This is a genomic window from Pedobacter nototheniae (assembly GCF_032678625.1).
GTDB classification, from domain to species: Bacteria; Bacteroidota; Bacteroidia; order Sphingobacteriales; family Sphingobacteriaceae; genus Pedobacter; species Pedobacter nototheniae_A.
Map to the genome: position 1 here is coordinate 403700 of NZ_JAVTSO010000004.1, position 57671 is coordinate 461370.

The 57671-nt window shown below is 36.0% G+C and carries 56 protein-coding genes and 1 tRNA gene (2 of these 57 running past the window's edge); 8 read left to right on the forward strand and 49 right to left on the reverse strand.

Going from position 1 to position 57671, the window contains the following annotated elements:
* The 4 genes from R2Q77_RS14415 to R2Q77_RS14430 all read right to left on the reverse strand — a co-directional run.
* Positions 1-648: the beginning of a hypothetical protein gene (locus R2Q77_RS14415; protein ID WP_316804429.1), read on the reverse strand. The gene continues 1092 nt to the left of window position 1, outside the view; the window shows 648 of its 1740 coding nt (coding positions 1-648); its start codon is at positions 646-648; its stop codon lies beyond the left edge, outside the window.
* On the reverse strand, positions 648-1607 hold the full coding sequence (locus R2Q77_RS14420) for a FecR family protein (RefSeq protein ID WP_316804430.1): 960 nt from the start codon (positions 1605-1607) through the stop codon (positions 648-650). Before R2Q77_RS14420 ends, R2Q77_RS14415 begins: the two co-directional genes overlap by 1 nt.
* Positions 1608-1613: 6 nt before the next feature.
* Positions 1614-2216 (reverse strand): RNA polymerase sigma-70 factor, encoded by a 603-nt coding sequence (locus R2Q77_RS14425; RefSeq protein WP_316804431.1) that lies wholly within the window; start codon positions 2214-2216, stop codon positions 1614-1616.
* A 105-nt stretch (positions 2217-2321) separates the two neighbouring features.
* Complete coding sequence (locus tag R2Q77_RS14430) at positions 2322-3410, reverse strand: hypothetical protein (protein WP_316804432.1); 1089 nt, start codon at positions 3408-3410, stop codon at positions 2322-2324.
* 213 nt (positions 3411-3623) lie between these two features.
* Between R2Q77_RS14430 and R2Q77_RS14435 the strand changes: the two genes are divergently transcribed.
* On the forward strand, positions 3624-4475 hold the full coding sequence (locus tag R2Q77_RS14435; protein WP_316804433.1) for a dienelactone hydrolase family protein: 852 nt from the start codon (positions 3624-3626) through the stop codon (positions 4473-4475).
* On the opposite strand, the gene R2Q77_RS14440 is transcribed toward R2Q77_RS14435, so the two are convergent.
* The 7 genes from R2Q77_RS14440 to R2Q77_RS14470 form a co-directional block, all read right to left on the reverse strand.
* Positions 4472-5494, reverse strand: a complete 1023-nt coding sequence (locus R2Q77_RS14440) for an oxidoreductase (RefSeq protein ID WP_316804434.1) — start codon at positions 5492-5494, stop codon at positions 4472-4474. The two genes, R2Q77_RS14435 and R2Q77_RS14440, sit on opposite strands and share 4 nt — an antisense overlap.
* 10 nt (positions 5495-5504) lie before the next feature.
* Positions 5505-5936 (reverse strand): DUF2147 domain-containing protein, encoded by a 432-nt coding sequence (locus R2Q77_RS14445; protein ID WP_316804435.1) that lies wholly within the window; start codon positions 5934-5936, stop codon positions 5505-5507.
* 107 nt (positions 5937-6043) lie between these two features.
* Positions 6044-7369: an alpha-L-fucosidase gene (locus R2Q77_RS14450; protein WP_316804436.1), complete on the reverse strand. Its 1326-nt coding sequence runs from the start codon at positions 7367-7369 to the stop codon at positions 6044-6046.
* Between the two features lie 221 nt (positions 7370-7590).
* Positions 7591-7977, reverse strand: a complete 387-nt coding sequence (locus R2Q77_RS14455) for a DoxX family protein (RefSeq protein ID WP_316804437.1) — start codon at positions 7975-7977, stop codon at positions 7591-7593.
* A 76-nt stretch (positions 7978-8053) separates the two neighbouring features.
* Positions 8054-8479, reverse strand: a complete 426-nt coding sequence (locus R2Q77_RS14460; RefSeq protein ID WP_316804438.1) for a VOC family protein — start codon at positions 8477-8479, stop codon at positions 8054-8056.
* Between the two features lie 51 nt (positions 8480-8530).
* Positions 8531-9052 carry a DinB family protein gene (locus tag R2Q77_RS14465; RefSeq protein WP_316804439.1) on the reverse strand — a complete coding sequence of 174 codons (522 nt, stop codon included), beginning with the start codon at positions 9050-9052 and terminating at the stop codon, positions 8531-8533.
* 13 nt (positions 9053-9065) lie between these two features.
* Complete coding sequence (locus R2Q77_RS14470; RefSeq protein ID WP_316804440.1) at positions 9066-9560, reverse strand: DinB family protein; 495 nt, start codon at positions 9558-9560, stop codon at positions 9066-9068.
* Positions 9561-9690: 130 nt separating this feature from the next.
* Here R2Q77_RS14470 and R2Q77_RS14475 point away from each other — a divergent pair, with 130 nt between their 5' ends.
* Positions 9691-10650, forward strand: a complete 960-nt coding sequence (locus tag R2Q77_RS14475; RefSeq protein WP_316804441.1) for a GlxA family transcriptional regulator — start codon at positions 9691-9693, stop codon at positions 10648-10650.
* 659 nt (positions 10651-11309) lie between these two features.
* On the opposite strand, the gene R2Q77_RS14480 is transcribed toward R2Q77_RS14475, so the two are convergent.
* Positions 11310-11397, reverse strand: a tRNA-Ser gene (locus tag R2Q77_RS14480).
* Positions 11398-11712: 315 nt separating this feature from the next.
* On the opposite strand from R2Q77_RS14480, the gene R2Q77_RS14485 reads away from it, so the two are divergent.
* Entirely contained in the window at positions 11713-11958 is a 246-nt protein-coding gene (locus R2Q77_RS14485; RefSeq protein ID WP_316804442.1) for a redox-active disulfide protein 2, read from the forward strand.
* Positions 11959-11965: 7 nt separating this feature from the next.
* On the opposite strand, the gene R2Q77_RS14490 is transcribed toward R2Q77_RS14485, so the two are convergent.
* Positions 11966-12832 carry a LysR family transcriptional regulator gene (locus tag R2Q77_RS14490; protein WP_316804443.1) on the reverse strand — a complete coding sequence of 289 codons (867 nt, stop codon included), beginning with the start codon at positions 12830-12832 and terminating at the stop codon, positions 11966-11968.
* Between the two features lie 72 nt (positions 12833-12904).
* Between R2Q77_RS14490 and R2Q77_RS14495 the strand changes: the two genes are divergently transcribed.
* From R2Q77_RS14495 to R2Q77_RS14505, 3 genes are all read left to right on the forward strand, one after another.
* Positions 12905-13450 carry a GNAT family N-acetyltransferase gene (locus tag R2Q77_RS14495; protein ID WP_316804444.1) on the forward strand — a complete coding sequence of 182 codons (546 nt, stop codon included), beginning with the start codon at positions 12905-12907 and terminating at the stop codon, positions 13448-13450.
* A complete protein-coding gene (locus R2Q77_RS14500; RefSeq protein WP_316804445.1) occupies positions 13450-14352 on the forward strand; it encodes a DMT family transporter in 903 nt (300 codons plus the stop codon). The genes R2Q77_RS14495 and R2Q77_RS14500 overlap by 1 nt, the downstream gene beginning before the upstream one ends.
* Positions 14353-14469: 117 nt before the next feature.
* Positions 14470-14970: a GNAT family N-acetyltransferase gene (locus R2Q77_RS14505; RefSeq protein ID WP_316804446.1), complete on the forward strand. Its 501-nt coding sequence runs from the start codon at positions 14470-14472 to the stop codon at positions 14968-14970.
* 216 nt (positions 14971-15186) lie between these two features.
* Here the strand turns inward: R2Q77_RS14505 and R2Q77_RS14510 are convergent, their stop codons facing one another.
* The 10 genes from R2Q77_RS14510 to R2Q77_RS14555 form a co-directional block, all read right to left on the reverse strand.
* On the reverse strand, positions 15187-17544 hold the full coding sequence (locus R2Q77_RS14510) for a right-handed parallel beta-helix repeat-containing protein (protein ID WP_316804447.1): 2358 nt from the start codon (positions 17542-17544) through the stop codon (positions 15187-15189).
* 468 nt (positions 17545-18012) lie between these two features.
* The gene (locus R2Q77_RS14515) at positions 18013-19464 is read right to left on the reverse strand and encodes a RagB/SusD family nutrient uptake outer membrane protein (RefSeq protein ID WP_316804448.1); all 1452 of its coding nucleotides are present in this window, start codon (positions 19462-19464) and stop codon (positions 18013-18015) included.
* A 19-nt stretch (positions 19465-19483) separates the two neighbouring features.
* A complete protein-coding gene (locus R2Q77_RS14520; protein WP_316804449.1) occupies positions 19484-22762 on the reverse strand; it encodes a TonB-dependent receptor in 3279 nt (1092 codons plus the stop codon).
* A gap of 286 nt (positions 22763-23048) precedes the next feature.
* Positions 23049-24191, reverse strand: a complete 1143-nt coding sequence (locus R2Q77_RS14525) for a FecR family protein (RefSeq protein WP_316804450.1) — start codon at positions 24189-24191, stop codon at positions 23049-23051.
* A gap of 471 nt (positions 24192-24662) precedes the next feature.
* Positions 24663-25235 carry an RNA polymerase sigma-70 factor gene (locus R2Q77_RS14530; RefSeq protein WP_316804451.1) on the reverse strand — a complete coding sequence of 191 codons (573 nt, stop codon included), beginning with the start codon at positions 25233-25235 and terminating at the stop codon, positions 24663-24665.
* Positions 25236-25591: 356 nt separating this feature from the next.
* On the reverse strand, positions 25592-26347 hold the full coding sequence (locus tag R2Q77_RS14535; RefSeq protein ID WP_316804452.1) for an SDR family oxidoreductase: 756 nt from the start codon (positions 26345-26347) through the stop codon (positions 25592-25594).
* A 94-nt stretch (positions 26348-26441) separates the two neighbouring features.
* A complete protein-coding gene (locus R2Q77_RS14540; RefSeq protein WP_316804453.1) occupies positions 26442-26798 on the reverse strand; it encodes an AraC family transcriptional regulator in 357 nt (118 codons plus the stop codon).
* 281 nt (positions 26799-27079) lie between these two features.
* Entirely contained in the window at positions 27080-27541 is a 462-nt protein-coding gene (locus tag R2Q77_RS14545; RefSeq protein ID WP_316804454.1) for a MarR family winged helix-turn-helix transcriptional regulator, read from the reverse strand.
* Complete coding sequence (locus R2Q77_RS14550; protein ID WP_316804455.1) at positions 27534-27974, reverse strand: EVE domain-containing protein; 441 nt, start codon at positions 27972-27974, stop codon at positions 27534-27536. Before R2Q77_RS14550 ends, R2Q77_RS14545 begins: the two co-directional genes overlap by 8 nt.
* Positions 27975-27980: 6 nt before the next feature.
* A complete protein-coding gene (locus R2Q77_RS14555; protein WP_316804456.1) occupies positions 27981-28343 on the reverse strand; it encodes a VOC family protein in 363 nt (120 codons plus the stop codon).
* A gap of 97 nt (positions 28344-28440) precedes the next feature.
* On the opposite strand from R2Q77_RS14555, the gene R2Q77_RS14560 reads away from it, so the two are divergent.
* Positions 28441-28776, forward strand: a complete 336-nt coding sequence (locus R2Q77_RS14560; protein WP_316804457.1) for a DUF5700 domain-containing putative Zn-dependent protease — start codon at positions 28441-28443, stop codon at positions 28774-28776.
* Positions 28777-29243: 467 nt separating this feature from the next.
* Here R2Q77_RS14560 and R2Q77_RS14565 read toward each other — a convergent pair whose 3' ends face one another.
* The 26 genes from R2Q77_RS14565 to R2Q77_RS14690 all read right to left on the reverse strand — a co-directional run bounded on the left by R2Q77_RS14565 (position 29244) and on the right by R2Q77_RS14690 (position 55989).
* Positions 29244-29807, reverse strand: coding sequence for a WG repeat-containing protein (locus tag R2Q77_RS14565; RefSeq protein WP_316804458.1), 564 nt, complete (start codon positions 29805-29807; stop codon positions 29244-29246).
* A gap of 109 nt (positions 29808-29916) precedes the next feature.
* Entirely contained in the window at positions 29917-30687 is a 771-nt protein-coding gene (locus R2Q77_RS14570; protein ID WP_316804459.1) for a hypothetical protein, read from the reverse strand.
* A 7-nt stretch (positions 30688-30694) separates the two neighbouring features.
* The gene (locus R2Q77_RS14575) at positions 30695-31192 is read right to left on the reverse strand and encodes a hypothetical protein (protein ID WP_316804460.1); all 498 of its coding nucleotides are present in this window, start codon (positions 31190-31192) and stop codon (positions 30695-30697) included.
* Positions 31193-31312: 120 nt separating this feature from the next.
* Positions 31313-32188 (reverse strand): hypothetical protein, encoded by an 876-nt coding sequence (locus tag R2Q77_RS14580; RefSeq protein WP_316804461.1) that lies wholly within the window; start codon positions 32186-32188, stop codon positions 31313-31315.
* A 77-nt stretch (positions 32189-32265) separates the two neighbouring features.
* On the reverse strand, positions 32266-32976 hold the full coding sequence (locus R2Q77_RS14585) for a hypothetical protein (protein WP_316804462.1): 711 nt from the start codon (positions 32974-32976) through the stop codon (positions 32266-32268).
* Positions 32977-32995: 19 nt separating this feature from the next.
* Positions 32996-33430: a hypothetical protein gene (locus tag R2Q77_RS14590; RefSeq protein WP_316804463.1), complete on the reverse strand. Its 435-nt coding sequence runs from the start codon at positions 33428-33430 to the stop codon at positions 32996-32998.
* Between the two features lie 11 nt (positions 33431-33441).
* A complete protein-coding gene (locus R2Q77_RS14595) occupies positions 33442-34002 on the reverse strand; it encodes a hypothetical protein (protein ID WP_316804464.1) in 561 nt (186 codons plus the stop codon).
* A 90-nt stretch (positions 34003-34092) separates the two neighbouring features.
* Complete coding sequence (locus tag R2Q77_RS14600; protein ID WP_316804465.1) at positions 34093-34620, reverse strand: hypothetical protein; 528 nt, start codon at positions 34618-34620, stop codon at positions 34093-34095.
* Between the two features lie 28 nt (positions 34621-34648).
* A complete protein-coding gene (locus R2Q77_RS14605) occupies positions 34649-35416 on the reverse strand; it encodes a hypothetical protein (protein ID WP_316804466.1) in 768 nt (255 codons plus the stop codon).
* 151 nt (positions 35417-35567) lie between these two features.
* A complete protein-coding gene (locus tag R2Q77_RS14610) occupies positions 35568-38162 on the reverse strand; it encodes an SEL1-like repeat protein (RefSeq protein ID WP_316804467.1) in 2595 nt (864 codons plus the stop codon).
* Between the two features lie 36 nt (positions 38163-38198).
* Entirely contained in the window at positions 38199-38891 is a 693-nt protein-coding gene (locus R2Q77_RS14615; protein WP_316804468.1) for a hypothetical protein, read from the reverse strand.
* A 10-nt stretch (positions 38892-38901) separates the two neighbouring features.
* Positions 38902-40434, reverse strand: a complete 1533-nt coding sequence (locus R2Q77_RS14620; protein WP_316804469.1) for a WG repeat-containing protein — start codon at positions 40432-40434, stop codon at positions 38902-38904.
* Between the two features lie 16 nt (positions 40435-40450).
* The gene (locus R2Q77_RS14625) at positions 40451-40951 is read right to left on the reverse strand and encodes a copper resistance protein NlpE N-terminal domain-containing protein (RefSeq protein WP_316804470.1); all 501 of its coding nucleotides are present in this window, start codon (positions 40949-40951) and stop codon (positions 40451-40453) included.
* A 346-nt stretch (positions 40952-41297) separates the two neighbouring features.
* Positions 41298-42113 (reverse strand): hypothetical protein, encoded by an 816-nt coding sequence (locus tag R2Q77_RS14630; RefSeq protein WP_316804471.1) that lies wholly within the window; start codon positions 42111-42113, stop codon positions 41298-41300.
* Positions 42114-42727: 614 nt separating this feature from the next.
* Complete coding sequence (locus R2Q77_RS14635; protein ID WP_316804472.1) at positions 42728-43714, reverse strand: helix-turn-helix domain-containing protein; 987 nt, start codon at positions 43712-43714, stop codon at positions 42728-42730.
* Between the two features lie 205 nt (positions 43715-43919).
* The gene (locus R2Q77_RS14640; RefSeq protein ID WP_316804473.1) at positions 43920-44927 is read right to left on the reverse strand and encodes a helix-turn-helix domain-containing protein; all 1008 of its coding nucleotides are present in this window, start codon (positions 44925-44927) and stop codon (positions 43920-43922) included.
* 901 nt (positions 44928-45828) lie between these two features.
* Positions 45829-46467, reverse strand: coding sequence for a hypothetical protein (locus R2Q77_RS14645; protein WP_316804474.1), 639 nt, complete (start codon positions 46465-46467; stop codon positions 45829-45831).
* A 176-nt stretch (positions 46468-46643) separates the two neighbouring features.
* On the reverse strand, positions 46644-47516 hold the full coding sequence (locus R2Q77_RS14650) for a tetratricopeptide repeat protein (protein WP_316804475.1): 873 nt from the start codon (positions 47514-47516) through the stop codon (positions 46644-46646).
* 441 nt (positions 47517-47957) lie between these two features.
* Positions 47958-48209: an FAD-dependent oxidoreductase gene (locus R2Q77_RS14655; RefSeq protein WP_316804476.1), complete on the reverse strand. Its 252-nt coding sequence runs from the start codon at positions 48207-48209 to the stop codon at positions 47958-47960.
* A 69-nt stretch (positions 48210-48278) separates the two neighbouring features.
* Positions 48279-49448 (reverse strand): ABC transporter permease, encoded by a 1170-nt coding sequence (locus R2Q77_RS14660; RefSeq protein WP_316804477.1) that lies wholly within the window; start codon positions 49446-49448, stop codon positions 48279-48281.
* Between the two features lie 9 nt (positions 49449-49457).
* Positions 49458-50441 (reverse strand): HlyD family secretion protein, encoded by a 984-nt coding sequence (locus R2Q77_RS14665; RefSeq protein WP_316804478.1) that lies wholly within the window; start codon positions 50439-50441, stop codon positions 49458-49460.
* A 2-nt stretch (positions 50442-50443) separates the two neighbouring features.
* The gene (locus tag R2Q77_RS14670) at positions 50444-51832 is read right to left on the reverse strand and encodes a TolC family protein (RefSeq protein ID WP_316804479.1); all 1389 of its coding nucleotides are present in this window, start codon (positions 51830-51832) and stop codon (positions 50444-50446) included.
* 226 nt (positions 51833-52058) lie between these two features.
* A complete protein-coding gene (locus tag R2Q77_RS14675; RefSeq protein ID WP_316804480.1) occupies positions 52059-52955 on the reverse strand; it encodes a 3-hydroxyacyl-CoA dehydrogenase in 897 nt (298 codons plus the stop codon).
* 11 nt (positions 52956-52966) lie between these two features.
* The gene (locus R2Q77_RS14680; RefSeq protein WP_316804481.1) at positions 52967-54328 is read right to left on the reverse strand and encodes a Dyp-type peroxidase; all 1362 of its coding nucleotides are present in this window, start codon (positions 54326-54328) and stop codon (positions 52967-52969) included.
* A gap of 63 nt (positions 54329-54391) precedes the next feature.
* Complete coding sequence (locus R2Q77_RS14685; protein ID WP_316804482.1) at positions 54392-54952, reverse strand: hypothetical protein; 561 nt, start codon at positions 54950-54952, stop codon at positions 54392-54394.
* Between the two features lie 71 nt (positions 54953-55023).
* Complete coding sequence (locus R2Q77_RS14690; RefSeq protein ID WP_316804483.1) at positions 55024-55989, reverse strand: catalase; 966 nt, start codon at positions 55987-55989, stop codon at positions 55024-55026.
* An 802-nt stretch (positions 55990-56791) separates the two neighbouring features.
* Between R2Q77_RS14690 and R2Q77_RS14695 the strand changes: the two genes are divergently transcribed.
* Positions 56792-57671, forward strand: the 5' end (the start) of a protein-coding gene (locus R2Q77_RS14695) for a two-component regulator propeller domain-containing protein (protein ID WP_316804484.1). 3170 nt of this gene lie beyond the right edge of the window; only the first 880 of its 4050 coding nucleotides appear in the window; the start codon lies at positions 56792-56794; its stop codon lies beyond the right edge, outside the window.

Sequence of the window (57671 nt, forward strand, 5' to 3'; positions counted from 1 at the left end):
GCCCCGTCCGCCAAAAGTATTCGAAAAAAATGCGCCTCTTTCTTTATCCGGATCGTCGTATGTTCCGGGCTTAATATTTACATCAGCTAAAAAAATCAATGCAGTATCCCGGTAGGTTTCTTTACTGGCTGTTAAAATTACGCTGCTATGCAATCCTCTAAACCTCAATGAGAAATGGCCGTCGTTATCGGTTAACGCCGACTGCAATAATCTTTTTTCGTAAACACTGGCTTGTTTAACCCTGTTTCCGGTTTTGGTATCTACCACATAACCGCTTATGGCATACTGGCTATCGTTACTGGATATATTATCGGCTTCAATCGTTAAGTGGTTTACGGCATAACGGAGTATGATGTATTCGTCGCTTTCTTTATAATCTATTTTCCCATCAAAAATTTTATCCAGCACCTCTCGTACCGGGGTGTTTTTCACGCTAATATTAACCAGACTATCTTGATGAAATAATGTCCCGTTATAGGAGAAATAAAATCCACCGGCCTTACTTAACATTTGCAAAATATTACTTACACGTTCCTGTTTTACTGTAACAGACACCAGCTTTGATAAATTTTGACGGTAAACCACAGGATTCTGTGCTGCACAAAAACCACAAATCAAAAACAATAAAAAAAATACTTTAAACCTCATTACTCTTTATAAGACAGCAAAATATCATTGCCCTGGTGCGATTTCTTTAAGTTTAAAGTTTGGCAAATAACGTTAAGTATATGATCTAACGATTCCATTTTAAAAACAGTGGTAATGCTCAAATCCTTTGCTTTATCATCCAGAATTATATGAACGCCATAAGCTTCGTTAAGTGTATTAACCAGTTTATATAGCGGCATATTATTGGCTACAAATAAATTAGTGCGATAGTATTTATAGAGTTCGTCGCTGCTTTGCTCCTTAATTAACTTTGACGTTTTGCCATTGATTAAAATCCGTTCGCCTTTGTACAGCTTAATTTCTGCCTGGCCGAAACCAACTTTCACAATTCCGCTTTCAACAATAATTTCAGTTTCATCTTTAAGGTGCTTAATGTTAAATGAAGTACCCACAACCATTACCGAAACCTCTTTAATTGTAATTGTAAAGGGATGGCTTTTATCTTTCGCTACATCAAAAAACACATCACCACTATCCATCATCAAATCGCGGTTGTTTTTAAAGTTACCCGCATAACTTATTTTAGAATGCTTATTTAAAGTAAGTGTTGATCCATCCGGTAGTTTTTCGGTTGCAATTTTATTAGTTGTACTAAGCATCGTGTAATAACCAGGACCAAATAAATTATAAATAGTCCATGCACCGATGGCAATAACCAAAACCGCAGCAATTTTTAACCAGCCAAACTTTGCCTTTAAGGGTTTTACAATGGCTTGTTCAGTGTTTAAAGTTTCTGTTTTAGCTTTAAACTTGGTCCAGGCTAATTCCTCATCAACTTTACTTTCGTTGTGCAACGTTTTACTCAACTGCCAAATGGTTTCCAGCTGGGTAAAATATTTTCTATTCTCATCAGAAGCATTAAGCCATGCCCTGACATCCATATTTTCTTCCTCAGTAGATTCTTTTAGAAGAAATTTCATCAATAAATCATCCATCATATCCTTCTAATTAAAAAAATCTTTATAATACCAAATGCCTAACACCAACAAAACCATGAAATCTGCAAGCTTAAATCTTAAAATTTTCAGGGCTTTACCCATCTGATTTTCAACTGTTTTTATAGATAAACCCAGTTGCTCTGCAATTTCACGATACTTTAACTCTTCAAACCTACTCATCTGAAATATCGTTCTGCATTGTTCAGGCAAATCATTTAAAGCCTGTTTTAACTTTTGTTGCAGTTCCGTTAATTCAACTTTTAATGATGCGGGTTCATGTTCTGTATTCATGGTGTGTATGGTAAATTCCTGATATTTAAATTTGGTTTTTTCCTGCCTGATGTAATTCAGACAATCATTGTACACACACCTGTAGAGGTATGCTTTTACCGACTGAATTTTAAGGCTTTCTCTTTTTTCCCAAAATTTCAAAAACATACCCTGTACAATTTCTTCGGCTATATCTTCATCTTTTAAAATTACCTGCGCATAAACATGCAGGGCCTTATAATGAGTTTTGAAGAGCTGTTCAAATGCTGCATCATCATAATACTGATGTGTAATTCCGGAAGCTGTTGCTGTTAATACCACTGGCTTAATTGAATTCAAATATATGTGTTATTTATTTTGCGATAAATGTGTGTCGTTAAAATTTATTGAAATTATTTTATCCACTGAGCGCTCTAAATGCTCTTGAATATAATTTCATTGGCTTTAAAAACTGATGGCTACACCTCCGGTATAACCCAAAAACAGGGCATTAAGGGTATTGTCTTTTCTATCCCAGCTTTTAAAATAATGTTTCTGCAAGGATTTACCCTCATCTGTATTGGTTGAAACAAAATTGACAGAAGGACCGGCAAATATTTCCAGGTACGGACCAATTCTGTAAGCGGGCATAAGCTGAAATGACGATTTGAAATAGTTTCCACGTTTAAAGTTTTGAAGAGAACTTGCGGTAAGCTCCGCATTAAGCCTGAATTTTTCTGATTGAAAAAAATGTGCCCCTAAACCTGCTTCAAAAGCATAAACTTCATCTTTATTTTTAAAATTGTAACCTGCGCCAATAATCCCGTATAACACTTTACCTCCCGACCTGAAAGTGACCATCGTTGTTAAATTCTGATTGGTACTTACAGCGATGCTTTTTTCACCATTTTTAACAATATTTATAATTCCAATTGGGTAATCGCTGCTATCGGCTATATTAATAAAACCTGCAAGCTGAACACCTTTTACCTTTTTGGCAACGTTAATAAAACCGGCAATTTGAGATCCTTTTACGTTTTCAGCCTTGTTCATAAAACCAGCCAGCTGTAAACCTGAAACATTCTTCGATGTCCAATTCATAAAGCCGGCCACCTGCGGTTCGCTTTCTTTTTTGGAAATATTTGCAAAACCTGCAACAGATAGACCCTTGCCACCTCCGTAGGTATTGATAAAACCTGCCAATTGTGCGCCCTCTGCCCTGCCACCAATGTGGTTAGAAAATCCTGCAAGCCTCAGGCCATTTGCATCTTTTCGGATAACATTAGAAAGGCCTGCCAATGAAAATCCTTTCTCTGCTGCAGATACGCCAACCAATGCATTTATAGATAACATATTGGTATCTTTCGCCGCATGTGTACCATTTGTGCTAACAGGATAGGCCAATCCAATATTTACGCTTCCTTTTTTATTATCCTGGGCAAAGGTATTTAAGCTTGTGCTTAAAATTAAGGCCAGACTTAGTATGGTATGTATGCTGCGAAGGTCGTTTAACTTGGTCAGAACATATTTAATGGGTGTAAAAGTTGTATTCATTTCTATCTTATTTTAAAGTGAGACACGGGAATTAGAATTTACCCCTACGTGAAAAGAAAAATAATTTAGTGGATAATTATTGCATGCTAAGGATGAAGTTGGGTAAAGCTTTAATTAAAAAAATGCTAAGAGATAGATTGTAATTTTTAAGAAACTTTTGTTTACTTATTCTTTTAGTTGGGTATATTGCTTTTAAAAGCTAAACCGGAATTTATGGATCAGAGAATCATCAACCTGTACGATGAGTATACACATGGTAAATCAGACAGAAAAGATTTTATAAAAAAATTATCCATTCTTGCCGGCAGTACAGCTTTGGCACTAACCATTTTACCACTTTTAGAAAACAATTATGCAGCTGCAGCTACTTTTGAAGATGCATCAATTGAAGTTGAAAACATTACTTATAAAGGATTTGATGGTGAAATAAAGGCTGTTTTAGCAAAACCAAAGGGCAAAAAAAACTTGGGTTGTGTTTTGGTTATCCACGAAAACAGAGGTTTAAATCCACATATTATTGAGGTAACTAAACGTGTTGCTGCTCAAGGTTTTATTGCCCTTGGGGTAGATGCACTTTCGCCTTTTGGCGGTACACCTGCTGATGAAGACAAAGGAAGGGAATTGATTGGAAAATTGGATCCGGAGAAAAATCTTCAAAATTATTTAAAGGGACTGGATTATTTGCGCAGCCGGAAAGATGGAAATGGCAAAACCGGTTGTGTAGGTTTTTGCTGGGGCGGTGGCATGGCAAATAAACTCGCTGTTAATGATCCCGAATTAAATGCAGCCGTTGCTTATTATGGCGCACAGGCAAATGCTGCTGATGTTCCAAAAATAAAAGCCAGCATTATGTTGCATTATGGTGGTTTAGATGAGCGGATAAATGCGGGCATACCTGTATATGAGGCAGCCCTTAAAGAAAATAAAATAGATTACCAGTTGTTTATATATGAAGGTGTTAATCATGCGTTTAATAATAACACATCACCTACCAGGTATAATGAAGCAGCAGCTAAGCTTGCCTGGAAAAGAACGATAGATTTATTTAAAGCAAAATTAACTTAGTTTTCTTTTAGTTCCAGCTGATAAACAAATCCTTTATTTCCGGCTAAAATAATGGTATTCCCTTTTTTAGCTTTTTGAACAGAATTAAAGCTGATGTCGGAAATATGCTTCCAATTTTGGCCACCATCTATTGATAAATCCGTTCCTGAAGTTCCGGTTGCCACTAAAGTTTTTGCTGTAATATAAGCCACACCAGAACGGTAGCCCAAAACAGGTGTAAGCGGCTTAACCCAGGTTTTGCCACCATCGGCTGTAAGCACAACATTATTGCTGTTTTCTTTATCTTTAACGTAGTTCCCACCTACTGCAACTCCATTTTTAACATCGTAAAAATCAATAGAAAAAGGACCTGTACTATTTTCACCCTGCCAAATTGGGCATTTAAAAACCTGCCAGTTGTTGCCATAATCACCAGAAAAATAAATATTGGAAACCTTACCACCCGTTGCCACCCAAACCTTACCGCCCGGTAAAGTTTTAATAGTGGTTCCACTTGCAGCAAAGCCAGCTTCGCCGTCAGCCAGTGTAAATTTTAAATTTGCCGATACATCAGTCCAACTTTTACCCGCATCAATGGTTTTAAGCAATTGCATTTTATTTTTAATCGGATCGCCAAAAATTATGGCTTTCTTTTTATCCCAAAAGCCCAATCCATCTAAAAAAATTGCCGTATCTATATTCTTATACGTTTCCATCCAGGTTTTTCCACCATCAATGGTTTTTAAAATATATGCCGGGGCACCGGCATTTACAACAACAGCCTGCAAATCATCAAATGCTTCAATATCCCTGAAATCCAATTGCTCATAGCCTTTTGGTTTTATCCATTCCCAGCTTGCACCACCATTGGTCGTTTTTCCAATGGTTCCATTACTCCCGCTTACCCAGCTAACCTGATCGGAAACTACACTTAACCCCCTGATACTGGTTTTAGTATTCTCCGTTAATGGTTTTAAAGTATAGGTTTGCGCGGCGCAAAAAAAAGGTGCCATAATAAGGCACCATAATATTTTCTTCATCTTAAAGATTTTATTTTACTCTTCTAAATGTTTCCGAACGCCCTAAAAGGGAGATGCCTACATAACCCCTCACATTTAAAACATCAGTACTTTTTAAAGTCATGTTGCAGCTGTATGTTTTTCCACTTTTAGGATCATAAATTGTTCCGTCAGTCCATTTACCATCATCATAAACAAAGTTTTTTAAAATTTCTAAGCCCAATAACGGTCTACTCTGCAAACTTGCTTCCGGATTTTTAGCATCGGCTTTTGGTTTTCCATTTAAATTTGGTTCTTTTAGCCAGGCTAATTTACCGAAGTACTTATCGCCTTTTTTGTAGATTTCTATTTGTCCTTCTCCTGATGGATTTAGCCATTTACCAACAATAGCGTCTTTATTTTGCGCCACTGCATTATAAGCCAAAGCAACAAAAAGAAGCATTAAAAACGGGATTTTTCTCATAACTGAATCTATTTAGTATTTTTAAATATAACGATTAGAACAGTAACGCGAAAAAATAATTAAAGTTTTAGCTTGTCAGCTATATTTTAAAGACCAGGTACATATTATTATTTTGCAATTTCCAGCACCACCACATTGTCTGGTTCACTGGCATTATAATTTGCTGATATTGTAACTGTACCATTTTTTAACTGGGTTTTAACAGCAAGTCCGTCTTTTAATAAATAGGCTTTTGTAATTTTTTTTGACGGAAAGTTTGGCAGTGATATTTCTTTTTCGCCATTAAATACATGAACATATAATTTATTCCCCTTTTTAGTTGTACAGCCCCATGCCTGTGGCTTTAAATATCCAGCTTCGGTTGCATAAATACTTTCTCCATAAGTTTTTAACCAGTTGCCCATATAGGCAAGCCTGTCTTTAAATTCCTGCTGGATATCTCCATTAGGCATCGGGCCAATATTAAGCAGTAAATTGGTTCCTAAACCTGCGGCTTTAGCTAAATAATGCACCAGTTCTGCCGGAGTTTTACAAGTGGTATCACTCAGGTTAAAGCCCCACGATCCATTTATGGTTTCACACGTTTCTACAGGCACCAAATTTGAAGCTTGCTGAAAACTCAGACCTGATTTATTTTCGCCTGGTAAATCTCTTTCAAACATTTGAAAATCTTCGCCTGGTAGCGGACTTAAATGGTGGTTGTTCCCTATAAGGCATTGTGGTTGTAATTTATGAATCAAACCATAAATTTCATCATATTTCCAATCAATACGGGATGAACGATCTGCCTGCCCTTCGGGTGCGGTTTGATCCCAGTGTCCATCAAACCAAATTGCACCTATTTCGCCATAATTTGTTAACAGTTCAGTTAACTGGTTTTTCATAAACTGAAGATAACTGGCATAATCGCCCTTTCCTTTTCTACCGCTAAACTGTCCTGTACGCCCAGTTTCGTGTGGATAATCTTCTCTTCTCCAATCCAATAAAGAATAATATAAATTAAGCTTGATTCCCTGTTTATGGCATTCATCGGCCATCATTTTCACGATGTCTTTTTTATAGGGTGTATTCATAATATTGAAATCAGAATACTTTGTATCCCACATGCTAAAACCATCATGGTGGCGGGTAATCAAAGTGATGTATTTCATTCCTGCATTTTTGGCCATACTTACCCATTTTGCAGCATCAAAATCTATAGGGTTGAAAAAATCCTCAAGCAATGTGTAGTTCTTTACCGTCAGTTTACGATCATTCATCACCCATTCTCCACTACCGGGAATGCTAAATGGGCCCCAGTGAATAAACAGGCCAAAGCGTTCATCGTTAAATGTTTTTCTTGCCTCCAGATTACTTGCAGTTGGTGTATAATTTTGCGCGAGCAATTGAAAGCCGGCTAAAAAGAGTAAAGTGCTTAAGAAAAGTTTTTTCATATAGAATAGGTTGTTGCTTAGGAAAATGTTTAGGTTATTCAATTTTAAAGTTAGCCTAAATTGATCGACATTTTTTTCAACCTGATTGGCAAATCTTTAAGCCTTATTGTTATCATTTGGTATAACTTAAATATTGGCCAGCAAAAAAGGGCAAAGAAATTCCTGCCTGAAACCCGCAAGGAGAACAGGACGAAAAATTTAGATGGAATTTGAACTGTAAATTATTCTATTCTTTTTGCCTGAAACAAACCTGCATAATTTTTACGATAGGCATAGGCCAAAAACAAATGTGCAATCAGAATTATGATCGCCACTGGTGCTTCTTTAGGAGATAAATAAATGTGGTAAAGTAAAATATTAATGCTGATTGGAAACAGAATAACCAATGCCAAAGCCGTATAACGGCCAGCGAGTAGTGATAAGGCACAGATCATTTCTGTAACCTTTATTAATGGCATTAAATAAATGGATACAGTTACGCCCACCATAAAAGTTTTAACATCGCCTGTTAATACAGGTTGAGGCGCTAATTTAAATAGAACGGCAGCAGATGAAAAAAGAAACAAAGCGCCTAATAAAACTCTTACAATAATAACAGCTATTTTCATAGAAAATTTGGTTTTAGTTGTTTAAATTTAATAAAAAAACAGGGTAAAAAACACCCTGTTCAAAAAATTAATTACTCTATTTCCCTTCTTTAAAATCGTAATTTACCATCCACTGAATGCCAAATTTATCTGTAAGCATGCCAAATAGTGCACCCCAAAACATTTTATCTAAAGGCATCGTTGCAGTTCCACCGGCAGATAATCCATTAAATAATGCCTGTGCTTCTTCTTCACTGGCTGCATCTATAGATATAGAAATGCCCGTGCCATAGGTTGCAGCTGGCATAGGTGCAGTTACATCTGTACCCATTAAAACATTGCCGCCAACGGGCAATGCAACATGCATGATTTTATCCTGGTCTCCTGCAGGCATCCCATCACATGCCGGGGTATCCTTATAACGTTGCAAAATAATAAATTCGCCTCCAAATACTGATTTATAAAAATTGAAGGCTTCTTCGGTATTACCGTTAAAATTTAAATAAGTGTTTAATGTTGCCATGTTGTTGTTTTTTATGCCTTTTAGGCGGTTTAATAATTTGGGTTTGTTGTTTTAGTTATCAATAAGTTTACGGTAGATATTAGCCAATTGGCGGTTGTGGCGCCTGGTATGGTAAGCTACAAAGTAAACGGCTTCTAAACGGGTTAAATAGCCATAACCAGGCAATTGCCATTCTGTAATTGTTTTAGTTAAATCTAATTGATCCACTGCGTTGGCAATATCGAGCCTGATTTGGTTTAATTTTTTAATTAAAGCTTCTCTATTATAATCTTTTACCGGCGGAATTACAAAAGACGGGGCTTCCATCCGAATATCGAAATTTTCGAAATCTTCTTTAATTTTTGCCACAGCTAAGTCTACCGGCCGATTTGTTTCTTCCACTGGCCCTTTTAACAGCGCCGTAAAGCCTCCATTTGCCATAATCATGTGCTCAGCCAACTGCCCGGCCGTCCAGCTGCCCTCAAAAGGAACTACATTAACCTGCTGTTGATCGAAATCTGCAAACAAAGTTTGTAATGTGCTTAAAGCATCATCAACTTCTTTATACACTTTTTCCATAAGTACATTTTCCATCTTATAGTTTACCTTACATATAATTCATGCCTTTATAACCTAAAAGCCTGCGCCAAAGTGCAATTTGTCCAATACAATTCGCTTCCCTGTAGGTATTAAAAACAATCATATCAAATAATTTTATTTCCATACCCGGCATTACAAAAGGTTCATCAATTTTTTCGTCTGTTGCTTCAGTTAATGCTTTTTGCAATAAAGGCGATACAGCTGCCCAATCTTTTTTAAAGGCATCGAGTGTTGGATAAATTACTCCGTCCTGTATACCCTGATTTTCAGTAAAAAGAGCGCCCGTTAAGCTGGTTAATTCAATGCCCAATGATTTGGCGAGCTGGAATCTTCCGGCCACTATGCTTCCGGTAATCCACCCAATGTGGTTGGCTTGGGTATCCAGTCTCTGTTTCGCATCCTCATCATTTAATCCATCCAAAGCCTTGATTAAAAAATCTGTATGCATTTCATAAAGTACAATAATGCTATACAAGCGGTTACTAACTGGTTTATTTTCCATGGTTTTTGTTATTGTTTTAGCTTATTTAAAGTTAGAATCTTTAATGCGAAAAGGCAGTTGCATTTGAAGTCAATTTTAAGGGGCATTTAAGACATTTTTTTATATTTTTACTTAAATAAAGTCTAACCTTATGATTCGTACCGGTATTCTATTACCTAAACAATACAGACTGTTGAGCGTTGCCGCCATATTGGATGTTTTTGAAACTGTAAATAAATTTTATTTAAACGATGGCTTAGCAGAACCTTTTGATTTGCTTTTAATCAGCCAGAATGATAAACAGGTAAATTTCAGTACACACCAGTGCAAATCAATACATGCTGTACCAGAACTTGATCTTATACTTATTCCATCGTTTTCGAGCGAAGATGTGAAAGTTGCGGTTGGAGAAAATACAGCCTTCATTCCGTGGTTACATTTACAATATCAGCAAGGCGTAGAAATTGCGACCTTTTGCACAGGCGCATTTCTTTTAGCTGCATCGGGCTTGCTAAATGGTAAGGTGGCAACTACCCATGTTGATGCCTGCCCTGCTTTTTCAATGGCTTTTCCACTGGTTCATTTAAAACCAGATAAAACCGTAACCCAGGATGGCAAATTATACACCAGTGGCGGGGCTACTTCTTCTTTCCACTTATTACTCCATCTGTTGCAAATTCACTGCAATAAGGATATTGCTGTTAAAATGGCTAAAATTTTCGCCATTGATATGGACCGGGTCAATCAATCCTATTTTAGCACTTTTCAGCCTATTCGTCACCATAACGATAATATTGTAGCTTCAGCACAGGAAAAAATCGAAAGCAATTATCAGGATATTGCTACTATTGAAGAAATGATTAAAGATATTCCATCAAGCCGAAGAAATATTGTACGCCGCTTTAAACAGGTTATTGGAATTACTCCAATAGAGTATTTGCAGCAAACCCGAATAGAGGCAGCTAAAAAACTGCTTGAACAAACTGCGCAGCAAATGACTGAAGTGATTTATAATTCAGGTTATAATGATCCTAAAGCTTTTAGAAAAATTTTCAGAAAATCTGTTGGTATGACGCCTTCAGAATATAGAGATAAGTTTCAGGTTAGGTAAAATCCTTTACGGCATTGTTAAAAAGTGCGGCAGGTATCCACCTTACCGCAACTTAATCATTAAACTAATTATCAAACCTTAAGATTGATCGATTAAAGAAAATGTTGCATACCAATAAACGCTGAGCGCTATCAGGGTAGATGTGGATATTAAAACAATGGGAAGATTATGATTTATACTGTTAATTAATACAAAGCATATTAATTAATACTTCAATAAAGGTATTATTTTATACTTTAAAATCAATGTTTTTAATAAAAAATAATTTCATAAACCTATACCTTCAAAAAAACTAATTAAACAAATTAAAGCATCTTCGATTTTAAAATAATTATTATTTAATCAAAATCCGGGTTAGAATCTTTTTCGTAAATAAATCAAAATCTAAATTGATTACCTATGAAATTGATTAAAAGGACGTTGTCTCTGCATGAGTTAGATTCAATAAAATGTGGCGAAAGAATTTTAGATGAAAACGGTAGGTCGGGTATAGTTGAAGAAATTGAAGTACTAAGGTATAAAGGAGAAACTCAGTACTACTACCGATTAAAAAAGAACATAACCATTTTAATCATTGTTTAATAGATAGTTCAAATTCAGCTCATTGCTTACGAATCAATATAAAATAAAAAAGCGTAGAATTTAATAAATTCTACGCTTGGCGGAAAGCGAGGGATTCGAACCCCCGGACCTGTTACAGTCAACAGTTTTCAAGACTGCCGCATTCGACCACTCTGCCAGCTTTCCGCTGCAAAAATACAAACACAGATCACTTCCACAAACTTTATCTGTACTTTCTGCCACTTATATCTGTAAGCACAAGATAACCAGCTACAAATTTTTCATTCAAAAATTTTTTCAAGCCTGAAAAGCGCGCTTTTTGGTCTTTAATTGAAGAGGTTGCTTACCAGCTTGCTTTTGAGCATCCTCAATCTTTTAATAAAATTTTTAAACAGAAAACCTGCTAAATAAATAGTTAAATCAGCTGATTAAAAAAAAATTGGTATTTTAACGGCGAATAACAACTAAAAATCATCCCGCCCTTTAATTTTAAATAGAATAATGATCAACGATAAGATAGCTGAAATCAGTAATGAAGAACTGATTAAAACTGAAAGAAAAATTAAAGGACTTACCTTGGTTTTTACAGGAGTTTTAATTGTTTTGTTTACCGTAAATATATTATTAACTGTAAAAAAGGGCTTCAGTGCTATAATTGTTATACCAATAGCTTTACTGCCTATTTTGGTGATTAATATTAACAGCTGGAGTAAGCTGAAAAAAGAAATAAAACGTAGAAATTTATAACATCTTTCTAATATTCGAGTATAAGATCCAAGATGTTGGAAAGTACGGGATTATGATCATCGGCTCTCCAATTGATAAACAAATCGGTTTTAAGTGGTAAAGGAATAAATCGTATACCGGGACTTTGGTGATGAACATAAGAATCAGGCAAAATGGCTATTCCCAAACCTTTTCTTACGAGTGCAATAATTGTAGATCCAAATTCTGAGTGAAGAAATACATCAGGAACAAAATCATAGTCCTTGAAAAAGGCCTGAATAATATCACTGTAACTACTTCCTCCATCCTTGGTTGGCAGGATAAATTTTTCCTGCTTCAGGCTTTCAGAAGATAGATCAGCAACATCCTTAAAAGCATGTTCTTCCGGAACCACTAAAGCTAAGTTATCAGCATACAGTTTTCTTGCTTTTATCCCGGGCTCACTATTGATATCCCTGGTAATTGCAAGATCGATCTTATAATTCTTTAAAAATTCTGACTGATTTTCATACAAAACCTGCACCAGCTTAATTTGAAGTTGCGGAAATGGCTGGGTAATCTTATCCAGAATATCCGGCATAATTGAAGCTGATATAGAATCAGGATGCGCTATGGTTATTGTTCCACGTTCGCCCAGGTGGATTTGTTTAGCAAACTGATGGATATAATCCAATTCACTCAACTCTACTTCCCACTTCTCTTTTAAAAATTTACCGGCTTGTGTAAGTTTAACATTTCTTTTATTGCGCTCAAAAAGCTGCAAACCCAACTCGTTTTCAAGTGACTGGATTTGACGGGTAAGCGCAGACTGTGTGATATTCACTTTTTCTGCTGTTTTCCAGTAATGAAGTTGTTGAGATAAAGCTAAAAAGTACTTGATTCGCTGAAGATCCATTAATGCAATTTATGCATTAATAAATGAAAAAATAGCATTTTATAACATTTATAGACTTATTACTTTCGCCCTATGGAAACCATTACAATAGAAAGAGCAAGACTTGAGGATATAAGTAAGTTACAGGAAATCGGAAGAACAACATTTAGCGAAACTTTTGCGAATGAAGAAAATGAGGAAAACATGCAAAATTATCTTGAGCAAAGTTTTTCAATAGATAAATTAACAGGTGAGCTTAAGAACAAAGATTCTCAAATTTATTTTGCCAAAATTAGGGCACGGGTAATTGGTTATCTTAAAATAAACATTGGTGAGGCGCAAACTGAAAAGTTGGATGATGGTGCATTTGAAATCGAACGGATTTATGTTCTGAAGGAATTTCAGGGCCAAAAAATTGGTCAGATGTTGTATCAAAAAGCCATTGAACTTGCTAATGATATAAAAGCGTCTTATTTATGGCTTGGCGTATGGGAAGAAAACCACAAAGCCAAAAAGTTTTATGAAAAAAATGGTCTTATTGCATTTGATAAACACGCATTTTGGCTGGGCAACGATGAGCAGACAGACCTGATGATGAAAAAGGTATTGATTAACGATCGTGTTTTAAAAACATCTTAATGGAAAAGAAGAACATTTTTATGGCTCTTTTGATACTCGGTACTGCTTTCTGGGGGATTTCTTTTTCTGTAACCAAACTCGCTATCGGAGAGAATCAATACGCGTTGTTTTTGTTCTATCGTTTTTTACTGGCCACAGTGGTTTTATCAGTTGTTTTTTGGAAACATGTTAAAAAGCTCAATTTAAGCACCATTAAAACAGGCGCCAGTTTGGCCCTCCCACTGTTGCTGGGCATTTATTTACAAACACTGGGCCTTACTTACACTTCTGCATCGCAATGTTCGTTTGTGGCTGGAATTACCGTTGTCATTATTCCGGTTTTAAAGCTAACCCTTTACCGTAAATCTGCTTCTTTAAAAATATGGATTGCCGCCTTTACCGCATTAATCGGTTTGTTTGTAATATCCATTAACAAAAATTTTAGTGTTGGTGTTGGCGACATTTACACCATTACCGGTGCTTTTTGCTTTGCGTTATATTTAATTCAGATTGAGAAAACATCGGCCTCCAGAAATATTATCCCTACAATAGTACCGATGTTTGCAACCTGTGCCCTAATAACTTTTTTGTTAAGCCTTTGCCATGGAAAAACTATATGGATTCCGCAACAAACTACTTTCTGGATTGGCATTGTTTTTTGTGCACTATTTTCAACTGCTTACATGTACACCATTTCCAACATCTCGCAGAAATACATCAGTGCCGAAAGGGTATCCATTATCTATCTTTTTGAGCCGGTTTTTGGAGCAATAGCCGCGCACTTTATTTTAGGAGAGCAAATAACATCCCGGTTGTTGGTTGGCGGTGGATTGATATTTATGGCCACTCTTGTATCAGAGCTTAAATGGCGAATGCCCAACGCCATTTCAATGCTTAGCATTTCTAAAGGAAAAAAGCATTAAACTCCTTCTGCAAAAAGAACGCGCAGAATTGATTTATCACCCATTTATAAGATGGCTTAAAAACTTGTTCTGACATATCTGTGAACGATGTTTTTCGCGATTCCATTATCTTTGGGCATGACAATTAGATTGGCTGTAACAGCAGATATACCGGGTATTATGCAATTAGTAGGCAAAGTTGTGCCTTTAATGCAAGCAGTAGGAAATTTTCAGTGGGGAAACGATTATCCGAGCCCCGCAGTATTCGGAAAAGACATCGCATTAAACCAGTTATGGGTAGCAGAAATAGACCGTAAAATTGGTGGAGTTTCGGCCATTACCACCGATCAGGACCCGGAATACGCCAATGCCGGTTGGGATATTACCGAAATTGCCGTTGTTACCCACCGCTTAGCCGTAGATCCCGATCTTCAGGGCAAAGGAATTGCCAAAGCACTAATGCAACAGGCCGAAGAAGTGGCCAAAACACGCCACATTAACATTTTAAGGGTAGATACCAATAGCGAGAACAAAGCTACACAGGCATTATTTCCCAAGCTGGGTTATCAGTTTAGCGGAGAAATTACATTGGCCAAACGTCCCGGGTTACGTTTTTTTTGTTATCAAAAATTGCTATAAAGCATAAATTATGCATTGTACAGTAATGATATGGAAGAGAGGCTGAGGCTTGAAAGTATTGTGCGACACAACAACCTGCACAGGGTTAAAACCCTGCATCCATTGATGTCATTTATCGATTTACCAAAGGCATAGATTATCCATCAATAAGCTTAACGTATTTTAAAGTCATTTTCTTTGCTATAACAGGGCGCAAAGAAAATGACTTTAACAACTTTACTTTAGCGGAATCTCTATTTTTTTTGTTGCCTGGTTTCTAAATAGTCCTATTGGAGCTTTTGGACTCCATTGTAAACCTGTTTTTATGGTTTTCAGCTCTTTTGTATTGTTAACGGGAATATCGTTTAAACTAAGAATTACATCATTGGCCTGCAATTTCCCGTATAAAATACTTTTTACAGAAACTTCGAGTACCAATACGCCTCTTTCGCTATCCATTCCAGTTGCCGAACGTTCGCCAAGCGTATTTAAATTTTTAACCTTTGCACCCAAAAAGTCATAGCTGCCCTGATCATCTATTTTAACATCGTAAGTAAGTACGGGTAAAGTTACCGGGCGTACCAATGCTTTTAGTGCCGGATCGGTAACGCCAAACTGGTTCATCGGAAAGTTTTTAAAACCAAGTTTTAGCGCTGGCGATCCTATTTTAACCCTGTAATCGCCTATGGCTGGATTTATAAAACCCGCATCGCCATAAGCAGAATTTGCATCTGTACCTGCTTTTTGGGCTTCATTTAATGATCCTTCATCAGGAAAAAGATTGTAGTTTACTTCTTTACCCCAGCCTTGTAAACGGATAGGAAAATAATTTCTGCTTACAATGTTGTGCCTAAAAATGTCATCGCTGTTTTGGAACCATACATGCGGATGAAAAGAATTGTTTAAAATAACATTGTTTTCTACCGTTCTAAAAAATCCTTCCCTAAGTTTTAATCCGCCGTTTAAACATACGTTATTATAAATGTGGTAATTTGAGGAACCATCATCTAAATCGATATCCCAGCCATGATCGCAACGAAAACGATTGTCGTGGATCACAATTTGCTTAATCACATCGGCAGTAATCAGTGTCCGGTTTTCTTTAACAATATTGGTCAGCACATCATAATCGGGGTGCCAATAACGATCGCGGCCCCAGGAGTTAAATGCACCATGATCGCCAGATTCTAATACGGTATTATACACATCATTATAATCAATCATGTGTCCACCCCAGGTACCCTCGCTTACATTTATACCTGCCCTGGGCACATCATAAATGGTATTATGGCTTACTTTAATATCCATAGCCATAGATATTTCGACGCCTGCAACCTGCTTTTCTACTGTGCCCAAACCGTACATCAACGTGTTTTCTACCGTACAGTTTGCCGGATAATTATTGGTTAATGGCCCAGGTGTACGGTCGATATCTTTTAACGGAACAAACTGGTTATATTCGAAACTTGGCGAACGTACAGCTTTAGGATCGCCTACAAAACAAACGCCGCTAGCACCAGCATGTGCAATATGGCAGCCCGAAACTAAGTTGTTGCGGTTGTAATTGCTCATAAACACAGCATTGCCCCCAACAGTATTGAAGTAACAATTTTTAATCACACAGTTTTCTGCACCTTCCATCAGCACAGCTCCACCCCGGTAAATGGTCCAGTCGCTACGCAATAAAGGCTCTTTAGTTTCCATAAATGTGCGTAAAGTATGGCACAACTCCATTCCTTCAATACTGATATTTTTAACTGGTCGTGTTGCCGAACCGCGAAATTCGAACAGGGACTTAAGTTGTGGTACCTCTACCTTTAATTTGGTTAAATCCTGACCTTTTTGGGGATAGAAATAAACAACCTTTTCATTTTTATTAAAATACCATTCGCCTACGGTATCCAACTCTTCGAAAATATTTTCTACAAAACGATATTTGTCGTGCATGCCCATTTGGCGGTTGTTTTGAAAACCTCCTTCAAGCTTTAGTTTTCCTTGTTCATCTTTTCCTGTAATCAGGTATTGATAACCTCCCCATTCATGCTTGTGCAGTGCATGAACAAATCCTCCTTCGGGATGGCTCCAGCCTTTTACCCGCTCAGGGCTAATGGCATCGGCAGCAGCGCCGCCAAAAAAACGGATAGCTGGATTGTAGTTGGGATACCTGGCCATGCGTTGTTGTGCGCCTCCAATAAACAACTGGTCGAATATCAATTCTTCGTTAACCTTTGCTTTCATCATTCCGCCCTGGTAATTTTCCCATTTCAGTGCCAATAACTTACCTCCGCTTACCTTTACCTGCTCGCCCGGATAAGCTTTATAAACTAATGCTGCGCCCTTACTGCGGGAGTCTGCCTGCCCAAAAATTAAAGGAGAAGCAAAATAATAAGTCCCACCGCGAACATAAACCGTTACAGCTTCTTTTATGCCCCTGGCGGTTAATTGTGCTTTAGTAAAAGTAGCAAAAGGCTTTTCTTTAGTTCCAGGGTTACTATCGTTTCCATTCTTAGCTACGTAAAAATCTTTTGCGGTACTGCTGTTGCTCAAAAACAAGCACAACAGGGTAGCAATTACAATTGTTCTGAATATTACCATAAATTATTATTTGTGTAGTGGGGTTTTTATTGTTTTAGCAAAATAACACCAGCAAATTACTGGCTTTTTTTATTTGAAGCGCAGGGCCATTTGCTTTTTTTAAAGGCCAGTCCTGCCATTCGCTTTATTTGCCCTGCGTAAACTCCGGTCTTCATGTCCGCTACTGTCAGGGCTATAAAACTAAGGCTTGTGCAGGGCAAAACCGGCATAGTAGCACAAGCCATAGTAATTTAAACCCGATAGGAGGAGGCGGCCCCCCGATTTTTTATCGGGGGAGCTAAAGCCGTATAGCGGGCCGTATTTGCCATTGTGTGCTACAATTGGTTTTCAAAAAAACCTGTCTATTCTATACTGTTTAAAAGCCCTTGCATGGGTAAATAATTATTTGACATACACTTCAATTTTTACTTTTTTTGGTGCTTTGATTATAAAGCGTATATATCTAATTTAACGTTGGCCCAGTTGTTATTATTTATACAGTGGGTTTTGTTGAATATTGTTATTAACGACTTCCTTATCGGGAATTAGCCAGGTTTGGTTATATAGTCCTATTGGGTTGATTAATCCGCTACCCCTTCTATTTTGAATATTTTGCAGTGTATTTGTTCTTTTAAGATCGAACCAGGTGCCGCCTTCCAAACAAAGTTCCCATTTGCGCTCCATCCAAACCGCTTCGCGAAACTGTTGGGCTGATAGTCCGGCCAAATCTGGCACATTGCTTAAATCGGCTTTGTTTACCCTTGCCCTTTTCCTTATTTCGTTAATATAAGTATAAGCACCCGTAGGACCATTAATTTCATTTTCGGCCTCGGCAGCTATAAGGTACATTTCTGCCAACCGAAGATAAGGGAAATTATAACTAACAATAGCGCCTGACGAAGTTACACCAGAGGCAACACCCGATGCATCGGCAAATTTCTGAAAAAACGGGGCCAGTGTTGTGCCTCCCGGAGCAGGAAAATTTTGTACAATCCCCCATTCTTTGCGCTGATCTCCTTTAGCAAAGCTGTTGATAAACCAAGGTGCCGGAACAAGGATGGGATTATAGGTAGCGGCAGTTAGGGTTAAGCCATGTACCGGATTGCCGCCCAAACCAGTTACATATTCTTTTTCCCATATCGATTCGGTAGTATAGGTGGTTTTATGAAACACGGCCGAAAAATCATCAACCAAATGAATTCCATTTGTATTGTTAATTACGGCCACCGCTTTTTGTTTGGCATCAGTATAATACTGCGTTTGCTTTAAAGGATTTCCAGCCATGGTTAAATACACCCTGGCCAGCAAAGCGGTAGCCACCAGTTTATACACCCTACCTTGTTCGGTAGTTGTTTCCGGAAGGTTTTGCTCGGCATATTTAAGGTCGTCTAAAATTAAACCGTAAATGGCTGCCTGCGGACTGCGTGGCATTTGCAAACTGCCATAATCGGTAGCCGGTTTTACGGGCATAGGTACATCGCCATAAAGTTGAACCAGATGAAAATAGGCATAGGCTCTTAAAAAACGGGCTTCGGCACCAAGTGTTGCCTTTTTTGTATCGGCTAAAGGTCCGGTAGGTAAGGCCGCGAGAATGAAATTGGCATTTTTTATAATGGCATAAGCATCGGCCCAGTTTTCTCTGGTATTATAGTATACATCCGATGGTGCATTCTGGTACATTGGAAGTGCCTGTTCGTAAGCAGATGCCGGATTACCATAAATATCGGTACACATCTCTAACATCATGGCTTTATTTCCCGAATAAAGTGGCAAATTAGCGTATATACCACGTACAGCCAACTCATAACTTTCGGCGTTTTTAAAGAAATTTTCCGGGGAGATAAATGTTTTGGCACTTTCATCCAAAGTCTTTTTACATCCCGAAAAGCCCGCTGAAAGTAAGAGCAAGGTATATAAAGAGTATTTAATATATCGTTTCATAATCTGTTCTTCTAAATGATTAAAAATTAACTTTAACACCTGCTGTAATGGATTTAGTAGATGGATAATTCCCCCTGTCCCATCCATTTACATTGGAACTTGCCCAGGAAACCTCGGGATCGTAGCCTGAATATTTGGTTATGGTAAAAAAGTTTTGCGCACTGGCATAAATGCGGATAGAGACAATTTTTAAGGTTTTTAATAATGCTGGCGAGAAGGTATAACCCAATGTTACATCTCTTAATTTCAAGTAAGAGCCGTTTTCTACCCATAAACTATTTGCATAGTCGCGCGTGTATTGCATACTGTTTTTTGAAGGCTTATCGCTCCCATTACTGCTGCCTGGTCCAGTCCACCTTTGATCAAAAGCTTCTTGCGAAGGCGTCCATAAACCGTTTAATGTAAGGTTATATTTCCTAAATTCGTTAACAATCTTATTTCCATATGAACCGACAAAAAGCAGGTTTAAATCAAAATTTTTATAGGTAAATGTATTGTTAAAACCAAAAGTAAACTTAGGCGTTAAATTGGCCAACACGTGTTTATCAGCATCATCAACCTTTCCATCGCCGTTATAATCCAAAAATTTATATTCTCCGGCTTTCTTTTGCGATTCGCCATTTGCTACCGCTTCTGCATCGCTTTGATATACACCTGTTACGGTTTGTCCGTAAAAAGAATACATTGGCTTGCCTAAAATCATTGGAAACCAGTTCCCTCCTGCGCCAACTTCTTTATAAGTAACAGGGCTACCATTTGCTGTTTTTCCAAGATCGGTAACCTTGTTCTCGTTATGCGATACGGTTAAAGTAGAAGACCATTTAAAATCTTTACCTTCAATATTTCTGCTCGTTAACTGAAATTCAAATCCGCGGTTTTGTACCGATCCTATATTTTGTAAAACTGTAGTAAAGCCCGATGATGTTGGCAAATCAACAGCCAGAAGCAAATCTTTCGTCTTTTTGTTATAATAATCGGCAGTTAGCTGAATTCTATTTTTAAAAATTCCAAAATCAATCCCTAAATCTAATTCATTTGTGGTTTCCCATTTCAGGTTTTGATTGGGCAACGAGCCTAATATATAGCCTAATGTGGCTTGATTATTAAAAATAGGATTTACCGAAGTTACCCTGGCCAGGGTTTGATAAGGATTAATAGCCTGACTACCTGAAGCCCCGTAGCTTACTCTTAATTTCAAATTTGAAACCGTAGCACTGTTTTTCAGAAAATCTTCTTCAGATACTTTCCAGGCCAATGCGCCCGATGGAAAGAAAGCATACTTATTATTCTGTCCAAAAACCGAAGAACCATCGTATCTCCCGGTTAGGGTAGCAAAATATTTGCCTTCATAATTATAATTGATCCTTCCCAGATAAGAAATCAGATTCCGCTCACTAAAACTGGTAGAGGGTTGTGCTTTATTGGTGGCCGACTGGATATTGTTATTCAGGTAATCGTCGGTTACAAAACCCGATGCTTCATTACTATTTAACCCTTCTGATTTATCGTATTGATAGGTAAAGCCTGCAACAGCATCAAGGCTATGGGCGCCAAAAGTGTGGTTATAGCTCAACGTGTTCTCATTCGTAAAAGAAGAACCATTGCTATACGCTTTCGAGGCTCTTCCTGCCGGCTGGCCGAAAGTAATGCTGGGCGGGTTGTATATGTCTACCTTAGTATTATAGGCATCGATATTGGCACTGCTTTTGAATTTTAAACCTTTGGCTATTTCATAAGTAAACCCTGTACTGCCAAGTATCCGTAATGTATTGCTGGGATTATATTGTTCTCTGGCCATGCCTACCGGATTGGTTTGTCCGTAGGATACGCCAGTAAAAACCGTATATTTTCCGTTGGCATCGTATACACCCTGTGTTGCTGGCATAACCATGGTTTGAAAGGGTACGCCGCCGTAATCCGCGCCTACATAATTTGCCTGTAAATATCTTTCCTGTACCAGGGATAAGTTCATATTGAGGGTTAATTTCTCGCTTAATTTCTGATCGAGATTAAACCGGGAAGACAATCTGCGGTAATTGGAGTTCTCAATAATTCCGTCCTGATCAAAATAACCAAGAGAGGTATAATATTTGGTTGTTTCGGTTCCTCCTGCAAAAGACAAGGTATGGTTTTGGGCGGGAGCGTTCTTGTAAACCTCATCCTGCCAATCAGTTCCTTTTCCTAAGCCTTGTAATTGAGCCGTGGTATAAGGTTGCGGTAATCCGTCATTGGCTGCAACTTCATTCTGCAACTGACCATATTCTGCCGCATCAATTAAATCTTTTTTCTTTCTCAGGCTTTGAACACCGTACGATCCGTTATAGTTGATTTGCAATTTTCCTGATTTGCCGCTTTTTGTGGTAATCATAATTACACCATTTGCACCTCTGGAACCATATATTGCTGTTGAAGAAGCATCTTTTAACACATCAACGCTGGCAATATCATCTACATTTAACTGACCTGCAATCCCTTGTGTAAGGATACCATCTACCACGTATAAAGGCTTATTATCGCCACCAATAGAATTTGCACCCCTTATGGCAATTAACATGGCTTCGCCCGGCTGACCTGAACCCTGGTTAACCTGCACACCGGCCATTTGCCCCTGCAGCGTTTGTGCTACATTAGAAATGCCCTTTACCTGGGTTACTTTATCTGCACCTATAGAAGATACCGACCCGGTAAGGTCAGTTTTTTTTACCGAACCATAACCCACAACGACTACCGATTCGAGTTGTCCGGTATCTTCTTCCATCCTTATATCAGGAAGCTGCTCACCGTTAACCGTAAATTCTTTCGTTTTAAATCCAATAAAGGAAAATAACAGTACATCCCCTTTATTCGCAGTTAAAGAGAAACCTCCGTTTGCATCTGTTACGGTACCTTTCCCTTTTTCGCCTTTCAGCATCACATTCACACCCGGAATCCCTTGTCCTTTTGCATCTACCACTCTCCCTCTAACCGCTATTTGAAGTGAAATTTTTATAGGCGTTGGGTTGGCTACCGCTTCTTTTTCGATGATGGCTATATTTTTGCCAACCACTTTAAAGGTTACCGGCAAATCTTTTAAAGATTGTGTTAAAGCTTCATTTATAGAAACATTTTTCAGCTTTACAGAAGTCTGGAGGCGACTTACATCATAATTCTTAATAAAAAAGACGTAATCTGTTTGTTTTTCAATTAGGCTGAATAGTTTATCCAGTTTAACATTGCGCTCATTTAAACTGATCTGGCTATATCCTTTTGCATTTACATGCATCAGGCTGATAATCATTAAAAAAACGGTTAATTTCATGACTGACAGTAATTTTTGTGGGAGCCATGTTTTTAGCATAGCTGTACTAATAGCATTTATTTCCATACTTTTGGTTGTTTGGGTTAATACAAGAATTGGATTTGAAATTTTTTATCCCTGACATTGTCAGAAATTCGGGTAGACCCAAATGTTTGCCGCGGAAGTACTTCGACCTACTTCTGCGGTTTTTGCGAATACCCAGCCGCCGAATGTCATCGGGTTTTTAGTGCTCGTTTCATAGAAAAATTAATTTATATTTGGTTAGTTTGTTTGTTACTATCTTTGTTTAAGGGTAAATAATAGCTATTTTCCTGCCCTCAATCTTAAAATTTACTTTCGAAAAGCTCAGCAGTTCTAACGTTTGTGCCAGACTTGTATTCCGGTGTATTTTGCCAGAAAATAAAAGGGGTGGAATGTTTCCCGAGTAGCTTACTTCTACATCGTACCATTTAGCCAACTGGCGCATCAAAGTCTTGAGGCTAGCTTGTTTAAACATGAAATATCCATTTTTCCAGGCCACAGCCAGCTCTACATCGGCAGGGGCAATTTCAATTGTTTTGCCTTTAAGTAGGGCTTGTTCTCCAGGTTTTAGCAGTGCCTGTTTTCCAAACTGTTTTAATAAAACACTTCCTTCTAATAAGGTTGTTCTGTCTCCATCTTCATCAGCATAAGTATTCATATTAAAATGTGTACCCAATACCTCTACTTCCTGTTTATTGCTTATTACCCTAAAAGGTTTTGCCGGGTTGTGGGCGACTTCAAAATAACCTTCGCCAGTTAGCTCAACCCTTCTTTCTTTTGCCGAGAATTTTGCAGGAAATTTTAACGAGGAAGCAGAATTTAACCAAACAACTGTACCATCTGGCAAGCTTATCTGGTATTGACCACCCTTAGGCGTTTCTATCTTATTATAGACCAGCTCTTTACCTTTATCCTGTAAAATATGCTTATCGGCGGTATAAATTAATTGGCCATCGGCGGCTTTACGAATACTAATGCCAGTTTGTTCTGCAATTTTGCCTTTGGCTGCATCGGTAAGCACAATCTGCTCGCCGTTACTCAAAGTAAGTATGGCCTTGTTTCCTCCCGCAGCAACATCCTGAACAAGAGCTTTCGCTTTAGCAACCTGCTGCACAGGGTGATTGATAGAATAAAAATAAATACCTACGCCGACTAACAACAAAATGGCTGCTGCTCCTGCTAATTTTAACCAAAGTTTGAATGATTTACTGTTTTTATGGGGAAGGCCTGCCTTTTTAAGCGTACCAACCCACATTTCTTTATCCAGGTGCTCAAAATCATCTTGTTCTAAAAAAACTCTTTCTGCAGCTTCTTTCAGATACCAACGTTCAACCAAAATCCGTTCTTCCGGGCTTGCTATTCCTTGATTATATCTATCGATAAGTTTTTGCGCTTCCTGTTCGTTCATATTTTGTTATTTAAAAAGCTTGCATTTTACGCCGCTTTTAAATAAAACACATGAAAGTAGTTTAGGGGGTATTGGCCAATAAAATATTTTTGTCACCTATCGTCATTTCGACCGTAGCGGAGAAATCTAACGTCATTTACCTATGGCTGGTGTTATCACCAGTTATTAACCATTAAAATATAGCGCTGTTTGTTGAAAAGCAAATACTGTGCAATTGGCAAGTGCTGCCCCGCTATTCGGCTTTAGTCCCGATGAAAAATCGGGAGCTATCGCCTGCTATCGGGTTTAGGTTGGTCAGGCTTGTGCTACTAGGCCGGTTTACCTTGCACAGGTTTTTATTTTTAGCTCTGACAGTAGCGAACATGAGCCCGAAGTTTACGCAGGGCGAGTAAAGCGAATGGCAGGGACAAACTTTTTAAAAAGCGGATAGCCCTGCGCTTCAAAGTAAAAAATTGTAATTGCGAATAATCATTAAAAAATAAACTGAAGCAGCAATAAAGCCACGCCGGCCAATTCTTTCAAATTACCTCTAATTACTTTTATAGAATTATGAATTTGTTTTTTAACCGTTTCACTGGATATTCCGAGTTGGTTTGCAATCTCCTGGTGGGTAAGATTATCCTTTCTGCTTAGTTCAAAAACTTGTTTCATTCGAGGCGGGAGTTGTTGAATTTCTGTTTCAATTGCTGCTGCAAGATCGCGCTCATTAAGTACATCCATGGTTAATGTACTCGCCTCATTAAGGTATGTTGCTAAAGAATTTAAATATAATTGCTGGTATTTATTCTTACGAATAAGGTTTAACACCTTATTTCGGGCACTTACATAAAGGTATGCAGAAAGCGCTACCTCGGTAGGAATTGCTTCAGATTTGATCCACAACGAACTGAAAAGTTCCTGAATAACATCTTTTGCCTCTTCTTTATCCAATAACATTTTATAAACATGCCCATACATCACTCTCCAGTATCTGTTATAAATTTCTGTAAATGCTGTCTGGTTACCGTTTTTCAGAAGTATAACCAGCTCCCTATCATTAACCATATACTATCCCCTTTTTATTTACAGCCAATCCATACGGTATAAGTTAACACTATTATAAGCAGATACAGGCTTATCCTTTTCGCATCTCAATAAAATATTATATTTGGCTTTAACAAATTTAGAAGTACCAAGACATCTTTATTCCTCATGATTAGCAAACCATTAAGCCCTTTTAGCACAATAATTTAACTGATCGGAGTTTTTTATTCTTATTAGGAGATAGAATTATGATAAATAAAGCTCATAGATGATCGTATGCCAAAACAATAAAATCCGGGTTTATTCTTAGTGAAGGGATAACAAAAAGCAAACAACAGCTGTTGTTTGCTTTTTAGAGAAGATTATTTTATCCGGTTTTACCTTGTTGTGTAACCTCCATTTGCAAAAATGGTTTGCCCGGTAATCCACCAGCCTTCAGTTACCAAAAATGCTACAAGTGGTGCTATGTCTTTAATATCGGTTAAACCACCTAAAGCCGAAGCCGACTTGTGATAAGCAACGGCGTCATCAGCTTCCTGCCCGTAAAAGAAAGGTGTATCCATTGGCCCTGGTGCAACTGCTGTTACCGAAATCCTTCTGTTTCCAAATTCTTTAGATGCCATTCTTGTAAAATGCTCTACAGGTGCTTTTGCGCCCGCATAAGTAGAGTACAAACCTGTATAAGCTGCTAAAAGAGAAGTTACAATTGTACAAATTTTCCCATTATCATTTAATGTCTTCCCTGCTTCCTTAATAAAGAAATAAGCAATTTTTGAATTGATGTGGAACATAGTATCGTATTCCGTTTCGCTGGTATCAAGAATAGGTTTCTTTAATACCATTCCTACCGTATTAATTGCAATATCAATTCCCCCGAATTTCGTTTTTGTTTCTTCAAAGAGCTTTTCGATATGCTCATTTTTTGTTAAATCTGCCTGAAATAAAAATGCTGTTCCACCCGCATTTGTAATGTCTGCCAAGGTTTTTTCCGCATCGGCTTTTGTACTGTCGCTATTATAGTGAATGGCTACCTTTGCACCTTTAGCTGCAAAATCACGGCTTAATAAGCCACCTAAATTTTTCGCACCGCCGGCAATTAAAACCACTTTTCCGTTTACATTGTTTTTTGTCATTTGATTTAAATTTAAATGTTATCCAATTGATGTAATAAAGGTAGGCCGGCAAAAAATATAAATCATGGTGAACTTTTCGGAACTTTTAGTGGTTCTATTTTTTTCCTTCAGCTCTGAACTGTCCCGGTGTTTGTCCGGTAATTTTTTTAAAGAATTTTGAAAAGTTGGAAGGATCGTAAGTCAGTGTTCTTGCAATTCCCGAAACCGATTCGCCTGTATCAGAAAGCATTTGTTTTGCCTGCTCAATAATTTTAAGATCGTAAAAATAACAAGGATGGTTCCCCGTTTCTTTCCGAACGGTATCCGTTAAATGCTTATGTGATACAAATAATTCACTCGCGATTTGATTAATTTCCATAAAACCACTCACTTTTCCTGTAACAACATCGGCAATATGTTTATCCAGTAAGTCGAAATAGTTTTCAGTAATTTGGCTGCTTCTCTTTAGCATATTTTAATTTGCTTTGTTTATCCGGTTAAATTTCAAAAAACAACATAAGAATATATCGCGTATAAAGTTATTTATATTAAGCTATGAATTTTTAAAGATTTCTAATAACCAATAAACCAATTGGTTTCAAATATTGAACCAACAAAACAAACGCTTCCTCTGAAATCTATTTTAGACCAAATTCTCCCCTCCCGCAAAAGCGTTTAAAACTTATCTGTTTTACGCAATACCTGTCAAATGTCCTATTAAATGAAGGCATTTTTATAAACAATGTCATGCTATTATTCTTTCCTGTTTATGTTGATGAGCCTTACCATATTTTCATTAAATGATGGAAGTTTACTTTCTAATATGGAGAAAAAATGAAGATCTGCATTTTCTACTTCAACAAGTGCTTTTTGCAAAACAACTTCACCATTCTCGGTTAGTTTGATTGTTTTTGCCCGGGTGTCGGTTTGATGTTCCTGACGGGTAATAAAATCTTTTTCTTCCAAAGTTCGTAGCACTTTTGACACCATCATTCTATCGGCATTACTTTGATTGGCGATATCGACTTGGGTTACTTCTTTTTTTGTTTTAGAAAGCCAGGCTAATGCACACAAGAGTACAAATTGCGTTTGTGTTAAATCTAATGGATCCAAAACTTGTTTTTGATTGCGTTGCCACAACATGGTTAACTGTCCAAGCAGGTAACCCGGGCTGTCGTTTGGACTTTTAAACTGAAACTCTATTTCTTTAGGCATAATGATGTTGAAGCATTTGTGATGAAATTAGATTAAAGTCGTTTTGGTTAATTTCAAAGAAACCAAAACGAAAAGCATAACCCCATTTTTTTTTATTTTGAATAAAAGCTAAGTTATCGATTAATGGCAGAATAGAAATATCTTCCGTTTGCGAAAATTCTATATTTCTTCTTGAAGGACAAAAATCTTCTGATACCTGAACCTGATAGATTTCATCATCTGATACCGTTCCTAAAGCGGTAAACTCCTGACATTTGTCGGGTTTTCCCAGTGTTTGTTTCCCTGAATAATAAACAATAAAATCGCCTTTTTTCATTCGCTTTAACGGTGAAGATTTCCCGTGGCACGATTGCCCAATCCCTTGCGTAATACCTTTTTTCACATGGTCTTTTGATGCCACGATTATCCAATATTTTGTGTCTCTCGTAGTCATGGCGATTTAATTTGTTTCCAATAAGGTGATGAGGTAACCATCGGGGTCTTTTACCATCAAGGTTTTACCAAACGGAGTATTGTTGATTGAACCTAAAGGTGTTACGCCATTTTCTAAAAGCTGACTTTGCAGATCCTCAATTTTTTGATCAATCGAAAACCAAAGAGATGCGCCAATACCGAGTTCTTTGCCGTCTAAATTTCCAATGGGTTTTCTTATTGCAAAACTTGCGTCGCCTTTGTTATACTTAAAAATACAGGCTTCCAAATTCGACAATTCGGATAATTCGAACCCTAATTTATTGGTGTAAAATGCTTTTGAAACCTCTAAATCTCTTACTTGAAGAGATGCAAATTCTAATTTTATCATTTTAGTTATTTTTGTTGTCGCAAATATAATATACACGACAACAAAAAGCGAATATTTTTAACAAAATCTTAATGATAAGCTTTCAATCTCTATTTAAATGGTAACAGCCAGATTGCACTTTGTTAAACAGCTGGATACAGCTATGCAGTTGATACTGAAGTCAAAAGGCGCAGCATTTAAAACAGTAAAACAATACCGCAACCTTATGAATTACTCAAGTGGACATAATCCAGGTTATTATATGGCAGATATTATCGTACGCAATGGTTATCGTAAAGCACTAATTGAGAATGTACAAAACCCTTTTTACTTTATTTACATGTATAATAAGGCAGCCAAAAAAGATAAAAACCACCGCCAATATTTTCAAAAATGGCAATTAGTTTTTGTAAATCTTTGGAAAATAGATATTGGAAAACAGGTATTTCCATAGACGAATAAAGTCTAAAAATCTCACTGTGCGTATTTCCCCAGAATAATCTGGGCTCAATCAAAACAAAATAGCTTTGGTTATGTAGGTATAAGAGTTTTAAACTAATCTTCTATCCCACTTTACCAGACTGAACCATGAGTAGGAATGCCTTTTAACATCTAAATCACTTTTGTTACTTATAGAGCCTATAATTGAGGATTTGGAGCGAAAAGTATTCATATAAACAGCGAATAAAAATTATCCTGATTTTCATGAAGAACACCTTGAAAAGATTATTTTAGAACAAAAAAGTAAGTCGAAATAGTTTTCAGTAATTTGGCGGCTTCTTAAACCTCTCCTCCTTTTATTTACGAAACAAGTCATTTGGCCTTTTTAAGGACACAACCATAATAGACTGTAAAAATTTTAGAATCCGTTCTACCTATTAACTGAAACTGTTTATAATAAGGGCAAGACCGTTATCAGTTTCACTTGCTAAATGTTTTTATGACCTGCCCTTGTTTATTAAGTAAAACGTGTTTTTTATCAAGTGTCCAGGCTTGCCGCTGATTGTTTTTAAAATCTGTTACTCTACTAAAAAGTTGCCCTGCTTTATTTATGTAACCTCCATCGTAACCACCTCCCCATGACCAATGCACAACATGCATTGATTTGGAACCACCAAGTGTATATTCTGCAATGCCATTTTCAAAAAAAGTTACAAAATCAAACATTGCCGGAATAATTTTTTCGTAATTTTTATTTGCAAAACCCATCTTACCATTTTCTACAAACCTAAAAAGTCCTTCCTCGAGATAATCGGGGCCACTATCATAAATAAATGGACGAAGAATAATGCTATCCTGTCTGTTAATGTAAACCCAACCGCTATCGTCATATACAAGCGCTACCTTATACATTTTCTCTGGTGTGTCGCTTTCGTATCCTACCGACAGGTACTTTGCTTTAATAATTATTTTTCCGGTTACACTCTTAAACCCAACCAATTTTTTTCCCGATGTTGTATCCAGGTATGACAGTAGATAATCCATCTTTTTTTGTCCAAATGCAGTCAGATTACATAATAATATTACCAAGCTAAAGAATGTCTTCATACGTCTTTTTAGTTATTTTCAATTCACAAGCTTAATTAATCATTGATTATTTACAATTGTATTTTATATCTATCAAATCAGTTTCTACTTTCTCGTAAGTAGCAGTGGCTTTTGCTTGGATAATATTGCCTTTACTATCTTTCTTATACGCATAAAAAACTGGAGAAAGTCCTGGGGTTTTAGTTTTAATAATTAGTTTTTTTAATGGCTTACCATAATAATATCTAAGTACGCCGGTAAATTCGAAAGGAAGATCTTTTATGTTATAATGAAAATTATTAGGAAAAAGCTCATTCGATGAGCTAACTGCAATAATATCTACATCTTCGGGAGATTCTTCTTCTGTATTGTTTTCCATTTTTTGCAAGCTACCATTCGTAATTATATACTTTGATGATTTTTGATAAATTCCATTACTAAAATAAACCGATTTGGCCAAATAACCATTATTGTCGTAACTATACCTAATGTTGATAAGTGGATTTTCGGAACTAATTATTCTTCCTTTTGGATCTAATTTGTGATGAACGGTAATCCATCTTTTTTCACCACCGTTATAACCGTATTTTTCAATAATTTCGGTATTGTTGTAAGTGTAATTTCGCTCTGTATCGACTGATTTTAAATCAATTACTCTGCCTTGTATATCATAAGTACAACTCACGCTTTCTGTTGGTTTTTTCTGATTTAAAAACTTAGTCTCCGAGGTACTGATTAAACAAGTTTCGCTTTGTTTTTTAGTCGTTTTTGCAGTTAAACAATCCAACGGCTGCGTTAAAAAAGATAATAAAAATGCAGATATAAGTAGATTTCTCATATTGATTTTAATTTGTTTTTTCGATATAAAGTATGTCCGTTGGGTTATCTTTTAAACAATGAATAGTGATGGCCATATTGGCTCGCATTTCGCTAAAAGGAAGACTGGGTTGCATTACAGTAGTTATCGACCAAGAATCTATAGATCTATATTCCGTTTCAATAGAGTATTTATACCCCTTACTTGTCCACCTTTGGTCAACAGATAAAACGGTCGTATAAACCACTAATTTATGGTCTATCTTAAGGTTTTTAAACGAATTTTTATAAAAAGGAATTACAAACCTTAAAATTAAAAACACAACAATAGCAGTAAAGCCTACAGCAAAATAAGTGCTTCCGCCTGCAGTATGGCTACTCATGTCGTCAATTATTATAGCCCCCATAAATACAAAAATTAAAATGATAAATGGCGATATAATCAAGCCTAATACAAGCCTGGCTTTTAGTATAAACTTTAATTTTTTTCTTTCCGATTCGGTAAGTGGCTCCTCTTTTATAACCATTTTTTTCTTTTGTAATTATGCGGTTTTTTAGCTTTTAAATGATTTGTAAAATTCCGACATTCGGTAATGTTTCTTAATGGAAAGCTTGGTCAATTTATCTTTTTATTTCTCCTGATTTTGTTACATCAACATCCTACCCATCGTTCCATCTTTGTTTAAAACGTAAGCTATATTATAAATTTCTCCTGCGTAGGCCAGGGCATTTATGCACCTAAAAAGTCTTTCATTTACCCTGATTCCATACCGTCTGGGAATCATATCATTGTTTTTGTATCCAATATCAATCTCAAATTTTTCGGTTACAATGCCAGAAATAACCATTTTTTCTGTAGCGCCAAACGATTTGAAAAATATAAACAAATTAGGGCAAAAAGGTAGCGGCACCAAAATAACTACGGGCAAAAAATAGCGTAGATCGAAAATACCAAATGCAAAATAAATAACAGCCATCAGCCCAATTTCGAAGCAAACCATTATTAGCATGGGTTTAAATAAACTAAATGTATTTTTTCGCAGGTAACTCAAATCGTTATCATCTAAAAGCTGTTTTGTTTGTTTATTTTCTGCTACTTTAGGATATTTTACATCAAACAGTAGTTCCATTTCCGGCAAGCCACTTATAATGATTTCTTCGTCATTTCTACAAAAATCGAGCATATAAGCCCGATAATTTTGGATGTAAAAACCTATACCCAAAAATGGCCTCAGCGTGTAAGTTTCTTTTTCAATTTTATAAACAAGGCGGGTGTTATCTCCTCGCATACTTTTCAGTTTCCCACTAATAACCGTTTTTTGATTTGCCTTAATGATTTTGAGCCCTGTACGGAGTTTTAAAAATCTCGCTTTAGCGTAAAAAAAAGGAAGCGCCAAGGTACTTAAGAACAACACAATAGCCGGAATAAAAAACAGGTTATCTCCAAATGTGGTCATTGGTACAGCGAAAAGAAGCACCGTTGTCCATAAGAAAAAAGGCACCAATAAAAGAACCAAACCCATCGCATTTATTTTAACGATTTTGCGTACAATATTGGCATCTTCCTTACTAAGTATAGTCTTTTTAATTTCTATGTTTTTTAATGCGAAATACGCTTAACCCGTATCGGTTTACTACCTTTTTTCAAATGTGTAATACTCTTAACCCGCATCGGTTTATACAAATATTTAACTGCCGTACCTTCAATAGGGTCGTAACCAATATCTAATTTAGCCGTACCAATTAATTTGCCGTTTTTATCATAACTTTTCATTATTTTATTGTCAAAATAAGTTTCTTGCCTAATGCCTTTAATATCTCCATCAAAATCAATTACATACTCCATATCTCCGCCTTTACTTTTTATTGCGGTATCGTAATCTGTAGATCCTTCTTCATCACCTTTATAGTAAATCATAAAGGCATTAACCTGTTCATTATTAAGGTAAAGAGCCTTTCCTTTTACTTTCCCGGTTTCATCGAAAGAATTAACCTCGCCATTAATCAGTCCATTTTTTAAAGTTGCAACTTCTATCAACTGACCGTTTTCGGCATAAAATTTAGCCAAGCCATCAAATTTTCTATCCGTTTTAGAAAGAGATAAGGCTTCGAAATACAGTTTACCCGATTTGTAATAATCTCTAAATAAATATTTATCTCCAACTTTTTCGGGCATTGGTGTGTAGAAATAGATGTCTTGCTTCTCGGTTGTAGGTTGCCAATTCTTGTCGAAATACATTGTGGCTATTTGATTGGGAAAACTACCTAAATAAAGCAGTTTGAAGATAATTAAAAAAGGAATTCTCAGCATGACAAAATGTGTTTAAAATTTATAAGTTATTTTTCTTTTTCCCATGCAAAAACTCGGTTCCCGATCTCAATAAAAAAATAATTAAACTGGCGAGCCAAAATGCATACCCTATGCCTGGTACTGCACTTTCGATAATTGTTGAACCTCCACCACCTCCTACAATTCCCATATTTCCATGAAAAGTATGTCCGTTAATAATAAAAGTTAGTGCAAAAAATACAGCTGTGCCTTTAAATACTAATGATAGTTTAAAGTTTTTTCTGGTAAACCAGGCTAATAACACAAAAATATTTGCCCACCAGCTAATTCCTGCCCGGGTAAAAGCTTCGGTCCAGCCCATCAAAAGATACCATATTCCAGCATCATCAGTGTTAGTACCCGCTACAGGCAATATCAGGCTTATAATAAAACAAGCAATACCAATATACTTGAGTCTTCTATTCTTTTTTTCCAAAATGTATGTTGCTAATTATATTCCAGCACATCTTCAATTAAAAAAACGTTGCCCGAAGGAATTACCTTGATGTCTCTTTTGTAATCGATTTTAGCTTCAGTATCTCTAATGGTTACGCCGAACAGATAAGCGTTCCCGATTTTTTTCGTAAAATCACAGCGGGTTACTTTTATTAATCCATAATCTTGACCAGGTACCAGATAGCCAACACCAATGCCAGCATATTTACAGCTAAAATCTTTAGTCCATTTTTTTGTAAAAGCCTTCAAACTCATGCCTCCATCCATATCAACATTCATCGCATCATCTTTATAAGCCATGTATTTGGCTGTATAAATTTCTTGATGTTTTCCTTCAGCTTCATCATTTGTATTTTCTGCAAGGCCATTTGCCTTGTTTAAACTACCGGCAACGGCAAGGGTAATCCAAGTTTTTGCTTTTTCGATGGTCTTGTTTTCTCTATTTATTATTTGTGGATCAATGATTTTATTATCGGGTTTCTTTTTTTGTGCGTTGGCGAAATTAACGGTGCTAAATGCGATGATAATTGTGGTAATTAAAAATTTTTTCATCTGTTGAGGTGTAGTTTTGTTTTTAAATAATGGGTTGTTTGTAAGTTTAATCTAAGCGCTCTACATTTTAGTGGCTTTATATTCTATTTTTTATCCTTGAAAATCTCCACAATCGTGTTGCTTAAATTTTTTCAATAGTTTTTTCAATGTATAATATTTAGAAATTCGTAAATTTTGATATTTAGCCTTATTGCCTATAATTTTTAATTCATATATAGGTGCTTTGTCTATTTGGTTAAATATAAAGTTGAGTTGTTTTGTCTTAATATTAATCCTATTCTCAGTATTTGTGATTTCTACAATTTCTAACACTTGATTTTGTTGCTCATCACATACATTTGTCAATTTTATTGTTTTTTCAGTTATTGATAATTTTGCTAAATCGCAAGCATAACAATTACCTGAAAGGTCTAAACCAAATTTTTTATAAATATTTTTACTTTTCGGTTCTACAATATCAATAGGAATTAATTGTTTTAGCTGTTCAATTTTAATGACTTTATTGTTAATATTTACTGTTGGATTTACAACATTATTTTCGGGTTTCTTTTTTTGCGCATTGGCGAAATTAACTGTAGCAAATACCGTAAAAACGGCGATAATTAAAAATTTGTTCATTTTTTTTTATGTTTCGTATTGGGTTTAATTAGTGTTTAATTTTTAAATAAGCACCTTGTAAACTTGCATTTGGGCCTGTAAACCCGCATTTGTCTGTTTCTTCGTACATGGTAAAAATTCTTAAAAAGCCGTTGTAAAAAGTGATTTTAAATTTGCAGGTTTTGTTTACCTCAATAATACTCTCATTATTTTTTATCAGCATGCCTGTTCCGCTTGCGCTGGCCACATCTTTGGTTTCACCGCCAGTTACTCTGGCTATTGCATAAGCGTAGGTTCCGTTTTTTTCTTTTGTTATTTTGATAACACCGTCAAATCCAGTTTCGCCAAGATGATATTCGTAATCACCTTCAAATCCGGCAGTTGCCAAAACATTTGGCTTTAGGGTAGTATGTGCTTTAAAAGTAAGATTCATCGGGTAGCTAAGGTCTGATTTGGTCGAGCCCCATTCGCCAACAAGTTTTTGCTCGTGATCGGTCAATTTTGCTTTGATGATGCCACTCATATTTCCGTTTTTTTCATACTCGGCCAAGGTGTAAACATATTCTTGTTCGATGTTGAAAGTGCCAATTATTTTAATTGGTATCGGGTTTTTCGTATTCAGGTATTTGATTTCACCAAAAACGGTGTTGTCCCCCAATATGGTAAGATCGAGCTGCACAGGAATTTTTTTGTTGATAAAACCCGTATAGCTAAACTTGTCTTTATCTAATATTCCCGGCGTTTTTTGTTGCCCATGGCAAATGCCAGCAAGCAAGCAAAAAATAACCAATACGTTTATTTTAATTAAATGTTTCATTTTATGTAATTGGTGTTTATAAATTAAAGTTCAGTACACCACAAAAAGTAATATTTTTTAGGAAAAGCCACAAAAGGAACAAAAGAACACAAAATATGATCTTGGTGACCTTCGTGGCTTTGTGGTAAAACACTAAACTATAAGGCATTGGCTACTCATTTTTACCTTTAAATCCTTTAAAAAGCTTGCCTAAAAAAGTCTCTTCTTCTATTTCTAAACCAGCCGATATTGCTTTTTGCTTGTATTCATTGGCCAAAGCTTTATCTTTAAATTCTGGGTTGCGGGCATAAATTAAGTACAGGCTTTCAAAAGCATCTGCTCGATTAAATTCCTCGGCTTTTTTATAATATTTAATGGCGAGGGGTAAGTTTACCTTCATTTGTTCGCCATATTCTGCGTAAAAGCCCAATTGCCAGTTGGCATAACCCGGAGTTTCATCGCCATCAATAGATTTTAATAAATAAGGCAGTGCTTTGTTCGGCATATCGAGCTCGTTGTACAGCCAGCCGAGTTCGGCATTTACATTTTGATCAATTTCATCTGCTTTTAAATAATATTTTAAGGCCAATTGCGTATCTTGTTCTTCATGTTCGCCGTCGTAATAATAGTGCCCCAAATGAATGGCCGATTGCATATTGCCCGCATCAAAAGCTTGCTTGTGCCAATGTACCATCTGCTGATAATCGATTGGCGTGCCCATACCGTCGGAATAGCAAAACGCGGTATTGAGCATCGCAGTATCACAACCCAATTGTGCCGATTTTAAAAACAGCTGAAAAGCTTGCGCATCATCTTTATATTCGGGATATTTTCCTTCGGGATCTTCGTAAATTCTGGCCAAATCGTTCATCGCCTCTGCATTACCCAAATCTGTAGCTTGCTTAAAATAATTTACGGCTTCGGCCATGCCAACTTTGGTATCTAATTCTCTAGCGTCGATTGCTTTTTTGTAAAATACTTCATCCAAAGGAAGATCTTTATCGAGAAAAGCCTGTAACCTATTAGCCACTTCGCCATTAAAATAACAGTAGCCATATTCTTTATTTATGTCGATATCATCTTGTAGTCTAGCTTTATCAACCTCAACAATTCTGTTCGATTTAAAAGTATAAACCATATCGCCTTTACAGCAATAAATTTTGCTTGTTGTTGCTATTAAATCGTATTCAATAGGTGTTTTTAAATTGCCGAGCACATGCATAATGCCCCATAAACCGTTGTTTTGTACCGATAGTAAACCATCAGATAACACAACAATATCATCATAAATAAAATCGGTTACTTGTTTATTAAAATTATTAATGCTGAGGTAAAAACTATATTTCCCATCTTTTTTAAGTTTGAAAAAAGCCTCCTGCAAGCGTTCCATTTCGGGGAATATACCGGCGCAAAAATCCCGGACTTCTTGATCCATATTAATGGGAAGCTGATCTATCCTGTTGTACTCAAAACCGAGAATTGTATTTCCTTTATAATCCAACAAGCCATATTTTTTATCTTTCCTAATTACAAAAACATAATATAAATTGTTTATTATTTTTTCGTAGCCACTCAAAAGCAGTTTTCCCTCATCGCTAAACAACAGGTGTTCGTCTGTTTTTTTGTTTTTAGTGATGGCGTAAATAAAGCCATCAGGAACGTACATCATTTCAACAAAATGTTCTTCGCATTCTGTTAAAAAGGCAAATTTATTGCTAAAAATGAGTTTCGATTTTTTTCCTGTTACGGCCGTGAAATAAAATCCGTGGTAGTTTCGTTCAATTGTGTTTTCGTATTCAAAAGCGAGTAATGTTTTGTTTTGAGGATCTACAATTCCCCATTTATCGTTCAGTTTTGCAGTAGTGTATCCTTCGCTAAAGTCTATAATTTCCATATCCTGATAAATAAAATCGATAACTACATTACCTTTTTTATCAATCAGACCAAATTTGCCAGCTTTTACCACCGTTGCGTAATCGCCCTCAAAATCAAAAGCATCATCAAAGCAAAGCGGCGTAATTTCTTTGCCAGCCTTGTTAACGTAACCAAATTTTGCACCCAGCATAACCACCGCAAAACCATCATCATTGAAGGCATAAAACTCTTCGTATTTGGGCGAAACTAGTATTTTTCCGTCTTCGTTTTTTAATCCCCAAAGTTTATTTTCCTCAAAAATTTCTGGTTCGGCAGGTTCTAAGGGGTAAAAAACTTCCCAGCCATAATCGTAACCTGAGGCGTTAAACAACGATTTAAAATCATTATATCCGAGCCCAACATCTTTTGTAAACAACGATAGTTTTAATAACGAAACCTCATCGGCCTCGATGGCGAAATTAATTACATCATTATTCTTTTTAATATCCGCAAGCCATTCTTCGGCCTGTTCTTGATGACTTTCGCTGTTCATATTAAAAACATCCCAGGCATCTAAATTAAAATAAGGCTGTTTCAGGTCATCGATGTACTCAAAAATATTTGCTTTGGCGGTAGCAAACCTTTCTACATCGTCAATCAATTCGTCCTGATGTTTTTCGATAAAATTATAGAACCGTTTCAGATTTTTCACTCCCGCAGGTGCGAGATAAAACAAGCCCGAATTGCTCCCGGGCGTATGCGTATTGTAATTATTGCCGGCAATTGTAGCGCCATCAATTAATAAGGGCATTAGAAAAAGAGGAATTTCATATCCCCATTCCATCATCATTCTATCTTTTTTCGAAGCCTCACTTATTTCTTCGGCATTGTATAAATAAACTCTGTGCGACATATTTGGATGGTTTGGTTTAGCTTTTTGTTGGTAAAGCTATTGCTGTTTTTTGTTAACGATTAAATCAATATCTGTTCCGTAATCTGGTGCTAAAAATGGCGTTTTGTTGTCCTTTTTATAATCGCCAAAATCGTTTGTTAATGTATAAGGCACCAACTTGCCGTCATTTACAATATGTGCTGCCGAATAAGTGATTCCCATCCAGTTTTCAATTTCATCGATTTTATTTTTGGGCATTAACGCAATTTTTTCGGTATCAGGCATATCCTCATAGTAATAACGCGAATGATTTAAACCCGGATATTTCTCTTTCAAATCTTTAGTTAAAACAAATGCGCCTCCGCCTTGCTTATACAAATCTTCTCGCAGTATGCCAGTTACAGTGATATTTGCGATATTTTTTTTTAAGTTTTCATATTCGTCCGAAGGAGATAAAAATGGTTCTTCCAGTAAATTTGTGGTTAAGTACAGTTTATTTACCGCTTCAACCCTTACAAAATCTCCTTTTATCCGAATTACTTTAAACACAGAATAACTCGTTTTATACCATTGGCTTCCTCCATCAGCACGCCAAACTTTCGAAAAAATAAAACTGCCCAGTTGTAACTTATGTTCGGTGCTGGTTATAGTCTTCTGCCATAAATGCTGGTTGTATTTTCGTTTTAGATAAAAACACAAAACAGTTAATAACAACAAACTAATTAAAAGTAAGGGTATTTTATATTTCATAACTCGCTAACTATTGTTCTCTGTATTCTTTCCCCGTATTTAGGTTGATGTAAAATTTGATTTGCTGCTCATTTTCGGTTTTGTAAGCGTAACCATCAGCCGTAATTTTATCGTAAATGGCAGCCGTAATTTGGCTGTGGTTTTTAATGTTTAACAGTCCATACTTTTCGTTTTTCGTTCTGCTTTCTTCTAAAGAATATACCGCAACTCCAGCTTCAATTGTAGTCGTTAAAAAATTGTACAAATGCATAATCTGCCATTTTTCGCTCAATACATTATAAATACCGTATTTTTTTGATGCCGCATCTTTACCGATGAACATAATTGGAGAAAAATTTATTGGGTAGGCTTCACGATCAAACGGAAGTATTTTAAAGTCCAGCGTATTGTTCAATATGCCTTTTTTTTCAGCGCGTGTAAAAAACATTTCGCCATTAGGTAACATTTTTTCAAAACCCTCGTAAACAGGAATATTAGTGTTCCATTTGCCATCTCCATCTAACAATAATGCACTGTTTGTAGGCCGTTTTCCAAATGCAGAAACGACCAAAAAATACTTGCTATCTGGGATGGAGGCAACAACAAATGCTTTGGCCATAATTTCCTCGGCAGAGACGGTTTCATTGCTGGTTTTATAGTCGGCAATATTGGTTGGAAACGGTTTTTCTAAATCAGGAAAGAAATAAGTTTTGCCAGTTTTATCTTTAAAAAGATCGGTTGTAATTGTTGCGAAAGGGTACACGCCCGCGTTTCGTTTTTTAATTTCAATCGTTTTATTGGAACCAACGCTAACCATTATGCTATCTATGGCAATGTAATTTTCTATTTTTCCTTCGGTTAAACTGGATTTAAAATACGCGTTTTTCTCAAAAGTAATTACTGCATTGCTGTCGATAATATCGAAAACATTGTTCGCAATTTTCTTCAGTTTTTGATCAGTACCCAGTTGGTATAAATTGTTGCCAACCATTAAAATATTTCCTGCCGATGAGATATTAATGTCATCCGGAATTCCACTTGTAGGCGACCAACTGTTTTTCCAATACTTCCCACCTTCGGCATCCGAACGATTTCCATTAAAAAGGATTTTTTGATCCGGCAAATGTTTAATTGTCCACACCGCTCGGGGTACTTTTGTGGCCAAAAACGGGCCGCTACTGTTGGTGCTCAAAACATTAAAATCGGGTAAAATTTTCCAATTCCAAAAACGCATCCAAGAGTTGTATTCTTTTTTCTGTATCAAAAGCGTAAATCGACCTTTTTTCTGCAACTCGATATTTGAATATTGAACTGGCACAATTATTTTTCCAAATTCATCAATTACGCCATAATTATTTTTATCGCCAACAACCGCATATCCGTTTACAAAGGGATTGGCAACCTCAAACATAGGTTCTATAACGAGCTTGCCATTTACATCGCAATAGCCCATTTTTTTTGATTTGGCGAGCCAAGGAAATAACGCTGAATTTTGTTTACCCTGGGCCAACAAGCCCGAGTTAAATGAAACCATAATAGTTAAAATGAGGTAAATAGATTTCATTGATTTGGTGTTTTCTTTAAAACGCAGCTGATTGATACCACTTTCTATGGGATAATTTATAGCTGTTTCCGATTTTTTCTTGTCCTTGTAAATCCATCCTATGCATCAGGATGGTATCTTTTGTAACGATACTAAATGTAGTTATTAGGGCTTTTCTATTCTGTTTGAGAATAATTTGTTTAGACGTTGGATCTAAGGACCATGAACCTGCGTAAACCAATGCATCAGGTTTTTTTTTAGCCGTTGGATCAACCAATTGCTCTTTCAGGATAAAAGTATAATCCGATTCGAGCACAAGGAAAACACCTATTTTTTTGTTTTCAGAAAGTGGTATAGCGCCAACATATCGTCCCACATTAAAATTTAATTTAGCCATTTTTTCCTTATAATAATCCATTACTGCAAGACCAGCAAATATAATCGAGCTAAAAAAAAGCGAAAACACTACAGATTTAATCATTTTTTTGTAATCGGTTTTGCCTTGTATTAATCGTTTTAAACCATCGTTTTTTTTCACCAAAGTGTCACTTTTAAAATTCGTATTGTATTTTTTACGGCTATGTAACTAATTTCTTTATTAAGAAATAATATTCACAAGTTCATAACACACATTATATCATCTTTTCCCTTTGGATATTATTGCAGCTTTAAATCAGCGAGTTAGATTGTAATTATTTCTGGCTAATAAGAAGAATTCTTATAGAATTTGTATTTCTGTTCTAATAATGCTCTTAACAACCATTAACACAAAGATCAATTTGGTTAATCACCATAAAACCACTTAATAATATTACTTTTAGCCATAAAACCAGGTGCACATCAAGATTAAACATAAAAAAGAGGTCTTATATAATCATTTAAAATTAATGTGATTGTTTATCAGTATAATATTCAATTTCCCGAAACGCTGTTTTTAACACACCTGTAGCTGTATCTCTAAGAATAACACAGGTTGGATTGCCATATTGATCTATCCGAAGTTTAGTTACCTCAGTTAATTCGGTGCCTTCAGTTTTATACACTTTAGGATTACGCAAATCCACACTTATTGTTGTTTGTCTGATCATTTCCTGTTTTTTATTGGTTAACCTCTCTACGGTTTGTATAACCATCAAACTGTCTTCTGGTTCCCCCACACTATAGATAAATTTTTCTGTCTTTGCTTGCCCCATGTCGTCTAACCAGGCACTATCTCTTCGATCCTTTAGCTTACCCTGAGTAAAGTAATCAGTTACGTACAAGTTGGAATTTACCACTTTACGCTTCGTGGTTTCCTTAATCTTATCTTTTTCGCTATATTTCCCGCCTTCAAAAGCGCTCACTGAAAATGATTCTATTGTTAAAGGGAATTCATTCAATGAAAGGGCGATTAATTTAGTGTAGTAAGTTTTTCCTCTGGTGTAAGCCGCACTCGTAATTAATTCGTTGACAGCCATACCCCCATTTTCATTATATGAAACCACATCTTTCGTTAAAAAATCTTCTTTACGAATAGGTTTGTTATTTTTCAACTGTTTAGCACTGTAATATGTAGTCGTCATTTTTTTCACAGGGCCTTTGTATCCTCTCAATTTAAGGTCATTAACAGACACTTGCGATTTAGCATTCGTACAACTTAATAACACAAACAATACCACTAAACTCATCCCTTGCTTAAGCATAATTACTGATCCGAACATTTAATCCATTTTAAATATTAAAGTTTAGATCACCAGTCCTTCATTCTATTTATAAAAATTAATAGATGAATTATGATGCAACTCTTTTTAAAAGTAAAAGTATCATTAAACAATAAAACCAATGAATCACCCAAGTGAGAAGTACAACATCATCCCTGAATAACCTAAAATTCTTAAGTAAAGACAGTTCTGAAAATATAAAATTGTATAGAAAACCCTGAACTTGAAGGGACTAAAACTATTAAGTTTAGGTAAACTATTCTTTTACCCACAGCATGCTGGCGGCTTTTGCTCTGGCTAAATTCTTCATGGTCGTTTATTTCTTTTTTAAGAAAACCCTAAGTAGTAAAATTACAATTGTTGGTAGTAGTACTCGCTATTGTTTTTGGACCCCATCGCGCACTTCCATGATCTGGAAAAGAATATTGCATGAAATCAACCTACCCAGATTAGCTCCATGCAAAAGTCATTATTAATGGCTAATTTTTCTCGACTTTAACCACAGCTCCTCTATTTGCTGCTGCTCTGATTCTTAAAAACATTACCCATTTATAACAGTAAGATCAGCCGCCGTACGTCTTGTCCTTAAGTATTTTTGTTACTCAAAAATGATGTTATTCCTGATCCTTGCCATGAACTCGATATTTAACTCTGTACTGAGAAGGAGTGCAATCGTAAACAATTTTAAAATAACGATTAAAAGAAACTTTTGAATTGAACCCACTATTTTCTGATAAGTCTTCAAGTTTCATATCCAAATTGGGGTCTTTAAGTAATTTACCAGCATGATATACCCTTAATGTATTTATAAAATCGTTAAACCTTTTTTTTATACGCCGACTAAATACTTCGGTTAAGTGATGTTTGGGTATTCTCAAATGCTGCGCTAAACTAGCCAGGGATAATGACCTGTCAAGAAAAAGATTTCTTTCCTGGATCAGGTGCATCAGATTTTGTTCGTACTTAATCAATTGTTCGTCTGTAAGTGCCGAATGTTTATACTTTGGCAATTCTGCTGCTTCGATTTTTTTTATTCCAATTGTATTCTGCGAAGATGGGATAGAGACTTTAGTGCGTTCATAAAGTAGTTTATTTACTAAATAAATTAAATGGGACAAAACATATAAAAATACAGAAAGGTAACGTAAAAGTTGGGCAAAATAAACTGGTAATCCGCCCCGATCAAGCATTCCGTTATAGAAAACAGTCAGAGAAAGTATGCCCACAAAAATCATCAAGATCTTTGTAAAGACGAAAAGGCTGCGCTCTGTTCTAAATTCATCACTGCGCTCAAAACTATCTGAAAGAAAAGACCATGTCACATAAAAAAGCAAAGAAATTGAGAGGAGGATAAAGGATATGAACTTCATCGGTACATGCACAATTTTCTCTATGTTTATCCAACCAAAAGATTGCATAATCGTTACACTCGAAAAAAGTACAAACGGCAATAAATGAAGGATAACCTTTTGTTTAGACAAAACCCCGTCCCGCAATGAAATAATTCCAAAGTATAGTAAAGGCCCATATAATAAATAAAATGGAATCAGATGCCCCCTATCTAAATCATCCTGCCTATACAAATACAGCATGATATACATAAACAGATAATTTGTGAATACAAGAACCATCGCCCCTCGTATTACACGGTAGAATGCGCTTATTCTTTTAACCAAAAATGTCAACAGAAATGTAGTTAATGAGAACAACAGTATTGCTATAAATGTGAAAGAAACCAGTGAGAACATTTTCTGCAGATAAGTGATTAGAATACTTTTATTATAATAAATCAATGTACAGCGTCTGCTATACTTGCTTCTTTTTCACCTCTAATTCCGTTCGGTATTCACGAGGAGTAATACCTGTCGTAATTTTAAAATAATGATTAAAAGACGTTTTTGAATTAAATCCACAAGAATAGGCTATTGTTTCAATTGTTAAACGGTAAACATCATTTTCCATAATTATCATTGCATGTTTAATTCTATACTCTGCAACAAAATTGTAGAATTTTTTCTCAAAGTAAATATTAAATACCTGCGACAAATTATGTGCAGATATATTTAATGCTTTGGATAGTTGTACAGGAGATAGATCCGGATCGAGATAAGCTTTACTGTGTTCAAAATAGTCAATAATTTCTGCTTTGAATTGCTTTACCTGTGAATCAGAAAGTGTAGACTTTTTGTATCCTTTTTGTAACGCTGCGCTAAATTGATTTTGAGTAACTCCGTTTAAATTTGTGGTAATTCCCGAAATGATCCAATAACGGATAATTGCTATGCACACGATAAGAAGTAATCCGTAAGCAAAATACCTATAATCTATGCCCAGGTTAAAATGAAAGATCACTTTGGCTGGATACATAATCGTCATAACCAGGGAGATTACAATAAATACAGACGAAATCAAAAGAACAAGTGTTTCGGCATCCAAGTCATTAATATCTTTAAGAGAATTGACCCTTATTAATATATAAACACTGTAAATCAGTAAAGATAAAATTATCAGAAAATAACTATTTTGGTAATTAACGATCAAAGTATCTCTGATCTGGTCACTACCCCCAGAATGTAAAAGGATATTGAGCAAAAATAACGTTTTGATCAGGCATGGAATCAGATGCAACAGATTTCTAAAGTCTCTCCAAACTGCTTTTCCTGAAAGTTGCAGATAACTGGCAAAAAGCAAAGGGCCAAGTAATAATAAACTGGGGTTCCATAATTTATGTACATAATGGATACCTCCAGAAGTTAATTTAAAAGTATTTAAAAGATTGAGGATAATAAGAGTAAGCAGTATAAGCGTAATCATCCTAAAAGCGAAGTTTTCCTTGTGTCGGAATTTTATTAGTTTCAGGGTATTGATTTTAAGCATAATTAACCTAAATATTTTCATACATAAAATCAAGCATAATAATTTTTGTTAATCTCATAAAGTCATCTGAAATAATCAAAAAGTACGTTTTGCTACTTAACATATGGCTTAAAAAAGAGCATTAAGTTATGAAATTTCAAAAAGTATATAAGCAAAATGGATGCCAACTATGCCATTAATCTTTTCATTATGCATGTTGATTGAAAACCTTCATCCAGTCAACCCATAAAAAAAACACCAAACTTGATAGCCAGAAAATATATCCATAACTTGGTGTAATGTCCACCATTGTAAATTCAGAGCTTCCATTTCCGCCAACATAGCTTGAATGCTGAAGTGCAAATTGTCTGTTCACAAAAAAGAAAAGACTAAAAACTATGGCAAGACATTTCAATATAAATGACACCTTTAGGTTCTTCGACCAAAACCAAGATAGTAGTAAAAGAACATTAGCCCACCAACTTATACCAACTGCTTTAAATGCGACGTACCACCCAAGCAAAAGATACCAGACTCCAATCATGTTAACATCATTGTAAGTTGTAAGTTTGTTAAAGACTGGCGAGCTGTTATCCGGTACAGCGACAGGCAGCAGCAAACTCACCACAAAACACAACAGGCCCACATTACTCAGAATCCTTGTTTTAACTTTAAATATCATTTAATCTTGAAGTTTCAGATAAGTACCTTGTAGTGCTGCATCGTGAATGACAAAGGAAAAAAGGGGGCATAAATTTTACGATCTTCATTTTTGAATTTGTGTTTATGACAGTCCGAACCTAACACAGCTATTTTATACTGACTTTTAAATCGTCTGAAGTATTTCCCACCGAGGATTTTATTTTTTATTGATAATCAGGTCAATTTTATCCCCCTCAAAGGGAGACAAATCCGGTTTTCCGTCATCAGTCAAAATATCCGAATAAGACCGCAACCTTCTTTCTTCTATAATTGCTTTAGCAGAATAAGCTCCCCCCACATAAAGACTCAGTTCACTTCTATCAGTAGGACGGACTCCGCCCCGTTCGTATTCACGTAGCTCTTCATACCAATAATTCGATTTGCTTAGGCCTGGGTACTTGCTTAACAAAGCTTTTCTACTTAGATCGCTAAAGTCTTCTGGCAGAACTCCCGTTACCAGTGCACTTGCTATGTTTTCTTTAAACTTCTTATAAATTCCAGCTTCATCCACAAAACTATCTCCATCCTCTTTTTTTGCTAAACCTTCCACATTTACACCTGCTACTATCACCAGGTCGCCATCTATTTTTAGCACCTTAAAAATTGCATAATCCGTATAGTTAAATGGATAGCTTATCTTTTCACGTTTTTGTTTCGAGAAAATAAAACTTCCCACCTGTAATCTATGTTCAGGACTCACCACTGCTCTACTCCACAAATACCGACCAATATATATAGTAGCCGGGACAGAAACACAAGCAATGGCTATCAGTATTATTATTATTTTACTCTTCATTTAATTGTATTATTAACTAAAAATACATGTTAATATGGATACAAATGTGTCATCCATGTGAGGAGTACATCATTTAACTAGTATTAAACAAAGTAGTAGCAACTTACCTGAAAAACCAGGCAAGACCAAACTTCGACAACTATCATATGGGGCAGAAAAACTATTAACTATTCAAATCACTGATCCGCCTTGTTTCTTTTGTCAGCTGCTAAATTATCGATAGCATCTTTCATCTTTGGATCAATTTTCAGAATCGAATTATAATCTTGTATAGCTAAATCATAATTCATTTTACGGTCATAACTAAGCGCCCGGTTATAATATCCCTCTACATTATTTGGATTTAGCTCTAAACAGGCTGTAAAATCTTTTATTGCCAAATCATAGTCTCTCTTATAATAATAACAAATCCCTCTATTAATATATCCATCTTCATTATCTGGCTTTAGCCTTAAGTAGGCTACAAAATCCTTTATCCCAAGATCATAATCTTTTTTAGTTAGATAGAGATATCCCCTGTTATAATATACTTCCGTATTATTTGGGTTTAACAATAAAGAAGTTTCATAATCCTTTATAGCCAGATCATAATCTCCTTGATAATTATAACAAATCCCCCTGTTCATATATACATCCGCATCATTTGGGTCTGATGGTAAATAAGTTTCATAATCTTTTATAGCCAGCGCGTAGTCTCCTCTACGATAATAGCAAAGTCCCCTGTTATAATATAACAGCGTGTTTCTCGGATCTAACAATAAAGAAGTATTGTAAGCTTTTATAGCCAAAGCATAATCTTTTTTATAAAAATAGCAAAGCCCTTTGTTCATATATGCATCTGAACTCTTTGGTTCTAACTGAATCGCGGCATTATAATGCTTAATGGCTAAATCATACTGTCCGTTTTGATAAAACCCATCTGCTTTATCAAATAGTGACTGGTAAGTTATTTTTCCTTTTGAAGAACTCTTCTTTTGTGCAAATCCGGCATTTTCACAAATAAATGGCAACACAAAAATAAAAAGGAATAGGATTTTCAAGCTTCTCATTGGTAATGGTTTTAATTTAAAAAATTGTTATTTAATATAAACAGGGTTTCATATGATTGAAAACCGCTTGATTTCTTTAAACTGGAATAAAGCAGTATCAAATTTTTATTTTTGAATACCCACATTTAAACTGCGTATAGACTGATTAAATTCTGACATACTTCTATTTTATTTTTTTATTATCCGGGTCATCACTGATCATATAAAAATCAAAACCATTAATTTCTTTCAAAAAGGTCGTACACCTGTCAAATGAAAATTACACAACAAATCATTTTTAAAATTACCGAGCTTACCTACATCAAGTCGCCATGCTGAAGCAAAAATAGTTTAACAAAAACAGGATATACAGTTCATCCAAATGAGCTGTACGCCATAGCACTTGGATGAATCCATAATAGGACAGTTCATTTAGTATCTTGCTTCTATGTCAGAACGCATTTATCTAAGCAATATACCCAGAAAAGGAAACCAAGACAACGACGATGATAGCTTTTCAATGGTCGAATGGGGATATGAATTACCGTTTATTTTAGTCCCCAGGAAAGCTGTAGATACCTGATATAACAGGGGAGGAAAAAAATGGTAATTGTTCTTATCAACCAAAGTTACCTTAAACCCTTCTTTTTTTGAAAGACCATTGGCTAAATTAATCCCTGCAAATCCTCCCCCAATAATAACGATATGTTTCATAAACTTAATTAATTCCTTTATTCTTCTTCTTATAAAATCCCTTTGGTATTATTGATTGTACTCAGGCTATTAAGTTGTTGGTATAGCTGTATGTTTTAGTTTTCTTATTTTTAAATAGAGTAAACTGGCGGCCAGTAAAAGGCAAAGTACGGCTATAAACAGGAGTGCATACATCGGTGCTGCCACCCTTGAAAGATCGCCATGCTCAACAAATAGCGTTCGATAAATTTTTAAATAATGCGTAAGTGGAATTATGCCAGCAACATGCTGTACCCATTGTGGCATTTGGCTTAAGGGCCAGGTAAAGCCACTTAAAATAAAGCTCGGTGTGGCTACTACCATTAATACTTCTGTAGCTTTAAGTTGGTTAGGTAATAGTATGCTTCCTAAAATACCAATAAAACAAACCGCTAGAACAAACAAAATGGTAGCGAGCGCAAATGGGAATACCTCTGTTCGTAAGGGTAGCCGGTAAAAAACAGAGAAGCCGTAGTACAGCAATAATATGCCAACAGACATTATTACATAAGGAGCGATTTTTACAAAGATTAATCCGAAAGGATTACTTATTTTTTTTACTAAATCTTTAAAAGTGTCTTTTTCAAACTCGGACGAAAAGCTGAGGGCTAGCCCTAATAATAATACTTGCTGAAAAACGGTAAGTAATACGCCTGGTAACATAAAATATAAATAGTTACCACTCCTTATATTTTCCTTTATAAAAGTAGTTCTGAAAGGCTCGTACTGGGTACTGGCAATATTGCTTGGCACGCCTTGTTTTTTTAAAGCCTCAATCTGTATTCCGGCTTTAAAAGTTGCAGCACACAAATTAACGGCCGAACTGGCAAAATTTGCTGTAAGGGTATTTGAAGCATCAACAAAAACAGTAAGCTCTGGATATCTTTTTAAAAAAATTTGAGTTTCAAAACCTTTCGGGATAAGTACCACACAAGGTGCATTTTTTTCCAATGCCGTTTTACGAGACTGATCGGTACTTCCTAAAATACTGACGACCCTTATGACCTCATTTTCTGTAAACATCTGAATGAGTTTTTGACTCATTGCCGAACGGTCTTCATCAACCACAACGATTGGTAAATCGGTTACCTTTCCTTTTTCATATACGTTACCTACTAAAAAACCGTACATAATAGGAGCACCAATAAAAAGCATTCTCAATACTTTATTGTTAAAAAACAATTTGAATTCTCTGCCAATGAGCTGAAATATTTCTTTCATTAGTTCGTGCTATTTGTTAGTGTTGGCCAAATCTAGATGTACAGTTCCCTTTAGCAACAATGTACTTGCTTCTTGCGGGTTAAGTGGCACTACTTTTATTTCAAAAAGTGATTGGCCTTGCTCATAATCTGGGTAGGCTGAGCTAATATTTGCATAAGCACTAAGTGGTTTTATCCATACAATTTTTCCCTTTATGGTTTTGTTTTCGTTTATGGCCTGTACACTTACTTCTTGTCCGGTTTTCATTTTTGCCGCTTGTTTTTCCGTTGTGGTAAACCTGAAAAAAGTAGTGTTATTTAAAAATCCTGAAACCAGAGAATAGCCAGGTAATGCCAATTCGCCTTGTTTTAAGGAGATGCTCTCAATAGACATTTTTTGTGGGGCAATAATAAAGCGTTCTTTTTCGGCAACGCCTACTTCATTTAATGCACCAACAGCCCGTTCTTGCTGCCCTAAAGCCATCTGTTGCTGTTCTAGCCGTGCACCGTTTTTAGCCTCCGTTAATTCGGCCTCTGCCGCTATATATTGATTTTTTGCCCCTTGGTATTTTGTAAAAACTTCATCAAATTTTTGTTGAGAAATGAGGCTGTCTTTTAGCATATTTTTTAGTCTGAACATAGATTTTTCTGCAAAATCCATTTGCTCTTTTGAAGCAGAAACTTTGGCGTTTAATTGGGTAAGCTGCCCTGCTGTAGCACCTTTTTTTGCCATATTGTATTGCGCTTCTGCACTATTGAGTGCGCCTTTGGCTTGTTCTTTTTTTGCTTGTACTTCGGGTAGCTCCAATACTAAGAGTGTATCGCCTGCCTGAACCATTTCACCCTCAGTTGCATTTATTTTTTGGATTTTTCCAGCCAGTTTGCTAGATACAGAAATTTGCTCTCGTTCTGTTTTTCCTTCTAAAAGGCTTTCGCTATTTTTCTTGGTACTGCAACTAGTAAGCAACAGTGCGAAAAGTAAAAGATATAAAGTAGAATTTGTCATCCGTTTCATTTTTAGTTCATTATTTTTTTGAGGAGATTTCCTGAATTTTGTAACAGTTGTAGGCCTGCACTACGCTGTTGTATAACTTGCATATAATAATTCAGAGATGATTTATAGAGGTCATTTTCGATTTCCAATCGCTCAGAAATATTGATAAGCCCTTCTTGGTATTGTTTACTGCCCATTAACATGTTGTTCTTTGAAATCACGATTTGCTGTTCCGTAATTTTTATTTTCTCCAACGTATTTTCATAATCAATTTTTGATTTATTAATCAAAAGATTTAGTTTTTCTTCGGTATCTTTTATCTTATTTTCATTGATTTCCAGATCGGCTTTGGCCAAAGCCTTTTTGTGTTTATGTTCGCCCCCCGCATAAATATCCCATTTGGCAGCTATTCCAACTAAAACATTGGGAAAAGTAGATAGCTTATTAAGTTTTAAATCTACGTTACCAAGTGTGCCTACATCTTTTAGGGTAGTGGTAGAATTAAATACATTTAGATAAGACACATTGGCGAAAGCAAAAACGGCAGGCAAGGCACTACCTTTTTCTTTTTTAATTAAATATTCATAAGCTTTAGATGAATGTTGAAGTGCTTGTAGCTCTTTTCGGTTCTCTGCATTGAAATTTGTTTCTGTTAAGTTGAGTGCATTTAAAGGGTAATTTATATTTTTAAACTGCGCTACATCAAGGTGTGTTAATTGCGTTAGTTTTTGTAGCAAAAGTTGCCTGTTGCCTTTAACTTCCGTTTTCTTAGCTTCTAATTCTAACAAAGCTAGACGAATTTTATCCCTATCATATGGAATAGCCAATCCGTTTTTTATAGCAGTAGATACGTATAAATTCTCTTTTTGCAGGCGTTTTTCAGTATCTACAATCAATTTATCAACTTCGGCAAGGAGCATTAACTGGTCGAATGTACCAATCACGTCCATTGCAATTCCTTCTTTACTGGCATCAGCCATTAACTGCTCAGCTTTTGATTTTTCCATTAAGGCTTTTTCGGCATTGGGAATTTGCATACCGCTAAAAATAATCTGTTTGCCCAACAGGCCAACGCGGCCAATATTCCCATTAGTCGAAAACGAACGGCTCCCCTCAAAAAGCTCCAGTCCAGTAATGGGAAGCGTAACGGTAGGAACATCCAAAACACCACTTTGGTTAAAATAGGTGTATGCCGCGTTAGCCGAAATTTCCGGTAAACGTTTGGCATGTACACTCTCGGCATTAATAATTGTTTTATGAACTTCAATGTTTTTATTTAGTAGCTCATAATTGGTAGAGATGGCTTGCTTTATCGGCTCCCGAAGTTGAGGGTCGATAAGTTGCTGTGCTATTACTTTGCTCGAACAAATCATGATCAGCACAAAAAGTAGTCGCGTAAGTTTTATATTCATGGGTATATCTATAAAATGCTAAAGAGTAAAATCATTTTTTGTGATTAAGTGAAAAAAAAATAAAATCCAAGGCCACTGCTAATTCTTAGCCTGAATTTTATCAATTTAGTTATTATTAAAGGTGTTTTTCAAATACCTTTCTATATAATATACATAATATTCTCAAAAATGATTACTATTCCAAATATAATATTTCATATAACAGATAATCTAATCTTAAATTCGGTTACTTCAGGAAATCCTTATTTAAAAACTCAGGGTTTGGGTATTTATAAAAGCCTTCGCCTGTGGCAACGCCCAGTTTATTTGTATCGATATAATTTTCTTTTACATAAATAGGCACTTTAATTTTAAATGGATCCTCTGACGCATCTGCCTTCATTTTAAAAACGTTGTACACCGTTGTAAGACCAATTACATCCATCATTGCACAAGGTCCTGTTGGTGCGCCAACACCTTTCATCCAGGTTTTGTCAATGGTATGCGCATCAGCTACTTCTTTCACCAGCAAATCTAATGCGGCAGCAAATAAAGGCACCGTTAAGGAATTAATAATATAACCGGGTTGTTCTTTATTTAAAGGTAAAGCCAACATACCAATAGCCTTTGCAAAAGCGACTACTTCATCAAAAACAGACTTATTGGTTGTTCCGTGCCCCATAATTTCGGCGGTATTGTGTTTCCAAATGCTATTGGCAAAATGCAGGGCAAGAAATTTCTCTGGTCGACCTGTTTCAGCTGCAAACTGGCTAGGTAACATCGTTGATGAATTGGTTGCGAAGATTGTTTTTTCAGGTGCAAGCTGAGCCAACTTGTGGTAAAAATCAGTTTTTATAGCTGGGTTTTCGGGCACAGATTCGATCACCAAATCCGCATCTTGCACCGCAATTTTCAAATCCGAGTGGTAACTTAAGTTAGCAAATGTGGCATCCAATTGTTCTTGTGTAGCATTCAAATCTTTTTTATAAGCCTCACTTAATATGTCAAATTTGGCTTTAGCTTTTTCCAAAATTTCATCATTGATATCGTACACAATTACTTTAAATCCTTTAAAGGCAATTTGAAAAGCTATCTGATAGCCTAAAACGCCACTGCCAGCAGTGGTTATATTTTTAAAATTCATAACAATTAATTTTATTCTTGTTCCAAAATCCAGTTTAATCCATTGATGCCCGGAATAAAGAAATATTCGCCACCTAGCATCCTATTAAAAGTTTTTACACCATTTACACGTGTACGGCCACCTTCTGCTTTGGGCAAAGTAAATACACCATCTTTACCTTCTTCTTGTAAGCCAATAATTGGATCTTTTTCTTCGCCGTGATTAATAAAGTTTCCATTATTTACCCATTCAGATTGCAAAAACTCCATGGTTTGCATCGCTTTGGCCGAAATTCCCATAAAATAAAGCCCTCTTTCTTTTCCGTCATCTTCTAAAAAATCATCGCCAGGAACACCGCCAAAACCCGCACCACGGCGAATAATGCGGTGCATATTCAAATCAGACATTACAGCCATTTTGGTATCACGTGGGTACATTCGGCGCATGTGGCAAGATAACGGTGTTACACGGCCATACTCATCGCCTTTGAAATCGAAATTATTAATCCTCATTTTATCGGTAGCCAATTCAGAATCATCAGCTATTGGACTTAGTGCCAACGGAGCACCAGAGCGCCAACGACCGAATAATTTAGCGGCCAAAAGTTCTCTATCTTCGGGTGTTTTGCCATTTTTGTGCAAAAATTGGTTAAATAAATGCACCTTACTTTGATATTTACGTAAGGCTACAAAACTGCCATTTTTCGAAAATGCTAAGGGCTTAATAGTGTCATCCACATTTCCTGCTTCGCCCGGGTAGCCGATAATAAATTCGCCTGGTTTTATAGCTCTGCCGTAACCTGGTGGAACATCAACTCCCGAACCGTCAATCTCCGGATTAGATAATCCATCTCTAAAACCGAAAGCATTTCTTACTTTTTCGGTGGCAGAAAAATCGCCCATGGCCACAATGTTATACCCAGAAATATCGTTAAATTTATCTCTTACGTTTTGCAATTTTTGCTTCCAATCTGCTTCAGTTTGTGCAATAACATTTACAACGATGTGGATGTTACTATCTTTAAAAGGATGTTGCCAATTATCAGGATGATTTTCGCCAGTATCAGTTAATTTTTCATGGCGAGCGGCCATGCCTACTTTAAATTCTTTCGGGAAACTTTCTAAGGTTTCCGCCGGCAATCCTAATGCTTCAAAACCTTTATAGCTAATGGCAATGGAGGAAGAGCCTTCGTGCGAATGGTGCCAATTTACAGAAGTGGTTAATTCGGGAAGTAGGTTTTTTATCAATGTTTTTCCTGCTTCTTTATTTTTAATTTCTACCACGACTACCGTTCCATAATATGGAATAGGCCTGGCTCTTAAAATGAGACTTTGTATTTGATCCAACTCCAAAGTAACTTTAGACTGGTCGAAATTGCTACTGCTTTGATCCATATATTTCGGATTAATTAGAAAATTTATGTTACCTGAAAACTTAGGCAACATAAATTAATTGGGTTAAATTAAAGAAGCTTCGTCTAAAACTTTATCTATACCGTTTGCTATTTTTTCATGTCTTGTAATGTCGTTAATAGTTAAGTTAGGATGTGAAACATACCAACCAAAACAACTTTGCTGTATACTTTTAATGAAATCTTTTACGGTTGGGCTCGTAATGCCAGGCCAGCCTTCTAAACAATCGAATACGATATCCAAAACTTCGGGAATTTTGGTTGCAAAATCGTTGATGTACGAATCCCAGCTTCCATCGAAAGTAGAAGCAAATAATAGTCTTGTTTCGTTATCGATAAGGGCAAAACGCATGTCGTGTATGGTGCCAACGCAAGACACTACGGAACCGTGTTCTGAGTCTAATAAATGGCGTACTTTTTTTAAATATTCGGCGCCACCATCTGATTTTATTTTGCCTATTACAGTAAGTTCGCTTACTTTTCCACTGCGCAAACCAGCATCTTCATCCGCAAATGAGCTGTGGTTTCTGCCATCCATAGGTGGATAATGTTTTATGGCTTCTACTAAGTTTTCTAATTTTACTTTTAATTCTGCATCTGTAAACATAATTTTTTCAATCTAAATTGTTTGTTAATTATTTAATTTATTAGAGATTTTTCCTTCTAAGTAGAAAAAATTTAGCCATGACCGAAGGGGCATTTTTCTGCACCTTTCCAACCTCCGGTACGTTTTGCTACAGATGCCTCGTATACACCGCGGCGTGCGTGTAACACAGGATCAGCACTGGTTTCAATTCCATCAGTAAGTTGTGTTGGGTCGTGGTTCATTATTGGGTCGGTAAAATCTGCTTCGTTTGCTCGTTCAGAAATGGTTAATCTTCCAATAACAACTTTTTTACGATCAGCTGGCCATGGCGCAGAAGGATCATCTGTTGAATCATTTGGCCCCGCTATCTCCAAAACCAAATCAAATTCTACTTTTCCTTTGGTTAATCTTTCTTCCAACTCTGTATAAAGCAAATCAATAGACTCTGTGGATAACTCTCCTACAGGCCTGCTCAGTACATCTGCTAAAGGAACCCAACTACTTCGAGCCGGTGTAACCTCATCATTAGCATTTCTGTACAAAAATGTATGTGGGGAATTGAATAGTGAAGCGGCAAAACTTACAGGCTCTTCTCGTTCGGTAAGTAGTTTAAGTGCATAACCAACATTAGGATGTTCGGATGTATATTTCTGTACACCAGCCATATTGGGGGCTCCTCCTGGCTCAGTTGGGGTTGCCGATTCTAATAATTCTAATAACTGCTCAGGACTATTGGCAAAAAAATATTTAATGTTTAACATCACCGTATTCATTACCATACCATTAGGCAGATAGAAACGGGTTGCCATGCCAAGTGTTGCTCCAAAAGGTGCATCTGGATTTACACCTCCTTTTGAAAAACGTACAGTAACTGGTGTATTATCACCTTGCAAATGCACTGCTTTTGAATAAGTTTTGGCGATATCGGTAGCTTTAAAAATACCATGATAAAAACGTCCACCAGCATGTATAGCCCTAAAACCTGGAGCATAACCCAAAACTTCACCCATTTTCTCGACTAGATCAACGCCTTTGTTGTACTGATTTTTCTGTGTCATTTTTTTTAGTTTTTTATATATTTTGATTTTTTGTCCAAAAGGGAATTTTTAGAGACCGTAATTTTCATCCTGATACGCTCTATTTAAAATGTATTTCAAGGTCCTTAATTTTATATATGGTATATAGTTGCTCTGCTTTTGGTCAGGATTTCATACAACCTGGAAACAAACCTGAATTGATTATTGAGCCATGAGCTTTTTGAATAGTAAATTCTGACTGACAGTTCTTAATAATATATTCGAAGTGTTAACAAGTAATATTTTTTATTAAACTGGCATTTCATCCTTTTATTTAATAAAGAGCTAATTAGATCACTCATAGGCAGCTCAACCAAACATTAACTATATTTATAGGGAGGTAACTAAATTAAAAGATCTATACAAGCAGCCTAATAGTATCGATTAGCCCTCATAGGATATTCGTATAAAACTTTTTCCTCCAGCCATGTTACAATAACCAAGGCCAATATGTTGACATCGCCTTTATAACGATTTCCGCATTGGTATGTATCAGTAACTAGAGACTATCATAGTCTACAGTGCTAAAATTAGTGGAGTTATATATACGGAGGGGTATAAAATCTTAAACAAATTGAGGGAAAATTTTAAAATATGATATAATATAATGTTCATATTTCAGGATTGTAAATTGTAGTTTTATTATTTGATACAATTAGGTAAATAATTATAAACTGTACATTTTTATTTTTTAATTGCGGATTAAACAATTTAGGAAACAAACTTTATTAAGCTAAAGCCCTATTTTTTTGGTATATTATTTTACATTAAATCCGTACAATTCATGAGGTATTCTTTATTGATTTATTTTATTATCTTTTTAAATACATCACTTTATGCGCAAGAAATTAGATTTAGGCACCTTAATGTAGAAAACGGATTGTCTCAAACCTCTGTACTATCTGTAACGCAAGATAAAAAGGGCTTTATGTGGTTTGCTACAAGATCAGGGCTTAACAGATATGATTCTAAAAGTATTAAAGTATATAAAAGGACTGATGATACCACAAGCTTAAGCTCAAGTTATGTTGTACAATTATTAGCTGATCATGAAGGAGCCCTTTGGGTTGTAACCACGTTGGGACTTAATATATATAATGAGAGAAGTGATGATTTCTTAAGGATAAAGCATAATAAATCTAACAAAAACAGTATCGGTAGTAATTATATTAACGATATGTATCAAGATCACAGTAACAGAATGTGGTTTTGCACAAAAGAAGGCCTTAGCTTATTAACGAATAAAAAATCCTTGAAATTCAAGAACATTCGTTTTACAAATGAATCTATAAGTGAATGTTATACTATTTTCGAAGATCGACAAGGGACTTTTTGGCTGAGCACTAATAAAGGTCTCGCACTTATGAAATTTGATAACGATAAGATATCCCTACATTTTACTTCTTTTGGTGTGTACAATAAAAAGATCAATGCTGTAGCTGATAACCACGTAACCAGTATTGCACAAGATTTAACCCAAACGATTTGGCTGGGCAGCAAACAAACCGGACTTAGTTCGGTAGATAAATCCAATAACAATTTTAAAGACTACGATACAAAACAGGAAAATAATAGACTCGTTAACAGAAATATTAGAAAAATAATCCTGGCTAATGATGGGAAATTATGGATTGGTACCATACAAGGTATTAAAATCTTTGATC

Coding starts and splice junctions, on each gene's coding strand:
- R2Q77_RS14420 (WP_316804430.1), bottom strand. CDS start 1,607: ATGATGGATGATTTATTGATGAAATTTCTTCTAAAAGAATCTACTGAG.
- R2Q77_RS14430 (WP_316804432.1), bottom strand. CDS start 3,410: ATGAATACAACTTTTACACCCATTAAATATGTTCTGACCAAGTTAAAC.
- R2Q77_RS14435 (WP_316804433.1), top strand. CDS start 3,624: ATGGATCAGAGAATCATCAACCTGTACGATGAGTATACACATGGTAAA.
- R2Q77_RS14440 (WP_316804434.1), bottom strand. CDS start 5,494: ATGAAGAAAATATTATGGTGCCTTATTATGGCACCTTTTTTTTGCGCC.
- R2Q77_RS14445 (WP_316804435.1), bottom strand. CDS start 5,936: ATGAGAAAAATCCCGTTTTTAATGCTTCTTTTTGTTGCTTTGGCTTAT.
- R2Q77_RS14450 (WP_316804436.1), bottom strand. CDS start 7,369: ATGAAAAAACTTTTCTTAAGCACTTTACTCTTTTTAGCCGGCTTTCAA.
- R2Q77_RS14455 (WP_316804437.1), bottom strand. CDS start 7,977: ATGAAAATAGCTGTTATTATTGTAAGAGTTTTATTAGGCGCTTTGTTT.
- R2Q77_RS14460 (WP_316804438.1), bottom strand. CDS start 8,479: ATGGCAACATTAAACACTTATTTAAATTTTAACGGTAATACCGAAGAA.
- R2Q77_RS14465 (WP_316804439.1), bottom strand. CDS start 9,052: ATGGAAAATGTACTTATGGAAAAAGTGTATAAAGAAGTTGATGATGCT.
- R2Q77_RS14470 (WP_316804440.1), bottom strand. CDS start 9,560: ATGGAAAATAAACCAGTTAGTAACCGCTTGTATAGCATTATTGTACTT.
- R2Q77_RS14475 (WP_316804441.1), top strand. CDS start 9,691: ATGATTCGTACCGGTATTCTATTACCTAAACAATACAGACTGTTGAGC.
- R2Q77_RS14485 (WP_316804442.1), top strand. CDS start 11,713: ATGATCAACGATAAGATAGCTGAAATCAGTAATGAAGAACTGATTAAA.
- R2Q77_RS14490 (WP_316804443.1), bottom strand. CDS start 12,832: ATGGATCTTCAGCGAATCAAGTACTTTTTAGCTTTATCTCAACAACTT.
- R2Q77_RS14495 (WP_316804444.1), top strand. CDS start 12,905: ATGGAAACCATTACAATAGAAAGAGCAAGACTTGAGGATATAAGTAAG.
- R2Q77_RS14500 (WP_316804445.1), top strand. CDS start 13,450: ATGGAAAAGAAGAACATTTTTATGGCTCTTTTGATACTCGGTACTGCT.
- R2Q77_RS14505 (WP_316804446.1), top strand. CDS start 14,470: ATGACAATTAGATTGGCTGTAACAGCAGATATACCGGGTATTATGCAA.
- R2Q77_RS14510 (WP_316804447.1), bottom strand. CDS start 17,544: ATGGTAATATTCAGAACAATTGTAATTGCTACCCTGTTGTGCTTGTTT.
- R2Q77_RS14515 (WP_316804448.1), bottom strand. CDS start 19,464: ATGAAACGATATATTAAATACTCTTTATATACCTTGCTCTTACTTTCA.
- R2Q77_RS14520 (WP_316804449.1), bottom strand. CDS start 22,762: ATGAAATTAACCGTTTTTTTAATGATTATCAGCCTGATGCATGTAAAT.
- R2Q77_RS14525 (WP_316804450.1), bottom strand. CDS start 24,191: ATGAACGAACAGGAAGCGCAAAAACTTATCGATAGATATAATCAAGGA.
- R2Q77_RS14530 (WP_316804451.1), bottom strand. CDS start 25,235: ATGGTTAATGATAGGGAGCTGGTTATACTTCTGAAAAACGGTAACCAG.
- R2Q77_RS14535 (WP_316804452.1), bottom strand. CDS start 26,347: ATGACAAAAAACAATGTAAACGGAAAAGTGGTTTTAATTGCCGGCGGT.
- R2Q77_RS14540 (WP_316804453.1), bottom strand. CDS start 26,798: ATGCTAAAGAGAAGCAGCCAAATTACTGAAAACTATTTCGACTTACTG.
- R2Q77_RS14545 (WP_316804454.1), bottom strand. CDS start 27,541: ATGCCTAAAGAAATAGAGTTTCAGTTTAAAAGTCCAAACGACAGCCCG.
- R2Q77_RS14550 (WP_316804455.1), bottom strand. CDS start 27,974: ATGACTACGAGAGACACAAAATATTGGATAATCGTGGCATCAAAAGAC.
- R2Q77_RS14555 (WP_316804456.1), bottom strand. CDS start 28,343: ATGATAAAATTAGAATTTGCATCTCTTCAAGTAAGAGATTTAGAGGTT.
- R2Q77_RS14560 (WP_316804457.1), top strand. CDS start 28,441: ATGGTAACAGCCAGATTGCACTTTGTTAAACAGCTGGATACAGCTATG.
- R2Q77_RS14565 (WP_316804458.1), bottom strand. CDS start 29,807: ATGGATTATCTACTGTCATACCTGGATACAACATCGGGAAAAAAATTG.
- R2Q77_RS14570 (WP_316804459.1), bottom strand. CDS start 30,687: ATGAGAAATCTACTTATATCTGCATTTTTATTATCTTTTTTAACGCAG.
- R2Q77_RS14575 (WP_316804460.1), bottom strand. CDS start 31,192: ATGGTTATAAAAGAGGAGCCACTTACCGAATCGGAAAGAAAAAAATTA.
- R2Q77_RS14580 (WP_316804461.1), bottom strand. CDS start 32,188: ATGGGTTTGGTTCTTTTATTGGTGCCTTTTTTCTTATGGACAACGGTG.
- R2Q77_RS14585 (WP_316804462.1), bottom strand. CDS start 32,976: ATGCTGAGAATTCCTTTTTTAATTATCTTCAAACTGCTTTATTTAGGT.
- R2Q77_RS14595 (WP_316804464.1), bottom strand. CDS start 34,002: ATGAAAAAATTTTTAATTACCACAATTATCATCGCATTTAGCACCGTT.
- R2Q77_RS14600 (WP_316804465.1), bottom strand. CDS start 34,620: ATGAACAAATTTTTAATTATCGCCGTTTTTACGGTATTTGCTACAGTT.
- R2Q77_RS14605 (WP_316804466.1), bottom strand. CDS start 35,416: ATGAAACATTTAATTAAAATAAACGTATTGGTTATTTTTTGCTTGCTT.
- R2Q77_RS14610 (WP_316804467.1), bottom strand. CDS start 38,162: ATGTCGCACAGAGTTTATTTATACAATGCCGAAGAAATAAGTGAGGCT.
- R2Q77_RS14615 (WP_316804468.1), bottom strand. CDS start 38,891: ATGAAATATAAAATACCCTTACTTTTAATTAGTTTGTTGTTATTAACT.
- R2Q77_RS14620 (WP_316804469.1), bottom strand. CDS start 40,434: ATGAAATCTATTTACCTCATTTTAACTATTATGGTTTCATTTAACTCG.
- R2Q77_RS14630 (WP_316804471.1), bottom strand. CDS start 42,113: ATGTTCGGATCAGTAATTATGCTTAAGCAAGGGATGAGTTTAGTGGTA.
- R2Q77_RS14635 (WP_316804472.1), bottom strand. CDS start 43,714: ATGTATATCATGCTGTATTTGTATAGGCAGGATGATTTAGATAGGGGG.
- R2Q77_RS14640 (WP_316804473.1), bottom strand. CDS start 44,927: ATGATTACGCTTATACTGCTTACTCTTATTATCCTCAATCTTTTAAAT.
- R2Q77_RS14645 (WP_316804474.1), bottom strand. CDS start 46,467: ATGAAGAGTAAAATAATAATAATACTGATAGCCATTGCTTGTGTTTCT.
- R2Q77_RS14650 (WP_316804475.1), bottom strand. CDS start 47,516: ATGAGAAGCTTGAAAATCCTATTCCTTTTTATTTTTGTGTTGCCATTT.
- R2Q77_RS14655 (WP_316804476.1), bottom strand. CDS start 48,209: ATGAAACATATCGTTATTATTGGGGGAGGATTTGCAGGGATTAATTTA.
- R2Q77_RS14660 (WP_316804477.1), bottom strand. CDS start 49,448: ATGAAAGAAATATTTCAGCTCATTGGCAGAGAATTCAAATTGTTTTTT.
- R2Q77_RS14665 (WP_316804478.1), bottom strand. CDS start 50,441: ATGAAACGGATGACAAATTCTACTTTATATCTTTTACTTTTCGCACTG.
- R2Q77_RS14670 (WP_316804479.1), bottom strand. CDS start 51,832: ATGAATATAAAACTTACGCGACTACTTTTTGTGCTGATCATGATTTGT.
- R2Q77_RS14675 (WP_316804480.1), bottom strand. CDS start 52,955: ATGAATTTTAAAAATATAACCACTGCTGGCAGTGGCGTTTTAGGCTAT.
- R2Q77_RS14680 (WP_316804481.1), bottom strand. CDS start 54,328: ATGGATCAAAGCAGTAGCAATTTCGACCAGTCTAAAGTTACTTTGGAG.
- R2Q77_RS14685 (WP_316804482.1), bottom strand. CDS start 54,952: ATGTTTACAGATGCAGAATTAAAAGTAAAATTAGAAAACTTAGTAGAA.
- R2Q77_RS14690 (WP_316804483.1), bottom strand. CDS start 55,989: ATGACACAGAAAAATCAGTACAACAAAGGCGTTGATCTAGTCGAGAAA.